Annotated in this window: 54 protein-coding genes, 1 other RNA gene and 1 pseudogene (2 of these 56 running past the window's edge); 19 read left to right on the top strand and 37 right to left on the bottom strand. The window is 68.1% G+C overall.

The window, feature by feature from the left end; all coding sequences use genetic code 11:
* Both rnpB and PARN5_RS0111005 read right to left on the bottom strand, forming a co-directional pair.
* Positions 1 to 147, bottom strand: an RNA gene (gene rnpB, locus PARN5_RS22915) — RNase P RNA component class A; it reaches 221 nt to the left of the window's first position.
* A gap of 145 nt (positions 148 to 292) precedes the next feature.
* Complete coding sequence (locus PARN5_RS0111005; protein ID WP_017999829.1) at positions 293 to 649, bottom strand: helix-turn-helix domain-containing protein; 357 nt, start codon at positions 647 to 649, stop codon at positions 293 to 295.
* 73 nt (positions 650 to 722) lie between these two features.
* On the opposite strand from PARN5_RS0111005, the gene PARN5_RS0111000 reads away from it, so the two are divergent.
* Positions 723 to 1,562: an NAD(P)H-binding protein gene (locus PARN5_RS0111000; RefSeq protein ID WP_017999828.1), complete on the top strand. Its 840-nt coding sequence runs from the start codon at positions 723 to 725 to the stop codon at positions 1,560 to 1,562.
* On the opposite strand, the gene PARN5_RS0110995 is transcribed toward PARN5_RS0111000, so the two are convergent.
* From PARN5_RS0110995 to PARN5_RS21935, 5 genes and pseudogenes are all read right to left on the bottom strand, one after another.
* The gene (locus tag PARN5_RS0110995) at positions 1,559 to 3,967 is read right to left on the bottom strand and encodes a UvrD-helicase domain-containing protein (RefSeq protein ID WP_017999827.1); all 2,409 of its coding nucleotides are present in this window, start codon (positions 3,965 to 3,967) and stop codon (positions 1,559 to 1,561) included. The two genes, PARN5_RS0111000 and PARN5_RS0110995, sit on opposite strands and share 4 nt — an antisense overlap.
* Before the next feature lie 54 nt (positions 3,968 to 4,021).
* A pseudogene (gene folE2, locus PARN5_RS0110990) lies at positions 4,022 to 4,966 on the bottom strand (GTP cyclohydrolase FolE2); the annotation flags it as partial.
* A gap of 127 nt (positions 4,967 to 5,093) precedes the next feature.
* Positions 5,094 to 6,266 (bottom strand): O-succinylhomoserine sulfhydrylase, encoded by a 1,173-nt coding sequence (metZ, locus tag PARN5_RS0110985; RefSeq protein WP_017999825.1) that lies wholly within the window; start codon positions 6,264 to 6,266, stop codon positions 5,094 to 5,096.
* Between the two features lie 58 nt (positions 6,267 to 6,324).
* Entirely contained in the window at positions 6,325 to 6,942 is a 618-nt protein-coding gene (locus PARN5_RS0110980; protein WP_017999824.1) for an inner membrane-spanning protein YciB, read from the bottom strand.
* Positions 6,943 to 6,996: 54 nt separating this feature from the next.
* The gene (locus tag PARN5_RS21935; RefSeq protein ID WP_017999823.1) at positions 6,997 to 8,094 is read right to left on the bottom strand and encodes a DUF1223 domain-containing protein; all 1,098 of its coding nucleotides are present in this window, start codon (positions 8,092 to 8,094) and stop codon (positions 6,997 to 6,999) included.
* Positions 8,095 to 8,413: 319 nt separating this feature from the next.
* Between PARN5_RS21935 and acnA the strand changes: the two genes are divergently transcribed.
* A complete protein-coding gene (gene acnA / locus PARN5_RS0110970) occupies positions 8,414 to 11,194 on the top strand; it encodes an aconitate hydratase AcnA (protein ID WP_017999822.1) in 2,781 nt (926 codons plus the stop codon).
* Between the two features lie 36 nt (positions 11,195 to 11,230).
* On the opposite strand, the gene PARN5_RS0110965 is transcribed toward acnA, so the two are convergent.
* The 3 genes from PARN5_RS0110965 to rpsD all read right to left on the bottom strand — a co-directional run bounded on the left by PARN5_RS0110965 (position 11,231) and on the right by rpsD (position 13,449).
* Positions 11,231 to 11,887 carry a metal-binding protein ZinT gene (locus PARN5_RS0110965; protein ID WP_026155353.1) on the bottom strand — a complete coding sequence of 219 codons (657 nt, stop codon included), beginning with the start codon at positions 11,885 to 11,887 and terminating at the stop codon, positions 11,231 to 11,233.
* 126 nt (positions 11,888 to 12,013) lie between these two features.
* Positions 12,014 to 12,622: a hypothetical protein gene (locus PARN5_RS0110960; RefSeq protein WP_017999820.1), complete on the bottom strand. Its 609-nt coding sequence runs from the start codon at positions 12,620 to 12,622 to the stop codon at positions 12,014 to 12,016.
* Positions 12,623 to 12,828: 206 nt separating this feature from the next.
* Positions 12,829 to 13,449 (bottom strand): 30S ribosomal protein S4, encoded by a 621-nt coding sequence (gene rpsD, locus PARN5_RS0110955; protein ID WP_017999819.1) that lies wholly within the window; start codon positions 13,447 to 13,449, stop codon positions 12,829 to 12,831.
* A gap of 190 nt (positions 13,450 to 13,639) precedes the next feature.
* Here rpsD and PARN5_RS0110950 point away from each other — a divergent pair, with 190 nt between their 5' ends.
* The 5 genes from PARN5_RS0110950 (at position 13,640) to PARN5_RS0110930 (ending at position 17,472) form a co-directional block, all read left to right on the top strand.
* Positions 13,640 to 14,020 (top strand): iron-sulfur cluster assembly accessory protein, encoded by a 381-nt coding sequence (locus tag PARN5_RS0110950; RefSeq protein WP_017999818.1) that lies wholly within the window; start codon positions 13,640 to 13,642, stop codon positions 14,018 to 14,020.
* Positions 14,021 to 14,102: 82 nt separating this feature from the next.
* Positions 14,103 to 14,831, top strand: coding sequence for a triose-phosphate isomerase (gene tpiA, locus PARN5_RS0110945; RefSeq protein WP_017999817.1), 729 nt, complete (start codon positions 14,103 to 14,105; stop codon positions 14,829 to 14,831).
* A 138-nt stretch (positions 14,832 to 14,969) separates the two neighbouring features.
* Positions 14,970 to 16,016 (top strand): ATP-binding cassette domain-containing protein, encoded by a 1,047-nt coding sequence (locus PARN5_RS0110940; protein WP_026155352.1) that lies wholly within the window; start codon positions 14,970 to 14,972, stop codon positions 16,014 to 16,016.
* Entirely contained in the window at positions 16,006 to 16,680 is a 675-nt protein-coding gene (locus PARN5_RS0110935; protein WP_017999815.1) for a methionine ABC transporter permease, read from the top strand. The genes PARN5_RS0110940 and PARN5_RS0110935 overlap by 11 nt, the downstream gene beginning before the upstream one ends.
* 15 nt (positions 16,681 to 16,695) lie before the next feature.
* Positions 16,696 to 17,472 (top strand): MetQ/NlpA family ABC transporter substrate-binding protein, encoded by a 777-nt coding sequence (locus PARN5_RS0110930; RefSeq protein WP_026155351.1) that lies wholly within the window; start codon positions 16,696 to 16,698, stop codon positions 17,470 to 17,472.
* Between the two features lie 97 nt (positions 17,473 to 17,569).
* On the opposite strand, the gene PARN5_RS0110925 is transcribed toward PARN5_RS0110930, so the two are convergent.
* Both PARN5_RS0110925 and PARN5_RS0110920 read right to left on the bottom strand, forming a co-directional pair.
* Positions 17,570 to 19,072: an acetyl-CoA hydrolase/transferase family protein gene (locus PARN5_RS0110925; RefSeq protein WP_017999813.1), complete on the bottom strand. Its 1,503-nt coding sequence runs from the start codon at positions 19,070 to 19,072 to the stop codon at positions 17,570 to 17,572.
* 132 nt (positions 19,073 to 19,204) lie between these two features.
* Positions 19,205 to 19,630, bottom strand: a complete 426-nt coding sequence (locus tag PARN5_RS0110920; protein ID WP_017999812.1) for a DoxX family protein — start codon at positions 19,628 to 19,630, stop codon at positions 19,205 to 19,207.
* 105 nt (positions 19,631 to 19,735) lie between these two features.
* On the opposite strand from PARN5_RS0110920, the gene PARN5_RS0110915 reads away from it, so the two are divergent.
* Positions 19,736 to 20,647: a LysR family transcriptional regulator gene (locus PARN5_RS0110915; RefSeq protein ID WP_017999811.1), complete on the top strand. Its 912-nt coding sequence runs from the start codon at positions 19,736 to 19,738 to the stop codon at positions 20,645 to 20,647.
* Here the strand turns inward: PARN5_RS0110915 and PARN5_RS0110910 are convergent.
* From PARN5_RS0110910 to coxB, 10 genes are all read right to left on the bottom strand, one after another.
* The gene (locus PARN5_RS0110910) at positions 20,610 to 22,010 is read right to left on the bottom strand and encodes an FAD-binding oxidoreductase (RefSeq protein WP_017999810.1); all 1,401 of its coding nucleotides are present in this window, start codon (positions 22,008 to 22,010) and stop codon (positions 20,610 to 20,612) included. The genes PARN5_RS0110915 and PARN5_RS0110910 overlap by 38 nt on opposite strands.
* Complete coding sequence (locus PARN5_RS0110905) at positions 22,010 to 22,591, bottom strand: GNAT family protein (protein WP_026155350.1); 582 nt, start codon at positions 22,589 to 22,591, stop codon at positions 22,010 to 22,012. Before PARN5_RS0110905 ends, PARN5_RS0110910 begins: the two co-directional genes overlap by 1 nt.
* Positions 22,591 to 23,856 carry a pitrilysin family protein gene (locus PARN5_RS0110900; protein ID WP_017999808.1) on the bottom strand — a complete coding sequence of 422 codons (1,266 nt, stop codon included), beginning with the start codon at positions 23,854 to 23,856 and terminating at the stop codon, positions 22,591 to 22,593. The genes PARN5_RS0110905 and PARN5_RS0110900 overlap by 1 nt, the downstream gene beginning before the upstream one ends.
* Positions 23,853 to 25,241, bottom strand: a complete 1,389-nt coding sequence (thrC, locus tag PARN5_RS0110895) for a threonine synthase (RefSeq protein WP_026155349.1) — start codon at positions 25,239 to 25,241, stop codon at positions 23,853 to 23,855. Before thrC ends, PARN5_RS0110900 begins: the two co-directional genes overlap by 4 nt.
* A gap of 9 nt (positions 25,242 to 25,250) precedes the next feature.
* On the bottom strand, positions 25,251 to 25,922 hold the full coding sequence (locus tag PARN5_RS0110890; RefSeq protein WP_017999806.1) for an SURF1 family protein: 672 nt from the start codon (positions 25,920 to 25,922) through the stop codon (positions 25,251 to 25,253).
* Positions 25,923 to 25,983: 61 nt separating this feature from the next.
* Entirely contained in the window at positions 25,984 to 26,808 is an 825-nt protein-coding gene (locus PARN5_RS0110885) for a cytochrome c oxidase subunit 3 (protein ID WP_017999805.1), read from the bottom strand.
* 37 nt (positions 26,809 to 26,845) lie between these two features.
* Entirely contained in the window at positions 26,846 to 27,427 is a 582-nt protein-coding gene (locus PARN5_RS0110880) for a cytochrome c oxidase assembly protein (RefSeq protein ID WP_017999804.1), read from the bottom strand.
* Positions 27,424 to 27,681 carry a hypothetical protein gene (locus PARN5_RS0110875; RefSeq protein WP_017999803.1) on the bottom strand — a complete coding sequence of 86 codons (258 nt, stop codon included), beginning with the start codon at positions 27,679 to 27,681 and terminating at the stop codon, positions 27,424 to 27,426. Before PARN5_RS0110875 ends, PARN5_RS0110880 begins: the two co-directional genes overlap by 4 nt.
* On the bottom strand, positions 27,681 to 28,598 hold the full coding sequence (cyoE, locus tag PARN5_RS0110870; protein ID WP_017999802.1) for a heme o synthase: 918 nt from the start codon (positions 28,596 to 28,598) through the stop codon (positions 27,681 to 27,683). The genes PARN5_RS0110875 and cyoE overlap by 1 nt, the downstream gene beginning before the upstream one ends.
* 5 nt (positions 28,599 to 28,603) lie before the next feature.
* A complete protein-coding gene (coxB, locus tag PARN5_RS0110865) occupies positions 28,604 to 29,497 on the bottom strand; it encodes a cytochrome c oxidase subunit II (RefSeq protein ID WP_051070986.1) in 894 nt (297 codons plus the stop codon).
* Between the two features lie 165 nt (positions 29,498 to 29,662).
* On the opposite strand from coxB, the gene tldD reads away from it, so the two are divergent.
* Together tldD and dprA are read left to right on the top strand one after the other, a co-directional pair.
* The gene (tldD, locus tag PARN5_RS0110860; protein ID WP_017999800.1) at positions 29,663 to 31,084 is read left to right on the top strand and encodes a metalloprotease TldD; all 1,422 of its coding nucleotides are present in this window, start codon (positions 29,663 to 29,665) and stop codon (positions 31,082 to 31,084) included.
* 152 nt (positions 31,085 to 31,236) lie between these two features.
* Positions 31,237 to 32,439 carry a DNA-processing protein DprA gene (dprA, locus tag PARN5_RS0110855; protein ID WP_017999799.1) on the top strand — a complete coding sequence of 401 codons (1,203 nt, stop codon included), beginning with the start codon at positions 31,237 to 31,239 and terminating at the stop codon, positions 32,437 to 32,439.
* On the opposite strand, the gene PARN5_RS24860 is transcribed toward dprA, so the two are convergent.
* Positions 32,436 to 33,590, bottom strand: coding sequence for a hypothetical protein (locus PARN5_RS24860; protein ID WP_232419336.1), 1,155 nt, complete (start codon positions 33,588 to 33,590; stop codon positions 32,436 to 32,438). The two genes, dprA and PARN5_RS24860, sit on opposite strands and share 4 nt — an antisense overlap.
* A gap of 30 nt (positions 33,591 to 33,620) precedes the next feature.
* Here PARN5_RS24860 and PARN5_RS24855 point away from each other — a divergent pair, with 30 nt between their 5' ends.
* Positions 33,621 to 34,742 (top strand): OmpA family protein, encoded by a 1,122-nt coding sequence (locus PARN5_RS24855; protein WP_232419334.1) that lies wholly within the window; start codon positions 33,621 to 33,623, stop codon positions 34,740 to 34,742.
* 225 nt (positions 34,743 to 34,967) lie between these two features.
* Here the strand turns inward: PARN5_RS24855 and PARN5_RS0110845 are convergent, their stop codons facing one another.
* From PARN5_RS0110845 to purC, 9 genes are all read right to left on the bottom strand, one after another.
* Positions 34,968 to 35,729: a TIM barrel protein gene (locus PARN5_RS0110845; RefSeq protein WP_232419332.1), complete on the bottom strand. Its 762-nt coding sequence runs from the start codon at positions 35,727 to 35,729 to the stop codon at positions 34,968 to 34,970.
* Positions 35,730 to 35,788: 59 nt separating this feature from the next.
* Positions 35,789 to 36,013 (bottom strand): formate dehydrogenase subunit delta, encoded by a 225-nt coding sequence (locus PARN5_RS0110840; protein ID WP_026155346.1) that lies wholly within the window; start codon positions 36,011 to 36,013, stop codon positions 35,789 to 35,791.
* Between the two features lie 3 nt (positions 36,014 to 36,016).
* Entirely contained in the window at positions 36,017 to 36,817 is an 801-nt protein-coding gene (gene fdhD, locus PARN5_RS0110835; protein ID WP_017999795.1) for a formate dehydrogenase accessory sulfurtransferase FdhD, read from the bottom strand.
* Position 36,818: 1 nt separating this feature from the next.
* Positions 36,819 to 39,698: a formate dehydrogenase subunit alpha gene (fdhF, locus tag PARN5_RS0110830; RefSeq protein WP_017999794.1), complete on the bottom strand. Its 2,880-nt coding sequence runs from the start codon at positions 39,696 to 39,698 to the stop codon at positions 36,819 to 36,821.
* Entirely contained in the window at positions 39,695 to 41,236 is a 1,542-nt protein-coding gene (locus tag PARN5_RS0110825; protein WP_026155345.1) for a formate dehydrogenase beta subunit, read from the bottom strand. Before PARN5_RS0110825 ends, fdhF begins: the two co-directional genes overlap by 4 nt.
* Entirely contained in the window at positions 41,233 to 41,724 is a 492-nt protein-coding gene (locus PARN5_RS0110820; RefSeq protein WP_051070985.1) for a formate dehydrogenase subunit gamma, read from the bottom strand. Before PARN5_RS0110820 ends, PARN5_RS0110825 begins: the two co-directional genes overlap by 4 nt.
* A gap of 92 nt (positions 41,725 to 41,816) precedes the next feature.
* On the bottom strand, positions 41,817 to 42,704 hold the full coding sequence (locus tag PARN5_RS0110815) for a LysR family transcriptional regulator (protein WP_036744863.1): 888 nt from the start codon (positions 42,702 to 42,704) through the stop codon (positions 41,817 to 41,819).
* A gap of 72 nt (positions 42,705 to 42,776) precedes the next feature.
* Positions 42,777 to 43,016: a phosphoribosylformylglycinamidine synthase subunit PurS gene (gene purS / locus PARN5_RS0110810; RefSeq protein WP_026155344.1), complete on the bottom strand. Its 240-nt coding sequence runs from the start codon at positions 43,014 to 43,016 to the stop codon at positions 42,777 to 42,779.
* Between the two features lie 24 nt (positions 43,017 to 43,040).
* Positions 43,041 to 43,805: a phosphoribosylaminoimidazolesuccinocarboxamide synthase gene (gene purC / locus PARN5_RS0110805; protein ID WP_017999789.1), complete on the bottom strand. Its 765-nt coding sequence runs from the start codon at positions 43,803 to 43,805 to the stop codon at positions 43,041 to 43,043.
* Between the two features lie 135 nt (positions 43,806 to 43,940).
* Here purC and PARN5_RS0110800 point away from each other — a divergent pair, with 135 nt between their 5' ends.
* Positions 43,941 to 44,255 carry a DUF1476 domain-containing protein gene (locus PARN5_RS0110800; protein ID WP_017999788.1) on the top strand — a complete coding sequence of 105 codons (315 nt, stop codon included), beginning with the start codon at positions 43,941 to 43,943 and terminating at the stop codon, positions 44,253 to 44,255.
* Positions 44,256 to 44,329: 74 nt separating this feature from the next.
* Here the strand turns inward: PARN5_RS0110800 and fdhA are convergent, their stop codons facing one another.
* The 3 genes from fdhA to PARN5_RS0110785 form a co-directional block, all read right to left on the bottom strand.
* Positions 44,330 to 45,514, bottom strand: a complete 1,185-nt coding sequence (fdhA, locus tag PARN5_RS0110795; RefSeq protein ID WP_017999787.1) for a formaldehyde dehydrogenase, glutathione-independent — start codon at positions 45,512 to 45,514, stop codon at positions 44,330 to 44,332.
* A gap of 166 nt (positions 45,515 to 45,680) precedes the next feature.
* Entirely contained in the window at positions 45,681 to 46,184 is a 504-nt protein-coding gene (locus PARN5_RS0110790; RefSeq protein WP_017999786.1) for a PaaI family thioesterase, read from the bottom strand.
* Between the two features lies 1 nt (position 46,185).
* Positions 46,186 to 46,629 (bottom strand): PaaI family thioesterase, encoded by a 444-nt coding sequence (locus tag PARN5_RS0110785; RefSeq protein WP_017999785.1) that lies wholly within the window; start codon positions 46,627 to 46,629, stop codon positions 46,186 to 46,188.
* Between the two features lie 155 nt (positions 46,630 to 46,784).
* Between PARN5_RS0110785 and PARN5_RS0110780 the strand changes: the two genes are divergently transcribed.
* The 6 genes from PARN5_RS0110780 (at position 46,785) to PARN5_RS0110755 (ending at position 53,791) form a co-directional block, all read left to right on the top strand.
* Positions 46,785 to 47,183, top strand: a complete 399-nt coding sequence (locus PARN5_RS0110780; RefSeq protein ID WP_026155342.1) for a MerR family DNA-binding transcriptional regulator — start codon at positions 46,785 to 46,787, stop codon at positions 47,181 to 47,183.
* Positions 47,184 to 47,276: 93 nt separating this feature from the next.
* Positions 47,277 to 47,666: a MerR family DNA-binding transcriptional regulator gene (locus PARN5_RS0110775; protein ID WP_017999783.1), complete on the top strand. Its 390-nt coding sequence runs from the start codon at positions 47,277 to 47,279 to the stop codon at positions 47,664 to 47,666.
* A 27-nt stretch (positions 47,667 to 47,693) separates the two neighbouring features.
* Complete coding sequence (locus PARN5_RS0110770) at positions 47,694 to 49,472, top strand: acyl-CoA dehydrogenase C-terminal domain-containing protein (RefSeq protein ID WP_017999782.1); 1,779 nt, start codon at positions 47,694 to 47,696, stop codon at positions 49,470 to 49,472.
* 279 nt (positions 49,473 to 49,751) lie between these two features.
* A complete protein-coding gene (locus PARN5_RS0110765; protein WP_026155341.1) occupies positions 49,752 to 50,393 on the top strand; it encodes a glutathione S-transferase in 642 nt (213 codons plus the stop codon).
* Complete coding sequence (locus PARN5_RS0110760) at positions 50,390 to 51,601, top strand: acetyl-CoA C-acetyltransferase (RefSeq protein WP_017999780.1); 1,212 nt, start codon at positions 50,390 to 50,392, stop codon at positions 51,599 to 51,601. Before PARN5_RS0110765 ends, PARN5_RS0110760 begins: the two co-directional genes overlap by 4 nt.
* A 12-nt stretch (positions 51,602 to 51,613) precedes the next feature.
* Complete coding sequence (locus PARN5_RS0110755; protein ID WP_017999779.1) at positions 51,614 to 53,791, top strand: 3-hydroxyacyl-CoA dehydrogenase NAD-binding domain-containing protein; 2,178 nt, start codon at positions 51,614 to 51,616, stop codon at positions 53,789 to 53,791.
* 152 nt (positions 53,792 to 53,943) lie between these two features.
* Here PARN5_RS0110755 and PARN5_RS0110750 read toward each other — a convergent pair whose 3' ends face one another.
* Entirely contained in the window at positions 53,944 to 54,951 is a 1,008-nt protein-coding gene (locus PARN5_RS0110750) for an adenosine kinase (protein ID WP_017999778.1), read from the bottom strand.
* Entirely contained in the window at positions 54,948 to 55,616 is a 669-nt protein-coding gene (gene nth / locus PARN5_RS0110745; protein ID WP_051071018.1) for an endonuclease III, read from the bottom strand. The genes PARN5_RS0110750 and nth overlap by 4 nt, the downstream gene beginning before the upstream one ends.
* Positions 55,617 to 55,717: 101 nt before the next feature.
* Here nth and PARN5_RS0110740 point away from each other — a divergent pair, with 101 nt between their 5' ends.
* Positions 55,718 to 55,727, top strand: partial view of a methylated-DNA--[protein]-cysteine S-methyltransferase gene (locus tag PARN5_RS0110740; RefSeq protein WP_026155339.1) — the 5' end (the start) only. The gene runs 584 nt beyond the window's last position; 10 of the gene's 594 nt are visible here — the first part of the coding sequence; its start codon is at positions 55,718 to 55,720; the stop codon falls past the right edge of the window.

Here is a 55,727-nt window from a genome sequence, read left to right as displayed (position 1 = left end):
GTTTCACCCTTACCCGTGCAGGCACGGGCGGTCTCATCTCTGTGGCGCTTTCCCTGGGGTTGCCCCCGCCGGGCGTTACCCGGCACCGTATCTTCATGGAGTCCGGACTTTCCTCGACGTTGCCGCCGCGGTCATCCGGCCATCCGCGCGAGGTTCAGATAGGCCCTGGCGCGCGAGGGGTCAAGCGCCGGGGCGGCGGCACGGGTGCAGGGGTATTTGAGGAGCAAAGAAGCCATGGGCGCCGCGCCCGGCTTCTTCGTTCCTCAAATACCCATCTTGCGGCATCTGCCGGTCAGGGATCCGGCCAATTGCGGGCGATGCTGGGCAGGCTGTCCTCGATCCAGTCGAGCAGCGCGCCGACCCGGGCCGCCGCCTGCTGGCCCAGGGGCGTCAGCGCGTATTCCACATGCGGCGGCACGGTGCCGAAGTCGCGGCGCAGCACCATGCCGTCGGTTTCCAGCCCCTGCAGGGTCTGCGCCAGCATGCGCTCGCTGACGCCGCCGATGTGCTTGCGCAAGCCGCCGAAGCGTTGCGGGCCGTCGCTCAGCGCCCACAGCACCAGCATGCCCCAGCGCCCGGTCAGGCGCCGCAGCACGTCGCGCGACGGGCAGGCCGCCGCCAGCAGGTTTCCGCGCTCGAAATTTTGCATACTAACATTTCCGTTCGTACTTACGGATCGTAAGTTAGGCGCCTATCTTGCCCGGCACAAGAAGGAGAAACCCATGACCATTGCCGTCACCGGAGCCACCGGCCAGCTGGGCCGCCTGACCATCGAGAAATTGCAGACCCTGCTGCCCGCGGGCGAGATCATCGCCCTGGCGCGTTCACCGGAAAAGGCCGGCCTGGGCATCGAGACCCGCGCCTTCGACTATGACCGGCCCGAGACGCTGGCGCCGGCGCTGGCGGGCGTCGCGCGGCTGGTGCTGATTTCCTCGAGCGAGGTCGGCAAGCGCGAGGCGCAGCACCGCGCCGTGATCGCGGCAGCCAAGGCTGCCGGCGTCGGGCAGATCGTCTATACCAGCCTGCTGCATGCCGACCGCTCGCCGCTGTCGCTGGCGGGCGAGCATGTGGCGACCGAGGCGGCGCTGGCGGAATCCGGCATTCCGCATGTAATCCTGCGCAATGGCTGGTATGCCGAAAATTATACCGGCGCGATTCCGGCCGCCTTGCAGCATGGCGCGCTGATCGGGGCGGCGAGCGCGGGCCGGATCTCGGGCGCGGCGCGGGCGGATTATGCCGATGCCGCGGCGATCGTGGCCGCGAGTGGCAGCCATGCCGGCAGGACCTATGAGCTGGCAGGCGACGACGCCTGGACGCTGGCCGATCTTGCCGCCGAAATCTCGCGCCAGAGCGGCAAGGACATCCCCTATCGCAACCTTTCCGAGGCGGATTATGCCGCGGCGCTGGTCGGGGCCGGGTTGCCGCAGGGGCTGGCGGCGGCGATCGCCGGCTGGGACGTGGGCGCAGGCCAGGGCGCGCTGTTCGACGACGGCCGGCAGCTGTCGGCGCTGATCGGACGGCCGACCACGCCCCTGGCGGATGTGGTCCGGGCCGCGCTCTAGAACGGCACGTCGTCGGTCGACGCGCCCGACGAGGCTCCCGAGGCGGGCTGCACATAGCCCGCCTTGATGGTCTTGAAGCCGGTCGGGAATTCGACGGTGAGCGTGTCCTCGGCGATGCCCTGCACGGTGCCATTGCCGAATTTCTGGTGGAACACCCGGTCGCCGACGGCAAAGCGCGCGGCCGGCTCGGCGTCGATGATGACCGGCGTGCGGTGTACGGGCTGTGTACGCGCGGTGGACCGTTCCTGCATCCGCTTCCAGCCCGGAGAATTGTAGACATCGGCCTTGGCGGCGCGGTCGTGCATGGACGACGCCGCGAAAGCCGCCGCCGCGCCATAGCCGCCGCCGTAGAGGCCGGGGGGCGTCAGCACCTCGACGTGCTCCTCGGGCAATTCGTCGATGAAGCGCGAGGGCAGCGAGGATTGCCATTGCCCATACATGCGGCGGTTGCCGGCGAAGGTGATGGTGGCCAGCTCCTCGGCCCGGGTGATGCCGACATAGGCCAGGCGGCGCTCCTCTTCCAGGCCCTTCATGCCGGATTCGTCCATGCTGCGCTGGCTGGGGAACAGCCCGTCCTCCCAGCCCGGCAGGAAGACGATGGGATATTCCAGCCCCTTGGCGGCGTGCAGCGTCATGATGCTGACCTGCTCGGCCTGCTCGCCCGCGTCATTGTCCATGACCAGCGCGACGTGTTCCAGGAAACCTTGCAGGTTCTCGAATTCCTCCAGCGCCTTGACCAGTTCCTTGAGGTTGTCGAGCCGGCCCGGCGCGTCGGGCGACTTGTCGTTCTGCCACATCGCGGTATAGCCGGATTCGTCCAGGATCCGCTCGGCCAGCTCGACGTGGTTCACGCGGGCGTCCAGCGCGTCGGCGTGCCAGCGGCCCATGGCTTGCGTGAACTGGCGCAGGGCGCCGGCCCCCTTGCCGCCCAGCGCGCCCACGGCCACCGCCGAGGCGGCGCCTTCCAGCAGCGACAGGCCGCGCTCGCGCGCCTCGGCCTGGATGGTCTGCACCGCCTTGTCACCAAGGCCCCGCTTCGGCACGTTCACGATGCGCTCGAACGCCAGGTCGTCGGTGGGGCTGACCGCCAGCCGGAAATAGGCCATGGCGTCGCGGATTTCCTGGCGTTCGTAGAAACGCGGCCCGCCGATCACCCGATAGGGCAGGCCGATGGTCATGAAGCGGTCCTCGAAGGCTCGCATCTGGTGGCTGGCGCGCACGAGGATGGCGATGTCGTTCAGGCTGCGCCGGCCGAGGCTGTGGCGGTGGCCGCCGTGGAAGGCCTCGATCTCCTCGCCGATCCAGCGCGCCTCGGCCTCGCTGTCCCAATGGCCGATCAGGCGCACCGGCTCGCCGCCCGTGGCATCGGTCCAGAGCGTCTTGCCCAAGCGCCCCTTGTTGGCCGCGATCAGCCCCGAGGCGGCGGCCAGGATATGCGGGGTCGAGCGATAGTTCTGCTCCAGCCGGATCACCTGGGCGCCGGGGAAATCGCTTTCGAAGCGCAGGATGTTGCCGACCTCGGCGCCGCGCCAGCCATAGATCGACTGGTCGTCGTCGCCGACGCAGCAGATGTTGCGATGCGCCTGGGCCAGCAGCCGCAGCCACATATATTGCGCGACGTTGGTGTCCTGGTATTCGTCGACGAGGATATAGCGGAACCGCTCCTGCCACTGGCGCAGCACGTCCGGATGGGCCTGGAAGATGGTGACGCAATGCATCAGGAGGTCGCCGAAATCGACGGCGTTCAGCTCCAGGAGCCGGCGCTGATAGGTGGCATAGAGCCGCCCACCCCAGCCGTCGAAGGCGCGTTCCTCGCCCTTGGGCAGCCGGGCGGGGGTGATGCAGCGGTTCTTCCAGCCGTCGATCAGCCCGGCCAGCTGCCGTGCCGGCCAGCGCTTTTCGTCGATGTTCTCGGCCGCGATCAGCTGCTTCATCAGCCGGATCTGGTCGTCGGTGTCGAGGATGGTGAAGCTGGGCTTCAGGTGCAGCTCGGCGTCGCCGACCAGCTCGGCATGGCGGCGCAGGATCTTGACGCTGACGCTGTGGAACGTCCCCAGCCAGGGCATGCCCTCGACCATCTCGCCCAGCAGGCGGCCGATACGCTCCTTCATCTCGCGCGCGGCCTTGTTGGTGAAGGTCACGGCCAGGATCTGGCCCGGCCGCGCGCGGCCCAAGGTCAGCAGATGCGCGATGCGGGTGGTCAGCGCCCGGGTCTTGCCGGTCCCTGCCCCGGCCAGAAGCAGGACCGGGCCGTCCAGCGCCTCGACCGCCGCGCGCTGCGCCGGGTTCAACCCCTCCAGATAGGGCGCCGGCCGCGCCGACATGGCGCGCTGCGACAGCGGTCCCTTTTGCGGCACCGGGGCAGCGGCGGCCTCGAAGGCGTCGGAATCGTCGAAATCGCTCATGCCGGCAGCATAGCGGCGACGGGCGGCCGAGGGAAGCCCGTGTTCACGGCTTGTTCACGCCCGCAGCCCGGCAAAGATCGAGGGATCCAGGCTGACCTGCGCGAAAGTCTCGCCCTGGGTCAGCACCGAGACCGCGTCATGCGAATGCAGCGATTCCTGGTGGCTGGCGACAACGCGGAAATCGCCGATGCGCGGCTCGGCCATCAGCTCGCCAGCAAAGGCGCGCACGGCATCCTCGACGAAGATCGGATTCGCCGCGTTCAGCTCGGCAAAGGCCTGCTCGTCTTCGCGCTTGACCATGACCTGGGTTTCCGTGGCGACGGCGCGGCGGCAGAGGTCGACCATGTCCTCGAACCACAGCGTATCGCCATGCATCACCGCCGAGATGCGCGCCACCGAGCGTTGCGAATGCGGCGTCGCCAGCTGGCCGCGCATCTGGCGGGCGTGTTCGCTGAGCTCCAGCGAGCAGGGGCAGGTCGAGGAATAGACATAGTCGAAATGCATGATCCGCAGCCGGTGGCCGGCGCGCTCGACCAGCTCCAGCGCCACGTCGTAATATTGCCAGCCCGACAGGCCCGAACGCAGCGATTCGACCCGGATCGGATAGGAAAGCCGCATCTGGATGCGGGCGTCGAAACTGTCGAGGTCGGACTTGTAGTCGTCCAGCGCCGCTTGCAGCACCCGCATCGAGAACTGCTTTTCTGCATGGGCATAGAACGAGCGCATGATGCGGCTCATGTTGATGCCCTTGCGGTCGGCCTCCAGGCTGACGGTGCCGGTGACGCTGGTTTCCAGCTTGATGTCGCCGCCCAGATGCGTCGAATCGGGGCGGGTCTCATAGCGGATCGGCAGGCGGAAGTTCGAGATGCCGACATGCTGGATCGGCGCGCGGGCGCCCACGATCAGGCTGGCCGGACCGTTCTGCAGGTCCGGCAGGCTGGCCTTATAGGCGTCGTCAACGCGGAAATCACTGGGGTATTCGCGCGACAGCGCCGGATAGGCGCGTTCGGTGGCGACGGGGCGGGCCTCGGTCATCGTCGTCTCCCTGGGGCAGGTCCGGCTGCAATGTGGGCATTATACAGCCAAAACAAAAGGGGCGTCCGACTTAATGCGGATGCCGGCGCGCTCAGGCCAGCGCCTGACGCAGATCGTCGATCAGATCGTCGGCATGTTCCAGCCCGACCGACAGCCGCAGCAGGCCCGGGGTGATGCCCAGGCCCTCGCGCACCTCGGGGGTCAGGCGCGAATGCGTCGTGGTCGCGGGATGGGTGACGATCGACTTGGCATCGCCAAGGTTGTTCGAGATCTCGAAGACCCGCATCCGGTCCATGGCGGCGAAGGCGGCGGCCTTGCTGCCGACGTCGACGGCGATCATCGTGCCGCCCGCCCCCATCTGGCGCTGCACCAGATCGTATTGCGGATGGTCGGGCAGGCCCGGATAGACCACCCGGCTCACGCCGGCCATGTCCTGCAGCGCCCGGGCCAGCGCCAGGGCGCTGTCGGTCTGCGCCCGGACCCGCAGGTCCAGCGTGTTCAGCCCGTTCAGCATCAGCCAGGCGTTGAAGGGGCTGATCGCGGCGCCGGTGTGCTTCAGATAGGGCTCGGCCACCTCGCGCACGAATTGCCGGGTGCCGCAGATCACGCCGCCCAGGCAGCGCCCCGAGCCGTCGATGTGCTTGGTCGTGGAATAGACCACCACGTCGGCGCCCTGCTCGACCGCGCGGCTGTAGACCGGGGTGGCGAAGACGTTGTCGACCACGACCAGCGCGCCCACGGCCCGGGCCAGCGCCGCCACGCCCGCGATGTCGACCACCTCCAGCGTCGGGTTCGAGACCGATTCGAAGAACACCGCCCGCGTGTCGGGCCGGATCGCCGCGCGCCACTGGTCAAGGTCGGTGCCGTCGACATAGCTCACCTCGACGCCGAAGCGGGCCAGCACGTCGAGCACATAAAGACACGAGCCGAACAGCGCCCGGGAGGACACGATATGGTCGCCGGGTTTGGCGAAGCACATCAGCGCGCCATTCACCGCCGCCATGCCCGAGGCGGTGGCAAAGGCGTCCTCGGTGCCTTCCAGGCTGGCGATCCGGTCCTCGAACATGCGCGAGGTCGGGTTGCCGTAGCGGGCATAGATGAATTCGTCCGGGCCGGCCTTGATGAAGCGCGCCTCGGCCTGCTCGGCGCTGTCATAGGCAAAGCCCTGGGTCATGAACAGCGCCTCGGCCATCTCGCCATATTGGCTGCGGCGGATGCCGTGGTGGATGGCGCGGGTGCGGGGGTGCAGGGGCTTGTCAGACATGCGCGGACTCCTTGGGGCTGAATCCCCGATACGCCCCCGCCGCCGGCCGATCAAGGCGTCACTGATCCCTGGGCAGGGCGTAGCGTTCGAAAAGCCGGGCGTTCAACACGAAGAAGGCCACCATGATCGCCGGCAGGCCGAAGGTCTTGAAGTTGACCCAGGCGGTCTCCGACATCAGCCGCCAGACCAGTTCATTGGCCAGCGCCAGGCCCAGGAACAGCGCCACCATGCGGATGGTCAGGATGCGCCAGCCCTCGGCGCGCATCGGCAGCGCCTCGGACATGACCAGCTGCAGCCAGTTGCGGCCCAACGCCAGGCTGATGCCCAGCAGACCCGCGAAAAGCAGGTAGATCAGCGTCGGTTTCATCTTGAAGAATTTCGGGTCGTTGAGCCAGACCGACAGCCCGCCGAACACCACGACCAGCACCAGCGTGGCCAGCTGCATCGGCGCCAGCTTGCCCGTCAGCCGCCACAGCGCCAGGGTCGAGGCGACCAGAACCGGGATGAAGACCAGCGTCGCCAGGATGAAGCCGGAATAGTCCCGCCCGCCGAAGCTGACCACATGGTCGCGGAAGCGCGAGAAGACCAGGAAGAACAGGATCAGCGGCCCGAATTCCAGCGCGGCCTTGAGCCAGGGGTTGATCTTGCGGGCGTCGGACTTGCGGGCATCGGACACGGGCAGAGGTTCCTTTCATCGGCGGGATGCGCGCTTGTGCCCCGGATGGCGGGTTCAGTCCAGCCGGATCGCGGCCAGGATCGGGCCGCTGGCGGCCAGCGGGTCGCCCTCGCCCAGCTCCTGCGCCAGGATGGCATGGCGGGTATCGGTCGGGAAGGCGTCGCCGCTTTGCGGATCGGGCTTCACGGTCATGCGCAGCGGCGCGCGGCCGTCCCATTCGGCGACGCGCTCGGCCGCGAGGACCACGTTGCGATAGTTCAGCGCCACGCCGCGGTTCTCGCCGGCCTTGATCGTGACCTTGCGGGCCGGGGCATAGCGTACCAGGATGATCGCCACCCGGTCGCGGATCGCGCCGCGCGGCGTCAGCTCGATGCGATAGCCCTCCGCCTGCTGGCTCGACGAGACCATGACCATGGGCGGGCGCGCCATCTGGCCCTGCACCAGCCCCATCAGCTCGGCCGGGCGCAGCGCGATCAGCGTGTCGCTGCCGCCGACGATCATCTGCGGGGTATAGATCGCCCGCTCGCCCGACTGATGCGCATAGGCCTGCTGGCGGCGGGTGAATTCGGGCCGGGCGAATTCATCGGCCCAGCCGAGATAGTCCCAGTAATCGACATGCCAGGACAGCGCCAGCACGTCGTCGCGGTCGGCGAGGTCGCCCAGCATCTCGTCCGCCGGCGGGCAGGACGAGCAGCCCTGCGAGGTGAAAAGCTCGACCACCACCGGCGGATGGTCGATCGGGCCCAGCATGCGGCGGGCCTGCACCTCGGCGAAGGCGGCGACGCCGGGACCGGCCAGGTCCACGGGATGCACCGGCGGCAGCAGGTCGGCGGGCAGACCCGGCTCGCCCTCGGGCGCCGGGATCAGGCCGATGACGCCGTCATCCTCGGGCTCGGCGGGGACGGTCTCGGGACCGGAATCGCCCGCGGGACCGGCATCGGTCGGAGCGTCCATCGGCGCGGCGGGCGCCGTGCCCATCGGCTCCGAAGGCGGGTCCGACAGGGTCGAGACGCCGACATGGTCCGCGCCCATCCCCATGCCGCCGCCCATGTCCCCGCCCATGCCGCCGCCATCCTGCGCCAGCGCCGGCACCCCGGCCGCCAGCGCCAGCATCAGCGCCAGGATCCGCGTCCCGCCCGCCAGGCCCCGCATCCGGGCGCGGGGTTTCCCGGACTCCGGTCCTGTCCTGCTGTCGCGAGTCTTCGGCATTGTCCTGTGCATTCCCGGCCCTTCCGATGCGGGTCAGCTAACCCGGCCGGGGCACGGACGACAAATCAATGCTTTGTTAGCGCCCCGTTCCGGCACTGTGACCGTGTTGCAAATCCCACAACCCCGGCGCTTTGGCCGGCATATTGGTATACTGTCGCATACAATTCTGCCCTGCCCCTCTTGAACCGCTCCGGGAAAAGGCGCACATGGTCAGTAAGCACCGCCATCTAGCCACCTTTTTCAGAAAATAGGGAGCCGGGTCATGCCCATCGAAACAGGAACCGACACCGCCAGGACGCGCCGCCAGCTTCAGGTCGGCGGCTCGAGTGTCGCCTATTACTCCATCGCCGCCGCGACCGAGGCCGGCCTGGGCGACTTTTCGCGCCTGCCCGCCTCGCTGAAGGTGGTGCTGGAGAACCTGCTGCGCTTCGAGGACGGCGGCCGCACGGTCAGCGTCGATGACATCAGGGCCTTCGCCGAATGGGCGGAAAAGGGCGGCCAGAACCCGCGCGAGATCGCCTATCGCCCGGCCCGGGTGCTGATGCAGGACTTTACCGGCGTGCCGGCCGTGGTCGACCTGGCCGCGATGCGCGACGGCATCAAGGCACTGGGCGGCAACCCGCAGCGGATCAACCCGCTGAACCCGGTCGACCTGGTCATCGACCATTCGGTCATGGTCGACGAATTCGGCACGCCGCGCGCCTTCCAGATGAACGTCGACCTGGAATATCAGCGCAACATGGAGCGCTATACCTTCCTGAAATGGGGGCAGAACGCCTTCAACAATTTCCGCGTGGTGCCGCCCGGCACCGGCATCTGCCACCAGGTGAACCTGGAATACCTGGCGCAGACGGTCTGGACCGACACCGACCAGGACGGCACCCTTGTGGCCTATCCCGACACGCTGGTCGGCACCGACAGCCACACCACCATGGTCAACGGCCTTGCCGTGCTGGGCTGGGGCGTCGGCGGCATCGAGGCCGAGGCGGCCATGCTGGGCCAGCCGATTTCCATGCTGATCCCCGAGGTCGTCGGCTTCAAGATCACCGGCGCGCTGCGCGAGGGCGTGACCGCCACCGACCTGGTGCTGAAGGTGGTGCAGATGCTGCGCAAGCACGGCGTCGTCGGCAAGTTCGTGGAATTCTACGGCGACGGCCTCGACCACATGCCGCTGCCCGACCGCGCCACCATCGCCAACATGGCCCCCGAATACGGCGCGACCTGCGGCTTCTTCCCGATCGACAACGAGACCCTGCGCTATCTGCGCCAGACCGGGCGCGACGAATCGCGCATCGCCCTGGTCGAGGCCTATGCCAAGGAGAACGGCTTCTGGCGGACGCCGGATTACGCGCCGGTCTACAGCTCGACGCTGGAACTGGACCAGGCCGACGTCGTCCCCGCCATCTCGGGCCCGAAGCGGCCGCAGGACCATGTCGCGCTGACCGATTCGGCCAAGGCGTTCCGCGACTATATCCTGGGCATGCGCCCGGCACCCTCGGCCCCCAAGGCCGAGAAAGAGCTGATGACCCGCGAAGGCGGCGCCCCCGATCCCAAACCGTCCGAGATTCCGGGCGGCCACCACGGCCACCTGAACACCGGCACGGTCGAGGGCCAGGGCTATACCCTGCGCGACGGCTCGGTGGTGATCGCGGCGATCACCTCCTGCACCAATACCTCGAACCCCTATGTGCTGATGGCGGCGGGCCTCGTCGCCCGCAAGGCGCGCGCGCTTGGCCTGACCAGCAAGCCCTGGGTCAAGACCTCGCTGGCGCCCGGCAGCCAGGTGGTCGAGGAATACCTGAAGGCGGCGGACCTTCAGGACGATCTCGACGCGCTGGGCTTCAACCTGGTCGGCTTCGGCTGCACCACCTGCATCGGCAACTCCGGCCCGCTGGCGCCGGAGATCTCGAAATCGATCAACGAAAACGACCTGGTCGCGGTCTCGGTCCTGTCCGGCAACCGCAACTTCGAGGGCCGGATCTCGCCCGACGTGCGGGCGAACTACCTGGCCTCGCCGCCGCTCGTGGTGGCCTATGCCATCGCCGGCGACATGAACATCGACCTGACCACCCAGCCGCTGGCCCATACGCCCGAAGGCCAGCCGGTGTTCCTCAAGGACATCTGGCCGACATCGAAAGAGGTCGCCGAGCTGGTCGACAGCATCGTCACCCGCGAGATGTTCCAGCAGAAATACGCCGACGTGTTCAAGGGCGATGCGCGCTGGCAGGCGGTCGAGGTGACGGACAGCGAGACCTATGACTGGCCGCCGAGCTCGACCTATATCCGCAACCCGCCCTATTTCCAGGGCATGGGCCCGCAGAAGGGCAGGATCCACAATATCGACGGCGCCCGCATCCTGGCGCTTCTGGGCGACATGATCACCACCGACCACATCTCGCCGGCCGGATCCTTCAAGCCGACCACCCCGGCCGGGAAATACCTGACCGAGCACCAGGTGGCCCCGCGCGACTTCAACAGCTACGGCTCGCGCCGCGGCAACCACGAGGTCATGATGCGCGGCACCTTCGCCAATATCCGCATCCGCAACGAGATGCTGGAGGGCGTCGAGGGCGGCTATTCCAAGGGACCGGACGGCCAGCAGACCTCGATCTACGACGCCGCCATGGCCTACAAGGACGCGGGCATCCCGCTGGTGGTGATCGGCGGCATCGAATATGGCGCGGGCTCCAGCCGCGACTGGGCAGCCAAGGGCACCAACCTTTTGGGCGTCAAGGCGGTCATCGCCGAGAGCTTCGAGCGCATCCACCGCTCGAACCTGGTCGGCATGGGCGTGATCCCCTTCGAGTTCACCGGCGGCGACAACCGCAAGACCCTGGGCCTGACCGGCGACGAGGTGATCTCGATCGACGGTCTGGAAGGCGACTTCAAGCCGCTGTCGCTGGTCCCGGCCACGATCCGCTATGCCGACGGCACCGTGAAGGTGATCCAGCTGAAAGCGCGCGTCGATACCGAGGTCGAGATCGAATATCTCGAAAACGGCGGCGTGCTGCATTACGTGCTGCGCAACCTGGCGAAGGCCTGAGCCGCGAAAGGCCCCGGAAAACCGGGGTCTTTTCCTTCAATGCGCCTGCATGTCCCGGGCGACCTGCGCGGGCGTCAGCGCGGCCGGGTAATAGGTCGGCCAGTTCGTCACCTCGTCGAGCAGCTTCGCCCGGTCGTCGCCCATGTAAAGGTGAAAGTGATCGGCCTTGGCCGGCGCGATCTTGTGGTCGCTGAACTGGAAATAACCCGGCGCGCCCGCATCGCCAGAAACCTTCCTGAAGATGAAGCGCACACCCCGGTTGCCCTTGGCATAGGTCAGGATCTCGTGCCCGTCCGAGGCATAGCGCCCCGTCAGGACCTTGTCGCCGGCATGGAAGCTGACGGTGTCGCCATGGATCTCGATCCGCTCGACATCGCTGCGATAGCCGGTATCGTAATAGGCCTTGTATTCGGCGGCGGTCTTGTCGCCATGCTTGGCCTTGTGCGCCATCACCGGGTCGAGCGTGCCATCCAGAAGCAGCGGATAGACCGACTGCCAGTCGCCGTCCCAGTTCGACAACGGCCGGTCGGCAACCTGTGCATCCTCGAAATAGCCTTTGGCGATCTGGGCCTGCTGCGGGTCGCCATGGCTGTGGCCATGCTGGTGGCTGTGCCCCTTGCCCTGCTCGGCCATGCCCGGCCCCGCCGCCAGCAGCAGCGCCAAGGCCGCCGCACCCAATCCGATTGCTCGCATCGTCCTGCTCCATTCGGTTACGTTATTACATAACTAAATTCCTGCGAAACCCGGCGCAAGCCCCGAAAAAGCAAAAGGCCGCACGCCTGCGCGCACGGCCCCCCGAACCCCCGCTGCGCGCGAAGCCTATTCCTCGGCGCAATACCACATGGTGCCGCCCACCGCGGCCGAGCCGATCACCATCGACCCCACCGCCACCGGCGAGGCCGCGACGCCCATCGCCGCCGCCCCCGCCGCCTCCAGCGTGCCGACCATCGAGCCCGAGGTCGCGGCCAGGATCGTCGCCCCCGGCCGCTGCGTCACCGCGTCATAACCGGCGACGGCCAGCGCATTGGCATTGCGGAAGGTGGCCTGCCGGGTCGAATTCACCCGCTCGCAGAAGGTCTTGCGGCACAGCGCATTGCCCTTGCGCGCGCCCTTCTGCGCCCCGATGTAGGTGTCCCCGGCCTTGTCCCACAGCAGGCAATAGCTGCCGTCGTCGCCCATCTGGTTGCGACGCAGGATCTCGCGCAGGGTGACATAGCCCGGGCAGGAGATCCGCCCCCAGCCCGAGAAGTTCTTCTCGAGCCGCCCGACATTCTCGCGGAATTCGGCGTCGCGGACATAGTTGATCGCGGTCTTCTCGCCCGCGATCGAGGTCTCGCAGGTCCAGAGCTTCTCCTCGGCCGCAGGCTTCTCCTGCGCCGCCGCCGGCAGCGCCAGCAGCACCGCCATCAAAACCGCCAAAAGCCGCATCGCATCCTCCAAGATCTGTCCGCGCAGCCCCTCATTCCAGACCCCGGGCCGGGGCCGCAATCCACAGGATCGTTACCAGCCCCGGTTGTGGCCCCGGGGGCACGGCCCTCGCCTTCACTGTTTCACAAATACCCACGCGACCGCGCCGCAAAAGGAAAAGGCCGCCCCCGAAGGGACGGCCCTGCAACCCGTCTGACCCGAAAGGATCAGTTCTTGGCGTAGAATTCGACGACCAGGTTCGGCTCCATCTGCACGGCATAGGGCACGTCGCCTAGGGCCGGCTGACGCACGAAGCTCGCGGTCATCTTGTTGTGGTCCACTTCCAGATAGTCCGGCACGTCACGCTCGGTCAGGGCGACGGCTTCCAGCACGATAGCCAGTTGGCGCGACCGCTCGCGGATCGAGATCACGTCGCCTTCCTTGACGCGATACGAGGCGATGTTCACGCGCTTGCCGTTCACTTCCACGTGGCCGTGGTTCACGAACTGGCGGGCGGCGAAGATGGTCGGCACGAACTTGGCGCGATAGACGACGGCGTCCAGGCGGCGCTCCAGCAGGCCGATCAGGTTCTCGCCGGTGTCGCCCTTGACGCGCTCGGCTTCCGCATAGATGCGGCGGAACTGCTTCTCGGTCAGGTCGCCGTAATAGCCTTTCAGCTTCTGCTTGGCGCGCAGCTGGGTGCCGAAGTCCGACAGCTTGCCCTTGCGGCGCTGGCCGTGCTGGCCGGGGCCGTATTCGCGGCGGTTCAGCGGCGACTTGGCGCGGCCCCAGATGTTTTCGCCCATGCGGCGGTCGATCTTGTACTTGGCAGCGGTGCGTTTGGTCATCGCTGATCTCCTTCTTTCACATTGTCGAAGGGCGTTGTCCTTTGGCATAAAGCCCGACAGGGTTCCCCTTGCGGGGTCCACCAACACCAATGAAGCGGCGCTTATAGCCGCCCCGCGACCAGAGTCAAGCACCCCTTGAGCGGCAGCCACGACGCCCCTAGATAAAGGGCAGCGAACAAGGAAGTCCTCGATGTTTTCCATTCCCGGCAAAAGCCCCGTCACCATCACCCAAGCGGCCGAGCGCCAGATCGCCCGGCTGATGGCCGCGAAATCCGCCAGCGGGCTGCGCATCGGCCTGAAGAAGGGCGGCTGCGCCGGCATGGAATACACCATGGAACTGGCCGAGACCGCCTCGCCCGGCGACGAGGTGGTCGAACAGGGCGCGGCGCGGGTGCTGATCGCCCCCACCGCGCAGATGTATCTGTTCGGGACCGAGATCGACTATGAATCCGGCATGCTGGAATCCGGCTTCAAGTTCCGCAATCCGAACGTCACCGACGCCTGCGGCTGCGGCGAATCGGTCAGCTTCGCCATCGCGGGCAATACCGCGGGCGCCGCGCCAAAGCTCTAGCTTGCCGGGCGTTAGCGCACCCATCCTTGATCCGTCCCGGCAGCCGGCCTAATCCCCTGACAGCACAACAAGGGAGAGGCTGATGGCCCCGCGCAAACTCGCCGCCGGCAATTGGAAGATGAACGGAACCCTGGCCGCGCTGGCCGAGATCGACGCCATCCTGGCGCAACCGGCGGGCTGCGACGTGCTGATCTGCCCGCCCGCGGTGCTGATCCAGGCCGTGGCTGCCAAGGGCATCGCCACCGGTGGCCAGGACTGCCACGCGAAGCCCTCGGGCGCCCATACCGGCGACATCGCCGCCCGGCAGCTGAAGGACGTGGGCGCGAGCCATGTCATCCTCGGCCATTCCGAGCGCCGCACCGACCATGCCGAGACCGACGCCCAGGTCGCCGCCAAAGCCGTCGCCGCGCATGAGGCGGGCCTGGTCGCGGTGATCTGCGTCGGCGAGACCGAGGCGCAGCGCGACGCGGGCCAGACGCTGGACGTGATCTCGGCCCAGTTGGCCGGCTCGGTGCCCGACTGCGCCACGGCGGCGAATACGGTGATCGCCTATGAGCCGGTCTGGGCCATCGGCACCGGCCGCACGCCCACGAACGACCAGATCGCCGAGGTCCACGCCCTGATGCGCGACCGCCTGGCCGCGCGCTTCGCCGACGGCGCCGACTTCGCCCTGCTCTATGGCGGCTCGGTCAAGCCGGGCAATGCGGTGGAAATCTTTGCCATCCCGCATGTGAACGGCGCGCTGGTCGGCGGCGCCAGCCTCAAGGCCAGCGACTTCGGCCCGATCATCGCCGCGCTTTCCGCAGCGTAATTTCCCCGGAAAAGAACGCCATTCCCACCACCCGGGCCGGGTTTGGAATGGCATTGCCCTTTTGCGACCGCCCTGCCCCTTGCCAAGCCCGGCCCGCCGGGCATAGGTCTGCGGCTGACATTCAAGGCACAAGGGCAGATGGCAGAGCCGGCAATCTCATTCCAGGGCGTGACGCGCCGCTATCCGCAAAAGGGCGGCAGCGACGTGGTGGCGCTGCACGACATCTGGCTGGACGTGCCGCAGGGCGCGATCACCGGCATCATCGGCCGCTCGGGCGCCGGCAAGTCCACGCTCTTGCGCATGGTGAACGGGCTGGAACGCCCCAGCTCGGGCAAGGTCATCGTCAACGACCACGACGTCGGCGCCGCCACCGGCACCGCGCTGCGTCGCGTCCGGCGCGAAGTCGGGATGATCTTCCAGCATTTCAACCTGCTCGCCAGCCGCACCGTAGCGGAAAACATCGCCCTGCCGCTGGAGATCGCCGGGGTCGATGCCGCAAAGATCGCCCCGCGCGCCGCCGAGTTGACCGAGCGCGTCGGCCTGACCGCCCAGGCCAGGCGCTATCCGGCCGAGCTCTCGGGCGGGCAGAAGCAGCGCGTCGGCATCGCCCGGGCACTCGCCACCGGCCCGCGCGTGCTTCTGTCGGACGAGGCGACCTCGGCCCTGGACCCCGACACCACGCGGCAAGTGCTGGAACTCTTGCAGGCGATCAACCGCGACCTCGGCCTGACCATCCTGCTCATCACCCATGAAATGGCGGTGGTGCGCGACATCTGCAGCCATGTCGCGGTGATCGAGGCCGGCCGCATCGTCGAGTCGGGCGAGACCTACGACGTGTTCTCGAAACCCGCCCATGCCACCACGCGCTCGTTCCTGACCGGGGTGACCGGCGTCGCGGTGCCGCAATTCGTCGCCGGCCAGATGCAGGAGGCGCCGCAGGGCCCCGAGGCGCAGGCGGTGGTGCAGATCACCTTCATCGGCGCCCATGCCACCGACCCGATGCTGGCGCGGCTGACCGCCGAACGCGGCGTCGGCGTCAACATCCTGGCCGGCGCCATCGAGGAAATCGGCGCCCGCCCCTTCGGCAGCCTGATCGTCGGCCTGCCCGCGGCGCGGCTGGCCGAATCGCAGGCTTTCCTCGAGGAACACGGGCTTCTGACCGAGGTGCTGGGCTATGTCGGCTAACCTGATCCCGATCCTGTGGGAAGCCACGCTGCAAACCCTCTACATGGTCGCCATGTCGACGCTGCTCGGCACGCTGATCGGCGGGCCGCTGGGCGTGTTCCTGGCCACCTCGCGCCGGGGCGAGCTGCTCTCGGCGCCCTGGCTGAACACCGTGCTGGGGCTGATCGTGAACGCGGCGCGCTCGACGCCCTTCATCATCCTGGTGGTGGCGATCATCCCCTTCACCCGGCTGATCGCCGGCACCTCGATCGGCACCACCGCCGCCATCGTGCCCTTGACCATCGCGAGCGCCCCCTTCATCGCCCGGCTGATCGAGACCGCCATCCGCGAGGTCGATGCCGGGCTGATCGAAGCCGCCCGCGCCATGGGCGCGACGCCGGGCCAGATCGTGCGCAAGGTGCTGATCCCCGAGGCGATGCCCGGCATCATCCTGGGGCTCACGCTCGCCGTGGTCAGCCTGATCGGCTATTCCGCCATGGTCGGCGCGGTCGGCGGCGAAGGCCTGGGCGATCTCGGCATCCGCTACGGCTACCAGCGCTTCATGCCCGAGGTCATGCTGGCGGTGGTCGTCATCCTGATCGTGCTGGTGCAACTGGTGCAAAGCTGCGGCGAATGGATCGCCTCCCGCTTCGACAAACGCGCCCCGCGCAACCGGGGCCAATAACCGAAAGGACACATGATGCGTAAGATCGCCCTTCTCGCTTCGGCCTTCGCGCTGACGGCCGCCATGGCTTCGGCCGAGGAAATCAAGGTCGGCGTCTCGGTCGGCGAACATGCCGAGATCATGGAAGAGGTGGCCAAGGTCGCTGCCGCCAAGGGGCTGACCATCGACATCGTCGAATTCACCGATTACGTCGTGCCGAACCAGGCGCTGAACGACGGCGACCTGAATGCCAACAGCTTCCAGCACCAGCCCTATCTGGACAACCAGATCAAGGACCGCGGCTTCGATCTGGTGACCATCGGCAAGACCATCACCACGCCGATGGGGGTCTATTCCGAAAAGCTGAAATCGCTGGACGACCTGCCCGAGGGCGCCAAGGTGGCGATCCCGAACGACCCGACCAACGGCGGCCGCGCCCTGCTGATCCTGCAGGCCAAGGGGCTGATCAAGCTGGCCGAGGGCACCGGGCTGACGCCCTCGCCGCTGGATGTCTCCGAGAACCCGAAGAACCTGAAGTTCCTGGAACTCGAGGCCGCGCAGCTGCCGCGCACCTTGGCCGATGCCGACATCGCCGTCATCAATACCAATTACGCGCTGGACGCCGGGCTGAACCCCAACAAGGACGCCATCGCCATGGAACAGGCCGACAGCCCCTATGCCAACGTCATCGTGGTGCGCAAGGCCGACGAGAACGCGGATTGGGCCAAGGAACTGGTCGAGGCCTATCACGACCCGGCGGTGAAGTCCTTCATCGAGGAGAAATACCAAGGCGCCGTCATCCCGGCCTGGTGAACTTCTTTGTTGTGAAAATACCCCGGGGGACGCCGATCCGACCCCGTCGAGGGGTCGGATAGGAAACGCGCCCGCGCAATCGCCGGGCGCGTTTGCCTTATTCCGGCCTCATGCTGCCGGTGCGGCGCAGCCGGTCGTGCCAGCTCAGCGCCTCCTCGATCACATGCGGCGTATGGCCGCCGCGCGCCAGCGCCCGGTCGTGGTAATCCGCCAGCGCATCGCGCCATTCCGGGCCCACGCAGTTCTGCAGCACCACCCGCGCCCGCTCGCGCGGGGCAAGGCCGCGCAGATCGGCCAGCCCCTGCTCGGTCACCAGGATGTCCACGTCATGCTCGGTATGGTCGACATGGCTGACCATCGGCACCACCGAGGAAATCCGCCCGCCCTTGGCCACCGACTTGGTCACGAAGACCGACAGATAGGCGTTCCGCGCGAAATCGCCCGAGCCGCCGATGCCATTCATCATCTGCGTGCCCATGACATGGGTCGAGTTCACGTTGCCGTAGATGTCGAATTCCAGCGCCGTGTTGATGCAGATCAGCCCCAGCCGCCGCACCACCTCGGGGTGGTTCGAGATCTCCTGCGGCCGCAGCACCAGCCTGGGCTTGTAGTCCTGAAACCGCGCCATCACCTCGGCATATCTCGGCGCCGAGAGCGTGATGGACGAGCCCGAGGCAAAGACCATCTTGCCCGCATCCATCAGGTCGAAGGTCGAATCCTGCAAGACCTCGCTATACATCGTCAGGTCGTGGAACGGGCTGTCGATGAAGCCGTGCAGCACCGCATTGGCAATGGTGCCGATGCCGGCCTGCAAGGGATGCAGATGGCTCGGCATCCGGGAATGCGCCACCTCGTTCTTCAGGAATTCGGTCAGGTGGCCGGCGATGGCGCGGGTCTCCGCATCCGGGTCCAGCACGGTCGAGGACGAGTCGAGCTTGGTCGAGACGACGATGGCCGCGATGCGCTCGGGCGGCACCGGGATGAAGGGATAGCCGACCCGGCTTTCCGGCGCCACGACCGGAATCGGCGTCCGCGTCGGGCGATAGGTCGGGATATAGATGTCGTGCAGCCCCTCCAGCGTCTCGGGCTGGCTCAGGTTGATCTCGACGATGACCTTGTCGGCGAGCAGCGCGAAACTGGCCGAATTGCCGACCGAGGTGGTGGGCACGATGCCACCCTGCTCGGTGATCGCCACCGCCTCGACGATGGCGATGTCCACCGGCGGCAGCTGGCAGGTGCGCAGCTGCTCGACCGTCTCGGACAGGTGCTGGTCGATATACATCACCTCGCCCGCGTTGATGGCGCGGCGCAGGGCGGGGTCGGACATGAAGGGGATGCGGCGCGACAAGAGATGCGCCTCGGCCATGGTCTTGTCGAGGTCGTTGCCCAGCGAGGCCCCGGTCATCAGCGTGACCTTCATCGGCTCGCGCTTCGCGCGCTCGGCCAGGGCCATCGGCACCGCCTTGGCCTCGCCCGCGCGGGTAAAGCCGGACATGCCCAGCACCATGCCGTCGCGGATCAGGCCGGCGGCCGCTTCGGCGCTGACCACGCGGTCGCGCAAGCCGGCGTGGCGGATGCGGTGCAGATAATCCTGGTCCATGAGCCCCTCCCTGATGCCGCGATGCTTAGGCTCAAACGGCTGCAACGACAAATCAACCCTGCCATGCACGCCAGGAAGGCCGACCCGAGGGCCGGCCTTCGCAAAGGTTGCGCATTGGTTACCGAAACGGGGTCAGCGGCGCTTGCCCAGCGACCAGGCCCCGTCGCCCAGCAGCGACAGCGCCAGCATGGTCACGGCCCAGAACACCGGATATTCCCAGCCGCCGCCCGGGTTGCCGAAGCCGAAGCCGTTCGCGGCATGGCCGAACCAGGCCGCGCCCAGCAGCACCGCCGCCAGGACCAGCGCGACGTGGCGCGTCGCAATGCCGGCGATCAGCGCCAGGCCGCCGGCGATCTCCAGCACCATGGTCAGGTATCCCAGCGCGCCGGGCAGGCCCAGCGACTGGAAATAGCCCGCCGTGCCCGCCGGGGTAAAGACCAGCAGCTTGGTCAGCCCGTGGACCAGGAACCAGGCCCCGGCCAGCAGGCGCAGCAGCAGGGCGGCCAGTTCGGCCCGGTTTTCGCTGGCGGCCAGGCCGCCGTGGTTGAGGGTGCTCATCGCGATTGTCCTTGAAACCTGTTCACTGCCGGCAAGATAGCGCTTGGTCATTGTCGCAGAAATGGCCATATTCATGGAAACATTGTCGCCATGACGGGGATTTCAATGGACAGGATCGACGGCATCCGCGCTTTCGTCGCCGTGGTGGACGCGGGCTCGTTCACCCGGGCCGGCGACAGGCTGGGGATCTCGAACAAGCTGGTCAGCAAATATGTCGCGGCGCTGGAGGGGCAGCAGGGCGTGACGCTGCTGAACCGCACCACCCGCGCGCTGTCGCTGACGCCCTCGGGCGAGCGTTACCTGATCGCCGCGCGCCGGGTGCTGGCCGCGATGGAGGAACTCGACGCCCAGGCCAGCGCCGAGGAAGGCACGCTGACCGGCCGGCTGCGCATCACCGCCCCGGTCACCTTCGGCGAGATGTTCGTGACGCAACTGACCCGCGACTTCACCCGCGCGCATCCGGGCATCAGCATCGACCTGCATCTGAGCGACCGCTATGTCGATCTCGCGGCCGAGGGCTTCGACCTGGCGCTGCGCATCGGGCAATTGCCCGATTCCAGCCTGATCGGCCGCCGCATCGGCCAGACCGAGGCCTGGGCCGTCGCCAGCCCCGCCTATCTGGCCCGCCACTCGCGCCCGACCCATCCCGAGGCGCTGCGCGACCACGTCTGCATCCGCGACAGCAATGCCCAGTCGCCCGGCCGCGCCGCCTTCCTGGTCGAGGGCAAGTCGGTCAGCGTCGCCCTGCCCGGCCAGATCACCGTGAACAGCGCCCAGGCCGTGCGCCGGCTGGTGCTGGAGGGCGAGGGGCTGGCGCTGATCCCCGGCTTCGTCGTGGCCGAGGATGTCGCCGCCGGCCGGCTGGAACGGCTGCTGCCGGCTTATGCGCGCCCGCAGCTGGACATCCAGGCTTTATACCTGCCGCAACCTTTCATCGCGCCGCGGCTTTCGGCCTATCTCGACCATCTGCGCGCGGCGCTTACGCCCCTGCTGAAAGCACCGCCCCCGGGTTCATGATGCCCAAGGGGTCCAGTGCCTGCTTGATCGCCCGCATCGCCGCCAGCCGCGCCGGGTCGCCCCAGCGCTCCAGCTCGCCGACCTTCAGCCGGCCGACGCCATGCTCGGCCGAGAAGGAGCCGCCGCGCGCCACCACCATCTCATGCACCAGCGCCGACAGCGCCTTGCGGCGGTCGTCGTAGTCGCCGCGCTGGCGGCCGGGGGGCGGGAACAGGTTGTAATGCAGGTTGCCGTCGCCGAGATGGCCGAAGCAGTTGATCCGCAGCCCCTCGCCCGCCAAGGCCGCGCCGGCATCGCGGATGAAGCCGGCGATTTCCGACAGCGGCAGGCTGATGTCATGGCTGGCGATGGCACCGATGCGGCGGTTCGCCTCGGGGATATGCTCGCGCAGGTGCCAGAAATCCGCCGCCTGCTGCCCCGACTGGGCGATAACGCCGTCAAGCACCAGCCCGCGCTCCATGGCGTCCACCAACAGCCCCTCCAGCGCCGCGTCCGGGGCCAGCCCCTCGGGCAGGCCGACCTCGACCAGCACCGACCAGGATACGCCCGGCAGCGGCTGGCGGATCTCGGGCAGCACCTCGGACAGGAAGGCCAGCCCCTGCCCGCCGATCAGCTCGAAAGCCGTGACGCCGCCGGCCATGCGGCCCTCGGCCAGCGACAGCAGCGTCAGCGCCGCCTCGGGGCCCGGCACCTGCAGCATGGCAAGGCCCACGTTCGGCGGCGGCACCACCAGCTTCAGGCTGGCGGCGGTGACGATGCCCAGCGTGCCCTCGGCCCCGATCAGCAGGTCGCGGATGTCGTAGCCGGTGTTGTCCTTGCGCAGCCGCTTCAGGTCGTGGACGATGGACCCGTCGGGCAGCACCGCCTCGACCCCCAGGCACAGCGACCGCGCGGTGCCATAGCGCAGCGCGGTGACGCCGCCGGCATTGGTCGAGAGGCAGCCGCCGATGGCCGCCGTGCCTTGGCTCGCCAGCGACAGCGGAAAGAGCCGGCCCGCGACTGTCGCCGCGTCGCGCACGGCTTGCAGGGTCATGCCGGCCTCGGCGACCAGCACGTTCTCCTCGGGCCAGAGGCCGCGCAGCGCGGTCATGCGTTCCAGCGACAGGATCAGCGGCGCCGGACCGTCCGGCATCACCTGCCCCGAGACCAGCCCGGTGCCGCCGCCGCGCGGCACGATGCCGACCCGCGCCTCGGCGCAGGCGCGCACCACGGCGGCGACCTCATCGGTGTCGCGCGGCGCGGCGACCAGCCCGGCCCGGCCCAGATAGCGGCCGCGCGGCTCCTCCAGATAGGCAGGCGTCACCTCGCGCAGCACGCCTTCGGGCAGGCGCGCGGCCAGCGTCTTATCGGCGGGGTTCAGCATCAGCGCACCTCGGTCTTGCCGCGCCGGTCGTGGCGCAGGTTGGCGTAAAGCACATGGTTGCGCCAGCGGCCGTTGATCTGCAGATAGCTTTGCGCCACGCCCTCATACTTGAAGCCCGCCCGTTCCAGCACCCCGCGCGAGGGGGTGTTCTCGGGCAGGCAGGCGGCCTCGATGCGGCTCAGCTCCATCTCGGCGAAGGCGTGCTGCACCAGCGCGCCGATGGCCTCGCGCATGTAACCCTGCCGGGCAAAGGACTGGCCGATCCAATAGCCGATGGTGGCCGATTGCGCCGGGCCGCGGCGAATGTTGTCCAGCGTGATCGCCCCCAGCAGCGTGCCGTCGCGGCGGATCAGGAACAAGGGCAGCGCCGTGCCGTTGCGGCTGGCGCGCTGCGCCCAATAGACCCGGTTGGTGAAGCTGCGCTTCGACAGGTGGTCGGCCGCCCAGACCGGCTCCCACGGCGTCAGGAAAGCGCGGCTTTCCACGCGCAGCGCCACCCAGGGGCCGAAATCCTGATGCGCAGGCAGGCGCAGCAGCATCCGCTCGGTCTCGAGACTGGGCGGACGCCTTCGGCCGAACATCAGGCGGCAAGCCTCGCGGCCAGTTCCTCGCGCGTCGGCGCCGCCTTGACCGGACCGTAAAGCGCCAGCGCCGGGCGGGCATTGCCCAGCAGTTGCCGGGCGTGGTCGCGGATCTGCGCCACGGTCACGGCGTCGATGCGCTCGGCCACCTCGGCGGCATCGGGCACCCGGCCCCAGATCGCCAGCGAACGCGCCATGCGCTCGGCCTGGCCGGTCGGGCTTTCCAGCCCCATCAGCAGCCCGGCCTTCATCTGCGCCCGGGCGCGGGCGATCTCGGCCTCGGTCATGTCATCGGCCGAACGCTTCAGCTCGTCCACGGTCAGCATGGCCAGATCCGCCACCTGGTCGCCCGAGGTGCCGGCATAGATCGTCACCATGCCGGTGTCGTCGTGGAAACCGGACTGCGCGAAGATCGAATAGCACAGGCCCTTTTCCTCGCGGATCTTCTGGAACAGGCGCGAGGACATGCCGCCCCCCAGGGCCGAAGTCCAGATCTGCGCCGCGTAGAAATCGGCGTCCTGGTAGCCCGGTCCTTCAAAACCCAGGGCGAAATGCGCCTGCTCCAGCTTCTTCACGCGCCGCGCCTCGGCGCCCTGCCAGCGGGCGGGCTCGCGCGTGGTGCCGGCGCGGGTGGCGATGCCGCCGAAGATCGCCTCGACCTGGCGGAGGATGCGGTCGTGGTCCACGGCACCGGCGGCGGCGACGATCATGCGTTCCGGCCCGTAATGCTCGCCGATGAAGCGCGAGAGGTCGTCGCGGGTGAAATGGCTGACCCGCTCGGCCGGGCCCAGGATGGTGCGGCCCATGGGCTGGTCGGGATAGGCGGCCTCTTGCAGCCAGTCGAAGATCACGTCGTCGGGCGTGTCCAGCGACTGGCCGATCTCTTGCAGGATCACGCCGCGCTCGACCTCGATCTCGCGCGGCTCGAAGACCGGGTTCAGCACGATGTCGGAAATCACGTCCAGCGCCAGCGACACGTCGCCCGCCAGCACCCGCACGTAATAGCTGGTCACGTCGCGCGAGGTATAGGCGTTGATGTAGCCGCCGACATTCTCGATGGTCTCGACGATCTCCAGGGCCGAGCGCGTGGCCGTGCCCTTGAAGGCCATGTGTTCCAGGAAATGCGCGATGCCGTTCTGTTCGGCGCGTTCGTCGCGGCAACCCGCGTTGACCCAGATGCCGATGGCGGCGGAATGCAGGCCGGGCATGTCGCGGGTGACGACGCGCAGGCCATTCGGCAAGGTGCTGATGCGGGGTTCGGTCAAGCTGCTCTCCGTTCAAGGATCAGCGATTTAAGCCTATCCGCGTCGTTTTCAATACGGGTGATGCGTTCGGCGCGCTCGAACAGGTCGGCCATCTGCGGCGGCAGGCCCGGGCGGAAGCCGATGGCCTGTTCCACCGCATCGGGGAACTTCGCCGGATGCGCGGTGGCCAGCGTCACCATGGGCACGCCGGGGCGCAGGTTCTCGCGGGCGATTTTCACGCCGACGGCGGTATGCGGGCAGATCACCTCGCCGGTCTCGGCGCGGATGGTGGCGATCATGGCCAGCGTCTCGGCCTCGGACACGCGGCCCGAGGCATAGGTCTCGCGCAGCGCCTGCAACGCGCCCTGGCTGATGGCGAAGCCGCCGGATTTCAACTCGTCCATCAGCTGCGAGATGGCGGCGCCGTCGCGGCCGTAAGCCAGCCACAAGGCGCGTTCGAAGTTCGAGCTGACCTGGATATCCATCGAGGGGCTGATCGAGGGCTGCGCCTCGCCGACCCGGTATTCGCCGGTGCTGAGCGCCCGGTGCAGGATGTCGTTCTGGTTCACGGCCGCGACCAGCCGGCCGATGGGCAGGCCCATCTCCTTGGCGATGGAGCCGGCGAAGATGTCGCCGAAATTCCCCGTCGGCACGGTGAAGTCCACCTCGCGCCCCGGTGCGCCCAAGGATACGGCGGCGGTGAAGTAATACACGATCTGCGCCAGCACCCGCGCCCAGTTGATCGAGTTGACGCCCGCGAGCCCCACCGCGTCGCGAAAGGCGTGGTCGTTGAACAGATCCTTCAGCCGCGCCTGGCAATCGTCGAAGGTGCCATCGACGGCCAGCGCATGCACATTGGCTTCCGAGGGCGTGGACATCTGCCGGCGCTGCACCTCGCTGACGCGGCCATGCGGATACATGATGAACACGTCGACATTGTCGAGCCCCTTGAAAGCCTCGATCGCGGCCGAGCCGGTGTCGCCCGAGGTCGCGCCCAGGATCGTCACCCGGCTGCCCGACCGCGCCAGCGCCAGCTGGAACAGCTGGCCGATCAGCTGCATGGCGAAATCCTTGAAGGCGATGGTCGGCCCGTGGAACAGTTCCAGCAGGTGATGGCCCGGCGCCAGCTGCACCAGCGGCGCGCGGGCGACATGGTCGAAGCCGGCATAGGCCCGCGCGATGGCGCCCTTCAGCTCTTCCTGCGAAAAGCTATCGCCGACGAAGGGGGTGACGATGCGCAGCGCGACCTCCTCATAGGGCAGCCCTTCCAGCGCGGCGATCTCGTCGGCCGAGAACATCGGCATGGCCTCGGGCAGATACAACCCGCCGTCGCGCGCCAGCCCGGTCATCATCGCCTGTTCGAAGTCCAAGACCGGAGCCCGCCCCCGGGTAGATACGTAACGCATCGCGTCCCCCTAGAATTTCCGCTGCCTGATACGCCAGATCAGGGCGACTGTCATCCCTGCCCAGACCACCGCGAACATGAACCATTGCACGGCATAGCCCAGGTGGTTGTTCGGGATGCCCTCGACCGCGACGGGCATCGGCGCGACACCCTGCGCGTCGCCCCGCACCTCGGCCGCGACGACCAGCACCGGCTCGGTCCCGAGCTGCGCCGCCATGGCGGGCACGTCGCGCGCGAACCAGATGTTCTCGGACAGGTTCGGCGCGGGCGTGGCGCTGCCGTGTTCCTGCGGCCAATGCAGGTTGCCGGCGATCTGGAGGGCGACGGGCGGGCGCGGGTCGCGCTTGTGGTCCTGGTCGACGAACCCGCGATCCACCAGGATGCGGCGCCCGTCATCCAGAACGAAGCCCGAGACGACCTGGTAGCCGCCGCCGGATTCGCGCGTGCCGGACAGCACGTCGATCTCGCCCCCCGTGGTCCGGCCCGAGACCAGCACCGGCATGTATTTCATCGACGGATCGACGGCGGCGGGCAAGGGCACGGGCTGGCCATGGATGCGGCTTTCGATCTGGGCGATCATGCCCTCTTTCCAGTCCAGCCGCCTGAGCTGCCACAGGCCCAGCGAGATCAGGATGGCGCAGCCGACCACACCGACGATCAGCGGAAAGACATAGCGGCGCATCGGGGTCTCCAAAGAAAAGCGGCGCGGGACCGGGCCCCGCGCCGCCAGATTTCCGCCGGGCTCAGCGGCCCCAGATATAGATCACGACAAAGAGGAACAGCCAGACCACGTCGACGAAGTGCCAGTACCAGGCCGCGGCCTCGAAGCCGACATGCTGCTGCTGCGTCATCTGGCCGCGCAGCATGCGGATCAGGCAGACGAACAGGAAGATGGTGCCGATGATGACATGCGCGCCGTGGAAGCCGGTGGCCATGAAGAAGGTGCCGGCATAGACCGTGTCGGCCATGCCGAAGGCGGCGTGGCTGTATTCATAGGCCTGAAGCCCGGTGAAGCACAGGCCCAGGATGACGGCGACGATCAGCCCGTTGATGGTGGTCTTGCGGTCGCCCTCATGCACGAAGGCATGGTGCGCCCAGGTCACGGCGACGCCCGACAACAGCAGGATCAGCGTGTTGATCAGCGGCAGGTGCCAGGGATCGAAGGTCACGATGCCTTCCGGCGGCCAGACGCCGTCCTTGATCGGGCTGTCCGGCCCCATCGGGTAGAGCGCGTTCTTGATGAAGGCCCAGAACCAGGCGACGAAGAACATCACCTCGGACATGATGAACAGGATGAAGCCGTATTGCAGGCCGATGCGCACGACCGGGGTATGCTCGCCCGACTCGCCTTCCTTCACCACGTCGGCCCACCAGCCGAACATGACGTAGAGCACGGCCACGAAGCCGATCAGGAACATCCAGGGCCCCTCGACCGGGGCACCGAAGACGGTGATGCCCTTCATCCAGGCCACCGCGCCGGTCAGCATGACGAAGGCGGCGATCGCGCCGAGGAACGGCCAGATCGAGGGTGGCAGGATCTGATAGTCGTGGTTCTTTACATGGGCCATGGCTGCGTTCCCGGCTGTTGCTGCTGGTTCTTGTTGCTCAGTTTACGGTCGGTCGGTTTCCGGCGTCCAGCGCCGCCTGCTGGGGCGCCGGCGGCTCGGTCCGGTGGAAGGTATAGGACAGGGTGATGTCGCGGATGCGCCCGGCGTCGCGGTCGGTGACGATCTCGGGATCGACATAGAAGCTGACCGGCATCTCGACCCGCTCACCGGGTTGCAAGGTCTGCTCGGTAAAGCAGAAACACTCGATCTTGTTGAAGAAATAGCCGGCGGCGTCGGGGGCGACGTTATAGCTGGCCGTGCCGGTGATCGGCTGGTCGGTGGTATTGACCGCCTCGTAGAAGGCGATGGCGTTCTCGCCGATGCGCAGCTCCATCTCGCGCTGCAGCGGGCGGAAGGTCCAGCCCATGTTCGGATCGACGTTGGAATCGAAACGCACGCGGACCTTTTCGTCCAGCACGGTGTCCGAGGTCGCGGTCGCGACATTGGTGGTGCCGGCAAAGCCGGTGACGCGGCAGAACCAGGAATAGAACGGCACCGCCGCCCAGCTGAGTGCGCCCATGACCAGGACCACGGCGACCAGATTCAGCACGGTGCGCCCGTTCGAGCGTGGCGCGGTCATGGCTCTGCCCCCTGCTCGGCGCCGGGCGTGCCGGGCGCCGCAACCGGGGCCGGATTGGCCGCCGGCGGGTTCGGGTCCTTCGGCAGCATCGAGGCCTGCGGCCGGTGGTCATAGCCCTGCATCATGTCGCCCTGGGTGATCTTGACCACCGACAGGCCGAAGACCAGCGCCACGAAAGCCGCCAGCACCACCGCGAGGCCGATGTTGCGCGAGCGCCGGCGCCGGTGCAGCTCATGTTCGACATGCAGCGCCATCACCATCCTCCGATCCCGTGCTGGACCAGCAGCGCCAGGAAATGCAGGAACAGGTAATAGAGCGACAGCCGGAAATAGCGCTTCTCGACGCGGTAGCCGTCGGCCTGGGCCTGTTCCTCGTCCCGGCGCAGGATCTGCCAGCCGCCGGCGATGAAGAGCCCGTTCAGCACCGCCGAAACCGCGAGATACAGCGGCCCGCCGACCGAGGTGAAGCCCAGCCAGAGCGCGAAGGGCGCCAGCACCAGCGTATAGATGAAGATGTGCCGGCGCGTGACCTTGCGGCCATGCGTCACGGTCAGCATCGGCACGCCGGCCTTGGAATAGTCGTCCTTCATGAACAGCGCCAAAGCCCAGAAATGCGGCGGCGTCCAGAAGAAGATCAGCGCGAACATCAAGAGCGATTCGATGCCGATGCCGCCGGTGGCACAGGCCCAGCCGATCATCGGCGGGAAGGCCCCGGCCGCGCCGCCGATAACGATGTTCTGCGGCGTCGAGCGCTTCAGCCAGATCGTGTAGACCACGGCATAGAAGAAGATGGTGAAGGCCAGGAAACCCGCCGCGAACCAGTTCGCCGCCAGGCCCAGCATCATCACCGACAGGCCGGACAGCGCGATGCCGAGGCCCAGCGCCTCGCCCGAGGCGACGCGCCCCGAGGGCACCGGCCGGCCGGCCGTGCGCTTCATCACCGCGTCGATATCGGCGTCGTACCACATATTCAGCGCGCCCGAGGCCCCGCCGCCCAGCGCGATGAACAGCACCGCGCAGAAGGCCACGAAAGGGTTCACCGGCAGCGGCGCGATCCACAGGCCGACGAAGGCGGTGAACACCACCAGCGACATGACCCGCGGCTTCAGGAGCGCGACGTAATCGCCGAAGCCCGCCTCGGCGGGCCCCTCATATGCGTTGATGTCGGTCACGGCCCTTACTCGGCCGAGGCCAGCTTGACCGGGCTGGCGGGCAGGTAATCCGAGGCGTCGGCGGCGAATTCCTCTTTCGCGCCGGCCAGCCAGGCGTCGTATTTCTCCTGGCTGACGGCCTTGACCACGATGGGCATATAGGCGTGGTTGATGCCGCAAAGCTCCGAGCACTGGCCGAAATAGACGCCTTCCTTGTCGACCTCGAACCACAGCTGCGCGATGCGGCCCGGCACGGCGTCCTGTTTCACGGCAAAGGCCGGCACGGTCCAGCTGTGGATCACGTCGGTCGCGGTGACCTGCACCAGCACCTTCTTGCCGATCGGCACCACGACCGGGTTGTCGGTGGCCAGCAGGTATTCGTCCTCGCTGTAGCCGGCGTCGGCCAGGGCGTCCTTCTCCAGCAGCAGCGCGTCGAAGGCGATGGCATCGTTCGGATATTCATAGGACCAGTACCACTGGTGGCCGATGGCCTTGATCACCAGGTCCGGATCGTTCGGCATTTCCTGGCTGCGGAACAGCGCCGGCAGCGAGAAGGCGCCGATGGAAACCAGGATCAGCACCGGCACCAGCGTCCAGACCACCTCGACCGGGGTGTTGTGGGTAAAGCGCGCCGGGACGGGGTTCACGCGGCGGTTGAAGCGGACGATGCAGACCAGCAGCAGCAGGCAGACGAAGATCGTCACCGCCGTGATGATATAGAGCACGAAATGATCCAGCCACTGCTGGTCATGCGCCAGCGGGCTCGACGCGGGCTGGAAGCCCATGCCGCCATTGTGCGGCTTGCCGATCACGGGCAGGTCGCCCAGCACGTCCTGCGCCAGCGCCGGCACGGCCGTCAGCCCAGCAAAACCAAGACCCGTAGCCGCCATTACCCCGCGGCGCATCGTCGCAATTGCCATCTTCCCATCCCGTTGCCTATCATGCCGCCGGCAGGGCCCTGTCTCCTCGGGCTGCCGGCATTCGGTCCTGAACCAGAACCATATCTTACCCCTACGGGCAAGCCATAGCTATCGACTTACGACCAAAAAACCCCTAGTCGAGGCTTCCAGGTCAGGAGCGATGACATGCCGGACACAGCCTTTTCCCCGTTTGAAACCCATCTCGACCAGGATCGCGCGCTGCGTGTCCTGCAATCGGCGCTTGCAGGGGCGGATGATGGCGAGCTGTATCTGGAACGCTCCCGCTCGGAGGCGCTGGTCTTCGACGACGGCCGGCTGCGCACGGCAAGCTATGACGCCGAGCAGGGCTTCGGCCTGCGCGCGGTGCGCGGCGACGTGACCGGCTATGCCCATTCCACCGAGATCGACGAAACAGCCTTGCGCAAGGCGGCGGAGACCGTGCGGCTGGCCGTGGGCGACGGCGGCGGCACGCTGGCCCTGCCGCCCCTGGCCGAGATCCGCCCGCTTTACGCCGCGATCGACCCGGCGGAATCGGTGCCCTTCGCCGCCCGCGTCGCGCTGCTGCGGGAAATCGACGCCTTTGCCCGCGACCTCGACCCGCGGGTGGTGCAGGTCTCGGCCAGCATCTCGACCTCGGTGCAGGAGGTGGCGATCCTGCGCCCCGAGGGCGGGCTTTCGACCGACATCCGGCCGATGGCGCGCATCAACGTCTCGGTCATCGTGGAATCGAACAGCCGCCGCGAATCGGGCAATGCCGGCGGCGGCGGCCGCGTGGCGCTGGACGGGCTGATCGCCCCCGAACACTGGCAGGCCCAGGTGCGCGAGGCGCTGCGCATCGCGCTGGTCAACCTGCGCTCGGTCCCCGCCCCTGCCGGCGTCATGGACGTGGTTCTGGGCCCGGGCTGGCCGGGGATTCTGCTGCACGAGGCCGTGGGTCACGGGCTGGAAGGCGATTTCAACCGCAAGGGCCATTCCGCCTTTGCCGGGCTGCTGGGCAGCCGCGTGGCCGCGCCCGGCGTGACCGTGGTCGACGACGGCACCATCCCGGACCGGCGCGGCTCGATCTCGGTCGATGACGAGGGCACGGCGCCGGGCCGCAACGTGCTGATCGAGGACGGCGTGCTGACGGGCTATATGCAGGACCGCCAGAACGCCCGGCTGATGGGGGTCGCGCCGACCGGCAACGGCCGCCGGCAGAGCTATGCCCATGCGCCGATGCCGCGCATGACCAATACCTTCATGCTGGCGGGGTCCGAGGATCCGGCCTCGATCCTCGCCGGGCTCGAGGATGGCATCTATGCCGTGGGTTTCGGCGGCGGCCAGGTGGACATCACCAACGGCAAGTTCGTGTTTTCCTGCACCGAGGCCTATCGCGTGAAGAATGGCCAGGTCGGCGACCCGATCCGGGGCGCGACGCTGATCGGCGACGGCGCGACGGCGCTGCAACAGATTCGCGCCATCGGCAGTGACCTGTCCCTGGACCCCGGAATCGGCAATTGCGGCAAGCAGGGACAATGGGTTCCGGTCGGCGTGGGCCTGCCCACATTGCGCATCGGCGGGCTGACCATCGGCGGCTCGGCGGCCTGATTTCCGGCAAATCCAAGGGGTTGGCGGAATCTTTTCGCGGCTAACGCATTCTTAACCATTGCCATGGCATGACTCGTCCCGCGGATGAGGCAAAGGCAATGATGATGGCAAGACCGCTTCCTTTCGAACCCCACCACAGCTCACTCACACCGATGGGGGACGGGATCGCCTGCCTGCGGCTCATCCGCTCGCGCCGGGTCGGACCGGCGACATTCCACCGGCTGCTCGCCGAACATGGCAGCGCCGAGGCGGCGCTGGCCGCCCTGCCCGAGATCGCCCGCGCCGCCGGGATCGCGGATTACGCCCCCTGCCCGCTGGCCGTGGTCCATGCCGAGCTCGAGGCTGGCCGCCGCGCCGGCGCCCGGCTGCTCACCTGGGACGACCCCGCCTATCCCGCTCTGCTGCGCGAGGTGCCCGAGGCACCGGCGGCGCTGTGGCTGCGCGGCAATCTCTCGGTGCTGGAGCGTCTGCCGGTGGCGGTGATCGGGGCCCGAAACGCATCCTCCCTGGGGTTGCGCATGGCGCGCGGCATGGCACTGGGTCTGTCGCAGGCCGGCGTTGCGGTGGTCGCGGGCCTGGCGCGCGGCATCGACACCGTCGCGCATGAGGCGTCGCTGCATGGCGGCACCATCGCCGTGATGGCCGGCGGCATCGACATGATCTATCCGGCGGAAAACGCCGCCCTGGCCGAATCGATCTGCGACACCGGCCTCTTGATGACCGAGCAGCCCCCGGGGGTCGAGCCGGTGGCGCGGCATTTCCCGGCCCGCAACCGCATCATCTCGGGCCTGTCGCGCGCCGTGGTGGTGGTCGAGGCGGCGCATCGCTCGGGCAGCCTGATCACCGCGCGCTGCGCGCTGGACCAGGGGCGCGAGGTGATGGCGGTGCCCGGTCACCCGATGGACGCCCGCGCCAGCGGCTGCAACAGCCTGATCCGCGACGGCGCGACGCTGGTGCGCAATTCGGCCGATGTGCTGGCGGCCCTGCAATCGAACGGCGCCCCGGTCGAGGCAGCCGCGCCCGCCCGGCTGCCGCAACCGGCGGCCCCGGCGGCCGAACCCGCCCGCCCCGGCATGGCCCGGACCCTGCAACCGGCTGCCGTGGCGCGCCGCCTGGCCGAAATGGGCCACGGGCTGCGCCGCCGGCCCGCGCCAGAGATCCCGCAGGCGCAGGGCGGCCCGGTCAATCTCGAGGCACGGATCCTGGCCAAGCTCGGCCCGAGCCCGACCGAGGAAAACCTGCTGATCCGCGACCTGGGCGTGCCGGCAGCGGTCATCGCCCCGGCAATCCTGGCGCTGGAACTGGCCGGGCGCGTGCAGCGCATGTCCGGCGGCCGGCTGGCCCTGCTCGGTTAGGTCCGGCCGGCGTCTGGACGGCGGCAATCCGCCGGCCGATGCGGGCTGCCTCCGATCACGTGCTTGTGGGGGAACCTCGGCATTTCACCGGGGTTTTTCCGATCATCACGCGACATTCGGAAGGGACCGACATGCGCCGCATCTTCAAGACCACAACCGCGCTTGTGGCTTGCCTGTCCATCATCACCCCGCAGCTTGCCCTGGCCCAGGACCAGCAGGCGCCGGACGGCCAGCAACAGATCCTGCCCAAGCAGAAGAAAAAGCAGGCCGAGGAAGGCCAGGCGCAACAGCCCGAACAACAGCAGCAAGAAGCCCAGCAGCAAAAGCAGCAGCCCCAGCAAAAGCCCCGCGCCGAGCGGCAGGAGCCGCCGCAGGAGCAAAAGCCCGCCCAGGCCGAGGAACAGCAGGAACCGCGCCGGCAGGTCCAGCCCCGGCAGGAACAGCCGGAGCCCGAAAGGCCCGCCGCAGGCCAGGACGCGCCGCAGCCCAGGCAGCAGCAGGCCGCCGAACCGGCTCCGGCCCCGCAGGACAAGCCCGCCGTGACGCAGGCGCAGGATCCCGTCCCCAAGCCGCCGGTGGTCGAGGCCGAGACGCCTCGGGCCAAGCCTGCCGATGCCGACCAGGCCGCCGACCGCGCCGAGCAATTGCGCGAAGACGCCCAAAAGCAACCCGGGGCCAAGCCGGACAGCGCCAAATCCGTGACCACCGCCGATCCCGCCCCCGACCCCAAACCCGACGAGCCGCGCCGCGACCAGCCTTCGGTCCAGGCCCAGCAACCGCCGGCCGAGCCCGAGGACATGCCTGACGCCGAGGCGTTGAAAGAACGGCTGGAAGCGCGCGACCAGGATCAGCCCGCCCCCGGCCAGCCTCAGCCCGGCGAGGCCGCGCAAAAGCCCGAACCGCGCCGTCAGCAGGTCGGCGGCGAGCAGCAGCGCAGCCAGGATGACCAGCAGCAGGCCGGCGACGATCAGCAGCGCCAGAAGCAGGCCGGTGACCAGCAGCGCCAGGACGATCCGCAGCAGGCCGGCCAGGATACGACCGCAGCCCCCGGCGCGGCCGAACTTGCCCGGCGCCTGCAAGAGCAGCAGCAGGATAGCCAGCCGCGCGGCCAGCAACAGGGCCAGCAGCAGGGCCAGCCCGGCCAGCCGCAACCCGGCGAGGTCCAGGCGCCCGAAGCCCGGGTGACCCCGAACGAGGTCGCCAAGCGCGCCGCCGAGAACCCGCCGCCGGTCGCCGCCACGGCGCTCGCCGCCGGTGCGCAGGAGCAGCAGCAGCAGGGTCAGGTGGACGAGGTGCAGATCACCGAGCAGAACGCCCGCCGCTCGGACCAGGATTTCGAGAACGCGATCATCCAGGGCCTGAACGGCGACCAGCAGCGCGAGGAACAGCGCCGCGAGGCCCGCAGCGACGACGATGACGACGATGACAACCTCAAGGACATCGGCAAGCTGCTGCTGGCGGGCGCCGCCGGCTTCGCGGTCGGCAAGATGCTGTCGAACGACCGCCAGGTGGCGCTGAACACCGGCGACCGCGTCGTGGTGACCCTGCCCGACGGCAGCCAGCAGGTCATCAAGGACGACAATGCGCTGCTCTACCAGCCCGGGTCGAACGTGCGGACCGAAACCTTCGACGACGGTTCGACCCGGACCACGGTGCTGCGCGAGGACGGCAGCCGCGTCGTCACCATCCGCGACGCGAACATGAACATCCTGCGCCGCACGCTGGTTCGCGCCGATGGCAGCGAGACCCGGCTGATCGACGATACCGCGGCGGAACCGGTGCGGATCTCGACCCTGCCGGCGCCGCCGCCGGTCGAGGTCAGCCGCGGCCCGCTGGACGAAGCCGCGCTGCGCGAGGCCCTGCGCCGCGAGGCCAGCGTCGACCGCCGCTTCACCTTGGGCCAGATTCGCGACATCCCCGAGGTGCGGGCGCTGGTCGCCCCCGTGAACGTGCCCGAGATCACCTTCGAGACCGGCTCCTCGGCGATCACGCCCGACCAGGCGCAGCAGCTCGCCACGCTGGGTAAGGTGATCCGCGACAGCGTCGACCAGAACCCGGCCGAGATCTATATGATCGAGGGCTATACCGATGCCGTCGGCTCGGATGCCGCCAACTTGGCCCTGTCGGACCGGCGCGCGGAATCGGTGGCGCTGGCGCTGACGGAATATTTCCAGGTGCCGCCCGAGAACATGGTGGTCCAGGGCTATGGCGAGCAGTTCCTGCTGGTGCCCAGCGACGGGCCCGAGCGCGACAACCGCCGCGTGGCCGTGCGCCGGATCACTGATCTGATGGAGCAGAACTGAGGCCTATGGTCGAAGCTGGCGACAGGCGCGGGAAACCGCGCCTGTTTTCGTCGGGCAGGTCCTGGAGCCAAGGCTTGCATTGGACCCAATCCCGCAAATGTGTGCCGCTGGCGAACCCGGGGGCTGGGAAGGCCGCGACTCACCGTGGCACAGGACAGGTCCGAGTTTTCACGCCCAAATATCCGAGGACCGGCGCGGCGGCCCATCACGCCGCCCCCCCGGGGCCTATCGGGCCAGGGCCGCGCGCAGCGAGGACAGATGCGCCGCCGGTGGCTGCGTCGGGCGATACTCCAGCCCGACCGTCGTGCAGCCCGCATCGCGGAACCGGCGCAGGATCTCGGGCGCCGGCTCGGCGCGGGCGGGGACCGATGCGGCCTGGACATGGCCGATCAGCGGCCTGTGGTGCAGCAGCGCCTTGGCCGCAGCGGGGGCGCCAAGCTCGGTCGCGACGTGGAACCAGTCGAACATCACCCGCAGGCGCGGACCGATAGAATCGGCCAGTTCCAGCGCATCGCCAAGCCGCGACAAGTGATAGCCCGGCATCGCCTGCGGGCAGAGCGGCTCGATCAGGATCAGGCGGTCGGTCGCGTCGATGGCCCGGCGCAGGTTGGCGCGATAGGTCGCGGCATCGGTCGCGCCCTTGCCCGCCAGCACATGAATCGCCGGCGCGCCGACGCATGCGGCGGCGGCATGGGCGGCGGCGAGGTCGGCCATGAAGCCGGCCTCTTGCCCCGGCAGCGCGGCACGGCCGGCCGTCTCGCCCATATGCGCGTTGATCCCGCCCATGCGCAGCCCCAGCCGGGCCAACAGCGCGGCGATGGCGGGCGCGTCCTCGCGCTGCAATTCGTCGTGGAACTCGACCCCGTCGAAGCCGGCGGCGGCGGCAGCCTCGATGCGCTGCGCGAAGGGCAGGTCGGTGAACAGAAAGCCGGTATTGGCGAAGAGCGTCATGCCCAGGCCGTTCCGGTCAGGCACGTCTGCGGACATCTCGCGCTCCTTGGGGAAACCTGCCGCGGGCTTACAGGCGCCGCAGCGGGCCGGCAAGGTCAGGCCGCGGCGCTGACTCGGACGAAGGCCGCGGCCTCGCGGACGATGGGGTCGGCCTCGGCGCCCTGGTTGATCAGCGCCACGAAGTCCTGGCGCAGCTGTGGCGACCAGTTGTCGTTGATATGGGCGGCGACCGCCTCGGCCGGCGGGCGGCCAGGCTGGTTGCGGAAGAAATCCGCCATCTGCTTGGCCATGTGGATCAGCTTCATCGTGTCGTAGTGCAAGGCTCAGGCTCCGGCAATGCGGTCGGGATGGGTGTAAAGGTCGAAGCTCGCGCCGCGGGCGCGGGCGATCAGGGTGATGCCGGCCCGTGCGGCCCAGTCCAGCGCCAGCCCGGTCGGGGCGGAGGCGCCGATCAGCACCGGGGCGCCCAGCCGCGCGGCCTTCTGCACCAGGTCGACCGACAGGCGCGAGGACATGACGATGGCGCCCTGCCCGACATCGGCGCCGGCCCGCGCCAGCGCGCCGGCCAGCTTGTCCAGCGCATTGTGCCGGCCGACATCCTCGCGCACCAGGGCGGTGCGGCCGTCCCAGAAGGCGGCGCCGTGGATCGCCGGAGTGTCGCGGCGCAGGAGCTGCCCCGCATCCAGCGCCGCCATGGCGCGGGCCACGTCCTGCGGCGGCATGCGCCAGGCCGAGGCGACCGGCACCACCTTGGGCAGCGCCGCGGCAATGCTGTCGACGCCGCACAGCCCGCAGCCGACCGGCCCGACCATGCTGCGCCGGCGCTCGGCCAGACCCGCCGCCAGGCCGGGGCGCAGCCACAGCCGCGCCTCGCGGGCGGGGAAACCGCCGGCCTCGACCTCGGCCTCTTCGAAGTCCTGCACGTCGGCCGGGCTGGCGATCAGCCCCTCGGTCAGCGCGAAGCCCAGGGCAAAGTCGCGCAGGTCGCGCGGCGTCGCCATCAGCACCGCCTGGCTCATGCCGTCGATGACCAGCGCCACCGGCACCTCTTGCGGCGCGGGCGGCGGGGCGGCGTGACGCCAGCCCGAGCCGTCCCAGCGCATGACGCCCGTCACGTCGCGCATGTCACTCGGCTGCGGTGGGCAGGATGCGGCGCGACAGTTCGGAATGGGCCTGATACTCCTCTTGCCAATCCGACGGGCCGTTCGAGGGGCTGACCTGCACCGCCGTCACCTTGAACTCGGGGCAGTTGGTGGCCCAGTCGGAATTGTCCGTCGTGACCACATTGGCCTGGGTCGTCGGGTGATGGAAGGTGGTATAGACCACCCCCGGCGCCACCCGCTCGGTGATATGCGCCCGCAGCGTGGTGTCGCCCGAGCGCGAGGCCACCCGCACCCAGTCGCCCTCGCGCACGCCGCGGTTCTCGGCGTCCGAGGGATGGATCTCCAGGATGTCCTCGGGGTGCCAGGCGACGTTGTCGGTGCGGCGCGTCTGGGCGCCGACGTTGTATTGCGACAGGATCCGCCCGGTGGTCAGCAGCAGCGGGAAGCGGGCGCCGGTGCGTTCCTCGGTCGCGACATATTCGGTGTGGATGAACTTGCCCTTGCCGCGCACGAAGCCGTCGATATGCATGACCGGCGTGCCCAGCGGCGCGGCCTCGTTGCAGGGCCATTGCACCGAGCCCTCGCGTTCCAGCAGCTCGAACGAGACGCCGGCGAAGCTGGGCGTGGTCAGGGCGATTTCCGCCATGATCTCGCGCGGGTGGGTATAGGTCCAGTTGCCGCCCATCCGGTTCGCCAGCATCTGGGTGATCTCCCAGTCCTCATAGCCGTTCTTCGGCGTCATCGCCCGGTTCACCAGGTTGATGCGGCGTTCCGCATTGGTGAAGGTGCCGTCCTTTTCCAGGAAGGAAGAACCCGGCAGGAAGACATGGGCGTAGTTCGAGGTCTCGTTCAGGAACAGGTCGTGGACGATGACGATGTCCATCGCGGACAGCGCGCTGGTGACATGGCGGGTGTCGGGGTCGGATTGCACGATGTCCTCGCCCTGGCAGTAGAGGCCGCGGAAACGGCCGGCCAGCGCCTCGTCGAACATATTCGGGATGCGCAGGCCCGGTTCCGGCGACAGCTCGACGCCCCAGGCGCGTTCATAGATCGCCCGGGTCTCGGGGTCCGAGACATGGCGGTAGCCCGGATATTCGTTCGGGAACGAGCCCATGTCGCAGGAGCCCTGCACGTTGTTCTGGCCGCGCAGCGGGTTCACGCCGGTGCCGGGCTTGCCGATATTGCCGCACATCATCGCCAGGTTGGCAATCGCCATGACCGTGGTCGAGCCCTGCGAATGCTCGGTCACGCCCAGGCCGTAATAGATGCTGGCGCGGGGTGCGGCGGCATAGGCGCGGGCGGCCTTGCGGATCAGCTCGGCCGGGACCTTGCTGAGCTTCTCGACCTCTTCCGGCGCATGTTTGGGATCCAGCACGAATTCGGCATAGTCCAGGAATTCGTCCCAGTCGCAGCGCTCGCGGATGAAGGCCTCGTCATAAAGCCGCTCGGCCACGATCACATGCGCCAGCGCGGTGACCACGGCGACATTGGTGCCCGGGCGCAGCGGCAGGTGCAGCCCCTGCCCCATATGCGGGGTCTTCAGCAGGTCGATCTCGCGCGGGTCGATGACGATCAGCGAGGCGCCCTCGCGCAGCCGCTTGCGCATGCGCGAGCCGAAGACCGGATGCGCATCGGTCGGGTTGGCGCCGATGACCAGCGCCAGGTCGGTCTCATCGACCGAATCGAAATCATGCGTCCCGGCCGAGGTGCCGAAGGCGGTCTTCAGCCCGTAGCCGGTCGGCGAATGGCAGACCCGGGCGCAGGTGTCGGTGTTGTTGTTGCGGAAGACGGCGCGCGCCAGCTTCTGCACCAGATAGGTTTCCTCATTGGTGCAGCGCGACGAGGTGATGACGCCGATGGAGTTGACGCCATGATTGGCCTGCGCCGCGCGCAGCCGGCCGGTCGCGAAATCCAGCGCCTCGTCCCAGCTGACCACCCGCCAGGGATCGGTGATCTTCTCGCGGATCATCGGCTCCAGCTTGCGTTCCTTGTGCGTGGCATAGCCCCAGGCGAAGCGGCCCTTGACGCAGCTGTGGCCGTGGTTGGCCTTGCCGTCCTTGGAGGGCACCATGCGCACCACCTCCTCGCCGCGCATATGCACGTCGAAGGAGCAGCCGACGCCGCAATAGGCGCAGGTGGTCTTGACGACATGCTCGGGCGTGCCGATCTCGATCACCTTGTTCTCGATCAGCGTCGCGGTCGGGCAGACCTGCACGCAGGCGCCGCAGCTGACGCAATCCGACGACAGGAAGCTGTCCGAGGCCATCCCGGCCGAGACACGGCTGTCGAAGCCGCGGCTTTCGATGGTCAGCGCAAAGGTGCCCTGCACCTCTTCGCAGGCGCGCACGCAGCGGTTGCAGACGATACATTTCGCCGGGTCGAAGGTGAAATAGGGGTTCGACTGGTCCTTGGGCCGCCATTCCGGGTTCGGCCCCTCGGCCGTGCGCCTGGCGAAATGGTTCTGGCCCGGCTCATAGCGCACCTCGCGCAGGCCGACGGCGCCGGCCATGTCCTGCAATTCGCAATCGCCGTTGGCGGCGCAGGTCAGGCAGTCGAGCGGGTGGTCGGAGATGTAAAGCTCCATCACCCCCTTGCGGATCTGCGCGATCTCGTCGGTCTGGGTATGAACCACCATGCCCTCGCCCACCGGCGTCGTGCAAGAGGCGGGCGTGCCGCGCATGCCGTCGATCTGCACCACGCAAAGCCGGCACGAGCCGAAGGCGGTCAGGTGGTCGGTGGCGCAAAGCTTCGGCACCGAGATCCCCGCCACGGCGGCGGCGCGCATGACGCTGGTGCCGGCGGGAACGCTGACGGGAATGCCGTCCACGGTCAGGTTGACGATGACATCCGACTTGACCGCCGGCGTGCCCATGTCGCGGTCGGGAATGATGAAGTCCTTCATTCTGCGGCCTCCCGGTAGGTGTTGGCGGGTCGGGGTGCGCCCCGTCCGCTGAAATCGTCAGGGAAATGGGTCAGGGCGGACATCACCGGGAAGGGCGCAAAGCCCCCCAGCGCGCAAAGCGAGCCCCATTTCATCGTGTTGCACAGGTCCTTCAGGATCGGAATGCCGTCCTGGTCGCCCTGGGCGATGCGGTCGATGGTCTCGACCCCCCGGACCGAGCCGATGCGGCAGGGCGTGCATTTCCCGCAGCTTTCGACGGCGCAGAACTCCATGGCGAAGCGCGCCAGCTTCAGCATGTCGGCACTGTCGTCGAAGACGCTGATGCCGGCATGGCCCAGAAGCGCGTCCTTGGCGCCCAGTTCCTCGTAGCCGAAGGGCACGTCGAAATTCCAGTGCGGGACATAGGCGCCCAGCGGCCCGCCGACCTGCGCCGCCTTGACCGGCCGGCCCGAGGCGGTGCCGCCGCCGATCTCGTTGATGATATGGCCCAGCGTCATGCCGAAGGCGGCCTCGAACAGCCCGCCGTATTTCACATTGCCGGCGATCTGGATCGGGATCGTGCCCTTGGACCGCCCGATGCCCAGCTTGGCATATTCCGCGCCGCCATGCGCCAGGATCCACGGCACCGAGGCCAGCGAGATGACGTTGTTGACCACCGTCGGCCGGCCCAGGAAACCCTCCAGCGCCGGGATCGGCGGCTTGGCCCGCACCACGCCGCGCTTGCCTTCCAGGCTGTTGAGCAGGCTGGTCTCCTCGCCGCAGACATAGGCGCCGGCGCCGGTGCGCACCTCCATGTCATAGGCATGGGCCGAGCCCAGCACCGACTGGCCCAGGATGCCGGCCTGCCGGGCCTTGCCGATCGCGGCCTCCATGTTGCGGATCGCGTCGGGATATTCGCTGCGGATATAGACATAGCCCTGGACGGCGCCGACGGCGATGCCGGCGATGGCCATGCCCTCGATCAGCACCAGGGGATCGCCCTCCATCAGCATGCGGTCGGCGAAACTGCCCGAGTCGCCCTCGTCCGCGTTGCAGACGATGTATTTGCGCGGCGCCTGCGCGCCGGCCACGGTCTTCCACTTGATGCCGGTCGGGAAACCGGCGCCGCCGCGGCCGCGCAGACCGGATTCGCTCACCTCGGCGACCACGGCCTCGGGCCCGATCTCGATGGCGCGGCGCAGGCCGGCCAGCCCGCCATGCGCCTGATATTCCTCGACCGAGAACGGGTCGATGACGCCGACGCGGGCAAAGACCAGCCGCTGCTGCGCCTTCATCCAGGGCAGTTCCTCGACCGGCCCCAGGGCCAGCGGATGTTCGGCGCCGCTGCGCAGCGCCTCGACCAGCCCGGGCACGTCGCCCGCCTCGACCGGACCATAACCGTAGCGCAGGCCGTCGCGCTCGACCTCGACCAGCGGCTCCAGCCAGATCATGCCGCGGGTGCCGTTGCGGGTGACGGTGAAATCCCCGGCCAGCGCGGCGGCCACCTCATCGGCGCCCAGGGCCTTGGCGGCCGCGTCCAAAGGAACCCAGACCCTCATGCGCCCGCTCCCATTCCCGCTTCCGCGACCAGTCGCTGCACCTTCTCGACCGTGGCCCGGCCCAGCAGCCGCTCGCCCATCTGCGCCGAGGGCGCACAGGCGCAAAGGCCCAGGCAGAACACCGGCTCCAGCGTCAGCCGGCCGTCCGGCGTGGTCTGGTGAAAGTCGATGCCCAGGGCCGCGCGCACCCGGTCGGCCAACTCGTCCGCGCCCATGGACTGGCAGGCCTCGGCCCGGCACAGCCGCAGCACATGCCGCCCCGAGGGGTGATCCCGGAAATCGTGATAGAAGCTGACGACGCCATAGACCTCGGCCCGGGTCATCCCCAGCGCCGCGGCGATCACCGGCTGCGCCTCTTCGGGCACATAGCCCCATTCCGCCTGAATGTCGTGCAGGATGGGCAGCAAGGGCCCCTCGCGGCCGGCATGGGCGGCGATGATGGCGTCAAGGCGCAAAAGGAAGTCAGCGTCACTGGCTGGCGAGGTCATGGCTAGGTCGATCCGGGCTCATACATTTAGCCCAGATTAGGCGTCCACGATAGCCATAACAATCGTGATGTGCCGTTTATTGATTGAAAACTTCAATCGATGGGCGGGATATCCGCCCCGCCCTGCTGGCGCCCGACCAGCCGCAGCAAGGCCTCGACCAGGGGCGGATGCGGCTCGCGCCGGGCGACGACCAGCCCGACCATATGGCCCTGGCCGTCAAGGTCGCGCGCCACCACCCCCTCGGGCAGCGGCAGGCCGCGCGCCAGCGCCCGCGGCAGGATCGCCGCCCAGTCGCCGGTCGCGACATGCGCGAGAATCGCCAGCATCGAGGTCGATTCGACCCGCGGCATGGCATCCGCCCCCGCCTCCAGCAGGTGCCGGGTGACGATGCGGCGGTTCTGCATGTCCGGGGTCAGCAGGCACAAGGGCCGGGTCGCGGCCTCGGACCATTCGGCGGGGCCGGCGGCGGTGCTGAGATCGATCAGGCAATAGGTCTCGCGATACAGCGGCAGGCTCTGCACCCGGCCCAGCGGCTCGCTGTCCAGATAGGTCACGCCCGCGTCCAGCTCCAGCGCCTCGATCTGGTCGCGGATCTCGTCCGAACTGCGCGACAGGATCGAGACCCCGGCGCTGGGATGGCGCTTCAGGAACGGCCCGGTCAGCTCGGCGATGCGCGGCATGGCGGTCGGAATGACGCCGATGCGCAGCCGCCCCGAGACGCCCTTGCGGCTGGCCTGCATCTCGGCCTGCATGGCGCGGGCATCGCCGACGATGCGCCGCGCCCAGCCCAGCACCCGCTCGCCCTCGGGCGTCAGCCCCTGGAAACGCGAGCCGCGCCGCACCAGCTGCACGCCCAGCTGCTCCTCCAGCGCCCGCATGGCCGAGGACAGCGTCGGCTGGGTGATGCCCAGCGATTCGGCGGCGCGGCCGAAATGCTTCTCGCGCGCCAGCGCCATGAACATGGAAAGCTTGTCGATCACCGAGCCGCCCTCCCGTTCTTTCTTGTCCAAATATCCCGGGGGTCCGGGGGCAGCGCCCCCGGCGCCGCCGGATCAGACGATCTCGACCGCGTATTTCTCGATCACGGTATTGGCGAGCAGCCCCTCGCACATGCGCGCGACCTCGGCGCGGGCCGCCTCGGCATCGACCGAAGCCAGGTCAAGCTCGATCACCTTGCCCTGCCGCACGCCCGAGACGCCGGCAAAGCCCAGGCCGCCCAGCGCGTGCCGGATCGCCTCGCCCTGCGGGTCCAGAACGCCGTCCTTCAGCATGATGGTCACACGGGCTTTCAGCGGGGCGGTCATGGTGGCGGTCCTTCAGTTGATGAGCGTGGGCTTGGTCAGCGAGGTGGTGTTGGCGGGCATCAGGCCCAGCCGGCGCGCCACCTCGGTATAGGCGTCGGTCAGGTTGCCCAGGTCGCGGCGGAACACGTCCTTGTCCAGCTTCTGGCCGGTCTTGACGTCCCACAGCCGGCAGCTGTCCGGGCTGATCTCGTCGGCGACGATCAGGCGCATGAAATCGCCGTCCCAGATCCGGCCGATCTCGATCTTGAAGTCGATCAGCTTGATGCCGGCACCGAAGAACACGCCCGACAGGAAATCGTTCACCCGCAGCGCCAGCGACACGATGTCGTCCAGGTCCTGCTGGCTGGCCCAGCCGAAGGCGATGATGTATTCCTCGCTGACGAAGGGGTCGCCCAGTTCGTCGTTCTTGAAGCTGTATTCGACGATCGGGCGCGGCAGGGGCGTGCCCTCCTCCATGCCCAGACGCTTGGCGATGGAACCGGCGGCGAAGTTCCGCACGATCACTTCCAGCGGGATGATCTCGACCTGGCGCACCAGCTGCTCGCGCATGTTGATGCGGCGGATGAAGTGGTTCGGCACGCCGATATTCGTCAGCCCGGTCATGAAGAATTCGGACAGGCGGTTGTTCAGCACGCCCTTGCCTTCGATGGTCGCCTTCTTCTGGGCGTTGAAGGCGGTGGCGTCATCCTTGAAATACTGGATCAGGGTGCCCGGCTCGGTGCCCTCGTACAGGATCTTGGCCTTGCCTTCGTAGATTTTCTTGCGCCTTGGTGCCATGCTGCGCTTCTCCCGTCCGCAAGGTGACATTCTTTAATGGCGCTATAGGCCAGAAACGGGGTCAGGGGCAATACGGGCTTGCGATGCGCGGGCTTTAGGGCTCATATCGGGATCAATATTCAAGCAGAGGCCGCCATGACCACCTTTGACGACCGCGAACGCGCGCAAGAGGCGAAATTCGCCCGCGACGAGGAACTGAACTTCAAGGCCGAGGCGCGCCGCAACCGCCTGCTCGGCGAATGGGCGGCGGGGCTCCTGGGCAAGACCGGCGACGACGCCCGCGCCTATGCGCTGACCATCGTCAGCTCGGATTTCGACGAGCCGGGCGACGAGGACGTCTATCGCAAGCTCAGCGCCGACCTGGCCGGCAAGGTGGACGAACAGACCATCCGCAGCCAGATGGTCGCGCTGCGCGCCACCGCGCGCAACCAGATCGTCGACGAAAGCTGATCCGCCGCAAGCGGGACGCCCCCATGAAGAAACTCCCCGCCGAGCGGGGAGTTTTGCGTTTCAGGCCCGCGATCTCAGGCCGCCAACCCGCCATGCGGGTCCAGCACGTATTTCCTGGCCACGCCGGCATCGAAACTTTCATAGCCCGCCACCGCCTGGTCCAGCGGGATGATCGTCGCATTGACGATATCGGCGATGGGCAGCCGGTCGTGCAGGATCGCCTGCATCAGCTGGCGGTTGTATTTCAGCACCGGGGTCTGGCCGGTATGCAGCGACTGCGCCTTGGCCCAGCCCAGCCCGAAGCGCATCGACAGGCTGCCATGCTTGGCGGCATTGTCGACCGCGCCCGGATCCTCGGTGACGTAAAGCCCCGGGATGCCGATCTGGCCGGCGGCGCGGGTGATCTCCATCATCTGGTTCAGCACGATGGCCGGCTGTTCGCCGCCCGAGTGGCCGCGCGCCTCGAAGCCCACGGCGTCGATGGCCGAATCGACCTCGGGGGTGCCGGTGATCTCGGCGATCATGTCGCCCAGCCGGTCGGATTTCGACAGATCCACCGGCTCGAACCCGACCTTGCGGGCATGTTCGAGCCGCTCCTTGTTGAAGTCGCCGATCATCACCACGGCCGCGCCCAGGATGCGGGCCGAGGCCGCCGCGGCAAGGCCCACCGGGCCGGCGCCCGCGACATAGACCACCGAGCCGACGCCGACGCCGGCCTTGACCGCACCGTGGAAGCCGGTGGGCAGGATGTCCGACAGCATGGTCAGGTCGCGGATCTTCGACATGGCGCGGTCGCGGTCGGGGAATTTCAGCAGGTTGAAATCGGCATAGGGCACCATGACATAGCGCGCCTGGCCGCCGATCCAGCCGCCCATGTCGACATAGCCATAGGCGCCGCCGGCCCGCGCCGGGTTCACCGTCAGGCAGACGCCGGTGTCGCCCTCGCGGCAGCAGCGGCAGCGGCCGCAGGCGACGTTGAACGGCACCGAGACGATGTCGCCGATCTCCAGCATCTCGACATCGGCGCCCTTCTCGATCACCTCGCCGGTGATCTCATGGCCCAGCACCAGGCCCGGCTCGGCGGTGGTGCGGCCGCGCACCATGTGCTGGTCCGAGCCGCAGATATTGGTCGAGACCACCTTCAGGATCACGCCATGCGGCGCCTTGCGCCCGTCGGGGGATTGCAGTTTCGGGTCGGCGATGTCCTGCACCTCGACCTTGCCGGGGCCGATATAGACCACGCCTCTGTTGCTGCTCATGCGCTCTCTCCTCCATGATCGTCTGCGGCGCGTGGCCCTCCCGGCCGCGCGCGTCAGCCCCGTGCCGCGCCAAGCGCGGCTCTCATGCCGATCCTAATCCAGGAAGCGGCGCAAAATGCGCCGATTGCGACATGCGGGGCGACGATCAAGACATCCCGCGCGCCGATCAGCCGCCCTGCGGCATCAGGAAATGCCCGGTCGCCTGGGCGAAAAGCTTCTGGCGATGGTCCTGCCAGCCCTCGACATGCACGCTGGCATAGCGCCGACCGGACCGCACCACCCGCGCCCGGGCATAGGCGTCGCGCGGCAGGCCCGAGCGCAGGTAATCCACGGTGAAGTCGATGGTCTTGGGCAGGCGCGGCAGGCTTTCGGGCACGGCGGCATCGGGGGCGATGCGGCCCTGCTCCATGTCCTCCCAGATCTGGGTCCAGGTCAGCTCGACGATGGCCGCCACCTCCAGGAAGGCCGCCGTCACCCCGCCATGGATCGCCGGCAGCATCGGATTGCCGATCAGCTTCTCGTCAAAGGGCAAGACGGCGGTCAGCTCGTCGCCGCGCCGGTCGAAGCTGATGCCCAGCCAGCGGATATAGGGCACGCTGCCCACCAGCGCGTTCAGCGCATTGTTGCGGCGCGACTTGATCGCCGACAGCGGCTCGTTGCGGCCCGCCATCTCAGCGCTCCACCGTGAAGGCGCCGGTGGCCGAGGCGACCGGGCGGCTGTCGTCGTCGTCCATCGCCACCGCGCGCACGAAGGCGACCGACCGGGTAAGGTGATAGCAACTCGCCTTGGCGCGGATGGTCTGGCCGGGCACGGCGGGGCGCATGTAGTCGATGCGCAGGTCGATGGTCGCGGTCGAGCGCGCGCCGGTCGGATGCGCCATCACCGCCGCCCCGCAGCAGGTGTCCATCAGGGCCGAGATCACCCCGCCATGGATCACGCCGCTGCGCGGATCGCCGACCAGGTCCTCGCGCCAGGGCAGCGAGATCTCGGCCCCCTCCTCGGACAGCATGTCGAAGCGCATCCCCAGCGCACGCGCATGCGGGATCACCTCGATGAACTGGCGCGCGATGCGGCGGCGCTGTTCGGACAGGTCGGACGGGGCTTCCTCGGTCATGCGGCTGGGTTCTCCTGCTGGTTGGCGGAATGGTAACAGCCCCTGCCCGGCTGGCAAGCCCGCCCGCCAGACCGGCACGACCGACCAAAGGTTGAGTTTGCGCCCGGCCCGCGATAGGCTCGCCCCCGATGCGCGCCCGCGGCGAGGTTCACGCGATGACCGGTAACGAATACATTGGCTTCAAGGAAATGTGTGCGCGTTTCGACGTGACGCCGCGCACGCTGCGGTATTACGAATACATCGAATTGCTCAGCCCCCGGAAAGAGGGCCGCTCGCGCTTCTACGGCCCGCGCGAGATCGCGCGGATGAAGCTGATCCTGCGCGGCCGCCGCTTCGGCTTCTCGCTCGAGGACATCCGGCAATGGCTGCTGATCTATGGCGAAAAGGGCACGCGCGAACAGTATCGGGTCTGGATCGAACTGGCCGACCGCCAGCTCGACGTGCTGGCCCAGCAGCGCCAGGAACTGGAAGCCGCCATCGCCGACCTGCGCGACCTGCGCGACGAGACCGAGGCGCTGCTGTCGCGGATGGAGGCCGAGCCCCGCGACGGCTGAGGGATGGCCTGACGCCACGTCGGGGCTTACGTGAACGTAAACTTCGCCTATATTCCATCCCGAGACCAACGGCTGGGGAAAGGAGGCAGCGGCATGGGCGATGCGTTGATGACCATCCGGCAGATGTGCGACGCCTTCGAGGTGACGCCGCGCACGCTGCGCTTCTATGAGGCGCGCGAGCTGCTGTTTCCGCAGCGCAACGGCCAGCACCGGCTTTATGGCCGCACCGACCGGGCGCGGCTGAAGCTGATCCTGCGCGGCAAGCGCTTCGGCTTCTCGCTGGAACAGATCCGGCAGCTGCTGGAGCTCTATGACCCGGCCGAGCGCAACATTACCCAGACCGAGGCCACCCTGGCCACCGCGCGCGAGCGGCTGGCCGACATGGAACGCCAGCACCAGGAACTGGGCATCGCGCTTTCCGAGCTGCGCGACCAGATCGCCCAGGGCGAGACCTGGCTGCAAAACCTGAAATCCGGCGCCTGACCCGGCGCCAACCCTTTGGGAGGACCGATGACCACCTATGCCGCCCCCATCCGCGACATGCAATTCGTGCTGCACGACGTGCTGCGGATCTCGCAGCAGGACTTGCCCGGTCATGGCGATCTGGACCGCGAATTCACCGAAGCCGTGCTGGCCGCCGCCGGCAAGCTGGCCGCCGAGGTGCTGGCGCCGCTGAACCCGGTCGGCGACCGCCAGGGCTGCCGGCTGGAAAATGGCGTGGTGCGCACGCCCGAGGGCTTCAGGGCCGGTTTCGAGCGCATGCGCGAAGGCGGCTGGACCGCGCTGGACTGCGACCCCGAATTCGGCGGCCAGGGCATGCCCTATGTGATCGGCCTGGCGGCGGGCGAGATGTTCTCGGCCGCGAACATGGCCTTCACCATGTATCAGGGCCTGACCCATGGCGCCTATTCGGCGATCCACGCCCATGGCAGCGACGAACAGAAGGCGACCTACCTGCCGAAGATGGTCAGCTGCGAATGGACCGGCACCATGAACCTGACCGAGCCGCATGCCGGCACCGACCTGGGTCTGCTGCGCACCAAGGCCGAGCCGCAGGAGGACGGCAGCTACCGCATCACCGGGCAGAAGATCTTTATCTCGGCCGGCGACCACGACATGGCGCAGAACGTCATCCACCTGGTGCTGGCCAAGGCGCCCGGCGGCGGCGAGGGCACCAAGGGCATCTCGCTCTTCATCGTGCCGAAATTCCTGATGAACGAGGACGGGACCTTGGGCGAACGCAACGCGGTCTCGGTCGGGAACCTGGAAGAAAAGATGGGCATTCACGGCAATGCCACCTGCGTGATGAATTACGACGGCGCCAGGGGCTGGCTGCTGGGCGAGCTGCACAAGGGCATGCGCGCCATGTTCACCATGATGAACGAGGCCCGCGTCGGCGTCGGGTTGCAAGGCTATGCCGTGGCCGAGGCGGCCTATCAGAACGCTGCCGCCTATGCCCGCGACCGGCTGCAGGGCCGGGCGGTGACCGGCGACGCCAACCCCTCGGGCCCGGCCGATCCGCTGATCGTGCATCCCGACATCCGCCGCAACCTGATGGACCAGAAGAGCTTCCTGGAAGGCGCGCGCGCGCTGGCCTTCTGGGGCGCGCATCTGATCGACCGCGCGCATCTGGCGCAGGACAAGCAGGCGGACGACCTGGTGTCGCTGCTGACGCCGGTGATCAAGGGCTTCCTGACCGACAAGGGCTTCGAGACGGCGGTGCAGGCGCAGCAGGTCTTCGGCGGCCACGGCTACATCGAGGAACAGGGCATGTCGCAGTTCGTCCGCGACGCCCGCATCGCCATGATCTACGAGGGCGCGAACGGCGTGCAGGCGCTGGACCTCGTCGGCCGCAAGCTCGCGGCCGAGGGCGGCAAGCCGATCATGGCCTTCTTCGAGATGGTGAAAGCCGAGATCAAGGCGCAGGAAGCCGACGAAACGCTGCGGGTCCAGTTCTGCGAGCCGCTGAAGGCGGCCTCGAAGGACCTGCAATCGGCGGCGATGTTCTTCATGGAACAGGGCATGAAGAACCCGAACGCGGCGCTGGCCGGCTCCTATGACTTCATGCACCTGTTCGGCCATGTGGCGCTGGGGCTGATGTGGACCCGCATGGCCGCCGCGTCGCGCAAGGCGCTGGAGGAAGGCACGCAGGACGCCGCGTTCCACGAAACCAAGCTGGCCACCGGCCGCTACTACATGGCGCGGCAATTGCCGGCGACCGCGATGCATCTCGCCCGCATCCGCTCGGGCGCCGAGCCGGTGATGGCGCTGGATGCGGCGCGGTTTTGAAACGGGCAAAAGGGGGCGCCTGGCGGCGGGGTCGCATGGGTATTTGGACAACGAAGAAACCGACAGGTTGCGCCCCGGCCACCCCCGCTGTTCAGGCGGGACAGGTTTTCGCCAGATGACCGGGGCGGCTTCTCCGTTGGCGGTCATCGGCTCCCCAGCCTGTACCGCGATTCGCACCTTGACCGGGAAAAGTTAAGATCGGGTTGAGGCGCTTCTTCGTTGTAAAATACCCGATGCGACGGCGACGCCCGGCGCCACCATGAAGAAAGGAAGAACAGCGTGCCAGCCCAGCTTCATTGTTTCGGAGAATCCGGCCACTCCTACAAGGTGGCGCTGATGATGCAGCTGACCGGCTATCCCTGGCAGCCGGTCTTCGTGGATTTCTTCGGCGGCGCCACGCGCAGCCCGGAATACCAGGCGCTGAACGAAATGGCCGAGGCGCCGGTCTTCATCGAAGACGGCCGTAGCCTGACGCAATCCGGCGTCATCCTGCTGCATCTGGCCGAGAAGACCGGCCGCTTCGCCGAGGGCGACCGGGACGAGATCCTGCGCTGGCTGTTCTGGGACAATCACAAGGGCTCGGCGCAATTCGGCGCCTTGCGTTTCCTGATGAACTTCCTGCCGCCCGAGAAACGCCCGGCCGAGGTGATCGGCTGGATGCAGGGGCGCTGCAAGGCGGCTCTCAAGACCCTGGATCGGCATCTGAAGGGCCGCGACTGGCTGGTGGCCGACGCACCCAGCATCGCCGACCTGTCCTGTTGCAGCTATCTGTTTTACCCCGAGCCTTTCGGCTTCGACCGCGCCGAATGGCCGCATATCGACGCTTGGCTCGGCCGCATCCAGGCCCTGCCTGGCTGGAAACACCCCTATGACCTGATGCCCGGCAGCCCCGCCGACCGGGCCGCGAAGGAGGACGCATGACCGACGCCTATATCTACGATGCCGCCCGTACGCCGCGCGGCAAGGGCCGCGCCGATGGCAGCCTGCATGAAGTCACCTCGGTCGCGCTCTCGGCCCGGCTGCTCGACGCGATCAATGAGCGCAACGGGCTCGAGGGTCCTGCGGTCGAGGACGTGATCTGGGGCAATGTCACCCAGGTCAAGGAACAGGGCGGCTGCCTCGCACGCTCGGCCGTGCTGGAAAGCGGGCTGGACGAGAGCATCCCGGGCCTCTCGATCAACCGCTTCTGCGCCTCGGGCATGGAGGCGGTGAATCTGGCCGCGAACCAGGTCAAGGCCGGGGCCGGCCAGGCCTATATCGCCGGCGGGGTCGAGATGATGGGCCGCGTGCCGATGGGCAGCGACGGCGCCGCCATCGCCGTCGATCCCAGCCTGACCTTCAAGACCTATTTCGTGCCGCAGGGCATCAGCGCCGACATCATCGCCACCGAATACGGCTTTACCCGCGACGATGCCGACCGGCTGGCGGTTGAATCCCAGCGCCGCGCCGCCCAGGCCTGGCAGGAAAACCGCTTTGCCAGGTCCATCGTTCCGGTCAAGGACCAGAACGGGTTGGTGATCCTCGATCGCGACGAATACCTGCGCCCAGGCACCACGATGGAGGATCTGGCCAAGCTCCGGCCCGCCTTCAAGGAGATGGGCGAGACCATGCCCGGCTTCGACAAGGTGGCGATGCTGAAATACCCGCATCTGGACCATATCGAGCACATCCACCACGCCGGCAACAGCTCGGGCATCGTCGACGGCGCCGCCGCGGTGCTGATCGGCAATGCGGAATTCGGCAAGGCGCATGGGCTCAAGCCCCGCGCCCGCATCCGCGCCACCGCCAAGATCGGCACCGACCCGACGATCATGCTGACCGGCCCGGTGCCGGTAACGGAAAAGATCCTGCGCGACAGCGGCATGGCGATCAGCGACATCGACCTCTTCGAGGTGAACGAGGCCTTTGCCTCGGTCGTCTTGCGCTTCATGCAGGCCTTCCAGGTCGATCCCGGGGTCGTCAACGTCAATGGCGGCGCCATCGCCCTGGGGCACCCGCTGGGCGCGACCGGCGCCATCATCATCGGCACGCTGCTGGACGAGTTGGAGCGGCAGGACAAGACCGTGGGCCTCGCCACGCTCTGCATCGCGTCCGGCATGGGCGCGGCCACCATCATCGAGCGCGTCTGAGCGGAGGGGAAGATGACCGATTTCACCATGGATAAAGGCGCCGATGGCGTCGCCATCATCACCTGGGACGTGCCCGGCAAGTCGATGAACGTGCTGTCGCTGGACGGCGCGGCCGAGCTGAACGGGCTGATCGACGACGCGCTGGCCGATACGGCCGTGAAGGGCGTGGTCATCACCAGCGGCAAGAAGGATTTCGCCGCCGGCATGGACCTGAACGTCATCGCCGGCATGAAGCAGGGCGGCGCCCAGGCGGTCTTCGACGGGGTGATGACGCTGCATCGCCTGCTGCGCAAGATCGAGCTGGCCGGCATGGATCCTAAGACCAAGAAGGGCGGCAAGCCCATCGCGGCCGCCCTGCCCGGCACCGCGCTGGGGATCGGGCTGGAGCTGCCCTTGGCCACGCATCGCATCTTCGCCGCCGAGAACCCCAAGGCGAAGATCGGCCTGCCCGAGATCATGGTCGGCATCTTTCCCGGCGCCGGCGGCACCACCCGGCTGGTGCGCAAGCTGGGCGCCATGGGCGCGGCGCCCTTCCTGCTGGAAGGCAAGCTCAGCGACCCGGCCAAGGCAAAATCCGCCGGCCTGATCGATGAGGTGGTGGCCGATCCCCTGCAAGCCGCCCGCGACTGGGTGCTGAAGGCCGGCGATGCCGACCTGGTGAAGCCCTGGGACGCCAAGGGCTACAAGATGCCGGGCGGCGAGCCCTATCACCCGGCCGGCTTCATGACCTTCGTCGGTGCCAGCGCCATGGTGCATGGCAAGACGCTGGGCGTCTATCCGGCCGCCAAGGCCCTGCTGAGCGCCGTCTATGAAGGCGCCATGGTGCCCTTCGACACGGCGCTGAAGATCGAGGCGCGCTGGTTCACCAACGTGCTGATGAACCCCTCCAGCACGGCGATGATCCGCAGCCTGTTCATCAACAAGGAGGCGCTGGAGAAAGGCGCGAACCGCCCCGAGGCGCCGGACCAGACGGTCAGGAAACTCGGCATCCTCGGCGCCGGCATGATGGGCGCCGGCATCGCCTATGTCTCGGCCATGGCCGGGATCGAGGTGGTGCTGATCGACTCGACGCAAGAGGCGGCGGAGCGCGGCAAGTCCTACTCGACCGGCCTGCTCGACAAGGCGATCAGCCGCCGCAAATCCACCGAGGAGAAGAAGGCCGAGGTGCTGGCCCGCATCACCCCCACCACCGATTACGCCGCGCTGCAAGGCTGCGACCTGGTGGTCGAGGCGGTGTTCGAGGACCCCGCCGTCAAGGCCGAGGTGACGAAACGCGCCGAGGCGGTGCTTCCGCAGGACGCGATCTTCGCCACCAACACCTCGACCCTGCCGATCAGCGACTTGGCCCGCGCCAGCGCCCGGCCCGACCAGTTCATCGGCATCCACTTCTTCAGCCCGGTGGACAAGATGCTGCTGGTCGAGATCATCAAGGGCAAACAGACCGGCCCGCGCGCCGTGGCCAAGGCGCTGGACTTCGTGCGCCAGATCCGCAAGACCCCCATCGTGGTCAACGACGCGCGCTTCTTCTACGCCAACCGCTGCATCATCCCCTATATCAACGAGGGCATCCGCATGGTGGCCGAAGGGGTCAGCCCGACGCTGATCGAGAACGCGGCCAAGATGATGGGCATGCCGCTGGGACCGCTGCAGCTGGTGGACGAGACTTCGATCGACCTTGGCGTCAAGATCGCCAAGGCGACGCGCGCGGCCATGGGCGCGGCCTACCCGGACGATGCGGTGGATGCGGTAATCTTCAAGCTCGCCGACCAGGGGCGGCTGGGCCGCAAGACCAAGGCCGGCTTCTACGACTATGACGAGGCCGGCAAGCGCCAGGGCTTCTGGTCCGGCCTTGCGACCGAATGGCCCGAAGCCGAGACCCAGCCCGAGCTGACCGAGATCCAGCACCGGCTGATGTTCGCGCAATCGCTCGAGGCCGTTCGCGCGCTGCAGGAAGGCGTGCTCGAGGACATCCGCGAGGGCGATGTGGGCGCCATCCTCGGCTGGGGCTTCGCGCCCTGGTCGGGCGGCCCCTTCGGCTGGCTCGACATGCTGGGCGCCCCGCGTGCGGTCGAGATCGCCGAAAACCTCACCGAGAAGTTCGGCCCGCGCTTCACCCCGCCGCAGCTTCTGAAGGACATGGCGGCAAAGGGCGAAAGCTTCTACGGCAAGACCGCCCGCAAGGCGGCCTGAACCGGAACCACCGGACAAGGCCGCCAGCCTCGGCCTTGTCCGAAACGTCGCATGGGTATTTGAACAACAAAGAAGGCGCATGAGACGCGCGCCTTCTCCGCTTCAGGCTTTCTTCGTTGTCCAAATACCCATGCTGCCCGCGCCACGGGCGGCTAGATCAGCCCTTCGCTCCGAAAGGCGGCCAGCAGATCGGTTTCAGGCCGGGCGCCGACATGCGAGATCACCTCGGCCGCCGCGATGCAGCCCATGCGGCCCGCGACGGCCAGCGGCACACCGCGCGCCAGGCCGTGGATCAGCCCGGCGGCGAACTGGTCCCCGGCGCCGGTGGCATCGATCGGCACCACGCGATGCACCGGCGCCGTCACCCGTTCCTCGCCCCGGATCAGGATGGCGTCCTCGCCCGAGCGGGTGCAGATCACCGTGCTGCAATCGGCCTGCGCAAGGGTCAGCGCCTGCTCCAGATCCTCGACCTGGTAAAGCGATTGCCATTCATGGACATTGCCGATGACATAGTCCATCGGCCCGGCGACCAGCCTGCGGAAACCCTCGCGGTGGCGGTCGACGCAGAACGGGTCCGACAGCGCGATCCCCGCCTGGCCGCCCGCGGCGTGGCAGGCCTCGGCCGCCTTCAGGAAGGCGGCCTTGCCCTCGGGCTTGTCGAAGAGATAACCTTCGAGGAACAGCCAGTCGCAGCCGCTGAAGGTGGCGGGGTTGACGTCCTCGGGGCCGATCTCGCCGGAAATCCCCAGATAGGTGTTCATCGAGCGCTCGCCGTCCGGCGTCACGAAGATGATCGAGCGCGAGGTCGGCGCGACCGGGCCCGCGACCGGCGGGTTGACGAAGACCGTGCCCGCCGCCTCGGTCTGCTCGGCATAGGACAGGCCCAGGGGGTCGCCCGCCACCTTGCCGATGAAGGCCGTGCGCAGCCCCATCATCCCCAGCCCCGCCAGCGTATTCGCCACCGAGCCGCCCGGCACCAGCCGCGCCTTGCCGGCCTGCGGATCGGCCGATTGCGCCGCCATCAGGAACTCGGACCGCTCGCGGTCGATCAGCTGCATGATGCCGCGCTGCACCCCCAGCCGCGCCAGCGTGGCCTCCGAGGTCGGCGCGATCACGTCCATCACGGCATTGCCGATGCCGATCACATAGGGGGTGGTCATTCGGTCTTCTCCTCATAGGGGCAGAGGTCTTCGATGGGGCAGATCTTGCAGCGCGGGCGGCGCGCCTGGCAGATATAGCGGCCATGCAGGATCAGCCAGTGATGCGCATTCTGCTGGAAGGGGACGGGAACATTGTCCTCGATGGCGCGTTCGACCGCCTCGACGTCGCGGCCCGGCGCGATGCGGGTGCGGTTGCCGACGCGGAAGATATGGGTGTCGACCGCCTGGGCCGGGAAGTCGAAGACGCTGTTCAGCACCACGTTCGCCGTCTTGCGGCCGACGCCCGGCAGGGTCATCAGCGCGGCGCGCGATTGCGGCACCTCTCCGCCGTAGTCCTCGACCAGGATGCGCGACAGGGCGATGACGTTCCTGGCTTTCTGGCGGTAAAGACCGATGGTCTTGATCTGCTCGGTCAGCGCGTCCAGGCCCAGCTCCAGCATCTGCTGCGGTGTCGAGATCCTGGCGAACAGCGCCTTGGTCGCCTTGTTCACCCCCACGTCGGTCGCCTGCGCCGACAGCGCCACCGCGACCAGCAGGGTGAAGGCATTGGTGTATTCCAGCTCGGTCACCGGATGCGGGTTCGCCTCGCGGAAGCGCGAGAAGATCGCCACCTGCGCCGCATAGGGCAAGGCCGGGGGGGTGCGAAGGGATGCGCTGCGTGCCATGGCCTCCAGATGCCCCGCCCCGCCGTGAAGCGCAAGCATTGCGGCATGGATTCCCGGCCGTTGCGCGCTAATCTGGCGGCACGGACAGAAGCGAGGTTGCCATGACCCGGA

The organism is Paracoccus sp. N5 (assembly GCF_000371965.1).
Lineage (GTDB): Bacteria > Pseudomonadota > Alphaproteobacteria > Rhodobacterales > Rhodobacteraceae > Paracoccus.
This window is presented reverse-complemented; position numbering and strand designations above follow the sequence as displayed.

Excerpts from the sequence above, each read along its gene's own strand:
- PARN5_RS0110825 (WP_026155345.1), bottom strand. The coding sequence starts at position 41,236 with ATGAGGGTCTGGGTTCCTTTGGACGCGGCCGCCAAGGCCCTGGGCGCC.
- tpiA (WP_017999817.1), top strand. The coding sequence starts at position 14,103 with ATGGCCCCGCGCAAACTCGCCGCCGGCAATTGGAAGATGAACGGAACC.
- PARN5_RS0110940 (WP_026155352.1), top strand. The coding sequence starts at position 14,970 with ATGGCAGAGCCGGCAATCTCATTCCAGGGCGTGACGCGCCGCTATCCG.
- PARN5_RS0110780 (WP_026155342.1), top strand. The coding sequence starts at position 46,785 with ATGACCGGTAACGAATACATTGGCTTCAAGGAAATGTGTGCGCGTTTC.
- PARN5_RS0110925 (WP_017999813.1), bottom strand. The coding sequence starts at position 19,072 with ATGGACCAGGATTATCTGCACCGCATCCGCCACGCCGGCTTGCGCGAC.
- fdhD (WP_017999795.1), bottom strand. The coding sequence starts at position 36,817 with ATGCGCGACGTGACGGGCGTCATGCGCTGGGACGGCTCGGGCTGGCGT.
- PARN5_RS0110950 (WP_017999818.1), top strand. The coding sequence starts at position 13,640 with ATGTTTTCCATTCCCGGCAAAAGCCCCGTCACCATCACCCAAGCGGCC.
- nth (WP_051071018.1), bottom strand. The coding sequence starts at position 55,616 with ATGGCACGCAGCGCATCCCTTCGCACCCCCCCGGCCTTGCCCTATGCG.
- PARN5_RS0110755 (WP_017999779.1), top strand. The coding sequence starts at position 51,614 with ATGACCGATTTCACCATGGATAAAGGCGCCGATGGCGTCGCCATCATC.
- PARN5_RS0111005 (WP_017999829.1), bottom strand. The coding sequence starts at position 649 with ATGCAAAATTTCGAGCGCGGAAACCTGCTGGCGGCGGCCTGCCCGTCG.
- PARN5_RS0110890 (WP_017999806.1), bottom strand. The coding sequence starts at position 25,922 with ATGCGCCGCTATGTCTTTCCGCTGATCGTCGGTGTGGTCGGCTGCGCC.
- purC (WP_017999789.1), bottom strand. The coding sequence starts at position 43,805 with ATGGCACCAAGGCGCAAGAAAATCTACGAAGGCAAGGCCAAGATCCTG.
- fdhA (WP_017999787.1), bottom strand. The coding sequence starts at position 45,514 with ATGAGCAGCAACAGAGGCGTGGTCTATATCGGCCCCGGCAAGGTCGAG.
- PARN5_RS0110920 (WP_017999812.1), bottom strand. The coding sequence starts at position 19,630 with ATGAGCACCCTCAACCACGGCGGCCTGGCCGCCAGCGAAAACCGGGCC.
- PARN5_RS0110770 (WP_017999782.1), top strand. The coding sequence starts at position 47,694 with ATGACCACCTATGCCGCCCCCATCCGCGACATGCAATTCGTGCTGCAC.
- PARN5_RS0110910 (WP_017999810.1), bottom strand. The coding sequence starts at position 22,010 with ATGCTGAACCCCGCCGATAAGACGCTGGCCGCGCGCCTGCCCGAAGGC.
- PARN5_RS0110915 (WP_017999811.1), top strand. The coding sequence starts at position 19,736 with ATGGACAGGATCGACGGCATCCGCGCTTTCGTCGCCGTGGTGGACGCG.
- PARN5_RS0110785 (WP_017999785.1), bottom strand. The coding sequence starts at position 46,629 with ATGACCGAGGAAGCCCCGTCCGACCTGTCCGAACAGCGCCGCCGCATC.
- PARN5_RS0110930 (WP_026155351.1), top strand. The coding sequence starts at position 16,696 with ATGCGTAAGATCGCCCTTCTCGCTTCGGCCTTCGCGCTGACGGCCGCC.
- PARN5_RS21935 (WP_017999823.1), bottom strand. The coding sequence starts at position 8,094 with ATGCGGGGCCTGGCGGGCGGGACGCGGATCCTGGCGCTGATGCTGGCG.
- PARN5_RS0110790 (WP_017999786.1), bottom strand. The coding sequence starts at position 46,184 with ATGGCGGGCCGCAACGAGCCGCTGTCGGCGATCAAGTCGCGCCGCAAC.
- PARN5_RS0110775 (WP_017999783.1), top strand. The coding sequence starts at position 47,277 with ATGGGCGATGCGTTGATGACCATCCGGCAGATGTGCGACGCCTTCGAG.
- PARN5_RS0110935 (WP_017999815.1), top strand. The coding sequence starts at position 16,006 with ATGTCGGCTAACCTGATCCCGATCCTGTGGGAAGCCACGCTGCAAACC.
- PARN5_RS0110760 (WP_017999780.1), top strand. The coding sequence starts at position 50,390 with ATGACCGACGCCTATATCTACGATGCCGCCCGTACGCCGCGCGGCAAG.
- PARN5_RS0110995 (WP_017999827.1), bottom strand. The coding sequence starts at position 3,967 with ATGAGCGATTTCGACGATTCCGACGCCTTCGAGGCCGCCGCTGCCCCG.
- PARN5_RS0110885 (WP_017999805.1), bottom strand. The coding sequence starts at position 26,808 with ATGGCCCATGTAAAGAACCACGACTATCAGATCCTGCCACCCTCGATC.
- PARN5_RS0110875 (WP_017999803.1), bottom strand. The coding sequence starts at position 27,681 with ATGGCGCTGCATGTCGAACATGAGCTGCACCGGCGCCGGCGCTCGCGC.
- tldD (WP_017999800.1), top strand. The coding sequence starts at position 29,663 with ATGCCGGACACAGCCTTTTCCCCGTTTGAAACCCATCTCGACCAGGAT.
- dprA (WP_017999799.1), top strand. The coding sequence starts at position 31,237 with ATGGGGGACGGGATCGCCTGCCTGCGGCTCATCCGCTCGCGCCGGGTC.
- PARN5_RS0111000 (WP_017999828.1), top strand. The coding sequence starts at position 723 with ATGACCATTGCCGTCACCGGAGCCACCGGCCAGCTGGGCCGCCTGACC.
- PARN5_RS0110880 (WP_017999804.1), bottom strand. The coding sequence starts at position 27,427 with ATGACCGCGCCACGCTCGAACGGGCGCACCGTGCTGAATCTGGTCGCC.
- thrC (WP_026155349.1), bottom strand. The coding sequence starts at position 25,241 with ATGCGTTACGTATCTACCCGGGGGCGGGCTCCGGTCTTGGACTTCGAA.
- metZ (WP_017999825.1), bottom strand. The coding sequence starts at position 6,266 with ATGTCTGACAAGCCCCTGCACCCCCGCACCCGCGCCATCCACCACGGC.
- PARN5_RS0110965 (WP_026155353.1), bottom strand. The coding sequence starts at position 11,887 with ATGCGAGCAATCGGATTGGGTGCGGCGGCCTTGGCGCTGCTGCTGGCG.
- PARN5_RS0110820 (WP_051070985.1), bottom strand. The coding sequence starts at position 41,724 with ATGACCTCGCCAGCCAGTGACGCTGACTTCCTTTTGCGCCTTGACGCC.
- coxB (WP_051070986.1), bottom strand. The coding sequence starts at position 29,497 with ATGGCAATTGCGACGATGCGCCGCGGGGTAATGGCGGCTACGGGTCTT.
- fdhF (WP_017999794.1), bottom strand. The coding sequence starts at position 39,698 with ATGAAGGACTTCATCATTCCCGACCGCGACATGGGCACGCCGGCGGTC.
- PARN5_RS0110960 (WP_017999820.1), bottom strand. The coding sequence starts at position 12,622 with ATGCGGCTTTTGGCGGTTTTGATGGCGGTGCTGCTGGCGCTGCCGGCG.
- PARN5_RS0110845 (WP_232419332.1), bottom strand. The coding sequence starts at position 35,729 with ATGTCCGCAGACGTGCCTGACCGGAACGGCCTGGGCATGACGCTCTTC.
- acnA (WP_017999822.1), top strand. The coding sequence starts at position 8,414 with ATGCCCATCGAAACAGGAACCGACACCGCCAGGACGCGCCGCCAGCTT.
- PARN5_RS0110905 (WP_026155350.1), bottom strand. The coding sequence starts at position 22,591 with ATGTTCGGCCGAAGGCGTCCGCCCAGTCTCGAGACCGAGCGGATGCTG.
- PARN5_RS0110800 (WP_017999788.1), top strand. The coding sequence starts at position 43,941 with ATGACCACCTTTGACGACCGCGAACGCGCGCAAGAGGCGAAATTCGCC.
- PARN5_RS0110750 (WP_017999778.1), bottom strand. The coding sequence starts at position 54,951 with ATGACCACCCCCTATGTGATCGGCATCGGCAATGCCGTGATGGACGTG.
- rpsD (WP_017999819.1), bottom strand. The coding sequence starts at position 13,449 with ATGACCAAACGCACCGCTGCCAAGTACAAGATCGACCGCCGCATGGGC.